50 protein-coding genes, 1 tRNA gene and 1 riboswitch (1 of these 52 cut by a window edge) are annotated in these 46,585 nt (G+C 62.7%); of the genes, 26 read left to right on the top strand and 25 right to left on the bottom strand.

The window, feature by feature from the left end; genetic code table 11:
* The coding region (locus K9B37_RS10805; protein ID WP_224313072.1) for a TOBE domain-containing protein at positions 1-314 on the top strand (314 nt) is incomplete at its 5' end.
* Positions 315-1,292: 978 nt separating this feature from the next.
* Here the strand turns inward: K9B37_RS10805 and K9B37_RS10800 are convergent.
* The 3 genes from K9B37_RS10800 to K9B37_RS10795 form a co-directional block, all read right to left on the bottom strand.
* Positions 1,293-1,541 carry a tetratricopeptide repeat protein gene (locus K9B37_RS10800; protein WP_224313071.1) on the bottom strand — a complete coding sequence of 83 codons (249 nt, stop codon included), beginning with the start codon at positions 1,539-1,541 and terminating at the stop codon, positions 1,293-1,295.
* A gap of 105 nt (positions 1,542-1,646) precedes the next feature.
* Entirely contained in the window at positions 1,647-1,781 is a 135-nt protein-coding gene (locus tag K9B37_RS24630) for a hypothetical protein (protein ID WP_255616528.1), read from the bottom strand.
* Positions 1,782-2,000: 219 nt separating this feature from the next.
* Positions 2,001-2,090, bottom strand: a tRNA-Ser gene (locus tag K9B37_RS10795).
* A gap of 200 nt (positions 2,091-2,290) precedes the next feature.
* Between K9B37_RS10795 and K9B37_RS10790 the strand changes: the two genes are divergently transcribed.
* Both K9B37_RS10790 and msrA read left to right on the top strand, forming a co-directional pair.
* Positions 2,291-2,614 (top strand): PetM family of cytochrome b6f complex subunit 7, encoded by a 324-nt coding sequence (locus K9B37_RS10790; RefSeq protein WP_224313070.1) that lies wholly within the window; start codon positions 2,291-2,293, stop codon positions 2,612-2,614.
* 83 nt (positions 2,615-2,697) lie between these two features.
* On the top strand, positions 2,698-3,357 hold the full coding sequence (gene msrA / locus K9B37_RS10785; protein ID WP_224313069.1) for a peptide-methionine (S)-S-oxide reductase MsrA: 660 nt from the start codon (positions 2,698-2,700) through the stop codon (positions 3,355-3,357).
* Positions 3,358-3,503: 146 nt separating this feature from the next.
* Here msrA and mepA read toward each other — a convergent pair whose 3' ends face one another.
* Positions 3,504-4,415 carry a penicillin-insensitive murein endopeptidase gene (gene mepA / locus K9B37_RS10780; RefSeq protein ID WP_224313068.1) on the bottom strand — a complete coding sequence of 304 codons (912 nt, stop codon included), beginning with the start codon at positions 4,413-4,415 and terminating at the stop codon, positions 3,504-3,506.
* Between the two features lie 77 nt (positions 4,416-4,492).
* A complete protein-coding gene (locus K9B37_RS10775) occupies positions 4,493-5,650 on the bottom strand; it encodes an SDR family oxidoreductase (RefSeq protein ID WP_224313067.1) in 1,158 nt (385 codons plus the stop codon).
* 196 nt (positions 5,651-5,846) lie between these two features.
* Here K9B37_RS10775 and K9B37_RS10770 point away from each other — a divergent pair, with 196 nt between their 5' ends.
* The 9 genes from K9B37_RS10770 (at position 5,847) to K9B37_RS10730 (ending at position 14,187) form a co-directional block, all read left to right on the top strand.
* Positions 5,847-6,260, top strand: coding sequence for a PRC-barrel domain-containing protein (locus tag K9B37_RS10770; protein ID WP_224313066.1), 414 nt, complete (start codon positions 5,847-5,849; stop codon positions 6,258-6,260).
* Positions 6,261-6,496: 236 nt separating this feature from the next.
* Entirely contained in the window at positions 6,497-7,360 is an 864-nt protein-coding gene (locus tag K9B37_RS10765) for a hypothetical protein (protein ID WP_224313065.1), read from the top strand.
* A gap of 528 nt (positions 7,361-7,888) precedes the next feature.
* Positions 7,889-8,755, top strand: coding sequence for a DMT family transporter (locus K9B37_RS10760; RefSeq protein ID WP_224313064.1), 867 nt, complete (start codon positions 7,889-7,891; stop codon positions 8,753-8,755).
* Positions 8,752-9,843 (top strand): ATP-dependent DNA helicase, encoded by a 1,092-nt coding sequence (locus K9B37_RS10755; protein WP_224313063.1) that lies wholly within the window; start codon positions 8,752-8,754, stop codon positions 9,841-9,843. Before K9B37_RS10760 ends, K9B37_RS10755 begins: the two co-directional genes overlap by 4 nt.
* A gap of 118 nt (positions 9,844-9,961) precedes the next feature.
* Entirely contained in the window at positions 9,962-10,756 is a 795-nt protein-coding gene (locus K9B37_RS10750; RefSeq protein WP_224313062.1) for a sensor histidine kinase, read from the top strand.
* A gap of 22 nt (positions 10,757-10,778) precedes the next feature.
* Positions 10,779-12,296: an RAD55 family ATPase gene (locus K9B37_RS10745; RefSeq protein ID WP_224313061.1), complete on the top strand. Its 1,518-nt coding sequence runs from the start codon at positions 10,779-10,781 to the stop codon at positions 12,294-12,296.
* Positions 12,293-12,649, top strand: a complete 357-nt coding sequence (locus K9B37_RS10740; protein ID WP_224313060.1) for a response regulator — start codon at positions 12,293-12,295, stop codon at positions 12,647-12,649. The genes K9B37_RS10745 and K9B37_RS10740 overlap by 4 nt, the downstream gene beginning before the upstream one ends.
* 77 nt (positions 12,650-12,726) lie before the next feature.
* The gene (locus K9B37_RS10735; protein WP_224313059.1) at positions 12,727-12,900 is read left to right on the top strand and encodes a DUF1328 domain-containing protein; all 174 of its coding nucleotides are present in this window, start codon (positions 12,727-12,729) and stop codon (positions 12,898-12,900) included.
* 198 nt (positions 12,901-13,098) lie between these two features.
* Positions 13,099-14,187, top strand: coding sequence for a TRAP transporter substrate-binding protein (locus K9B37_RS10730; RefSeq protein ID WP_224313058.1), 1,089 nt, complete (start codon positions 13,099-13,101; stop codon positions 14,185-14,187).
* A gap of 44 nt (positions 14,188-14,231) precedes the next feature.
* Here the strand turns inward: K9B37_RS10730 and K9B37_RS10725 are convergent, their stop codons facing one another.
* Positions 14,232-15,068, bottom strand: a complete 837-nt coding sequence (locus K9B37_RS10725) for a lytic murein transglycosylase (protein ID WP_224313057.1) — start codon at positions 15,066-15,068, stop codon at positions 14,232-14,234.
* A gap of 145 nt (positions 15,069-15,213) precedes the next feature.
* Between K9B37_RS10725 and K9B37_RS10720 the strand changes: the two genes are divergently transcribed.
* Positions 15,214-15,855, top strand: coding sequence for a hypothetical protein (locus K9B37_RS10720; protein WP_224313056.1), 642 nt, complete (start codon positions 15,214-15,216; stop codon positions 15,853-15,855).
* Between the two features lie 175 nt (positions 15,856-16,030).
* Positions 16,031-16,813: an SDR family oxidoreductase gene (locus K9B37_RS10715; protein ID WP_224313093.1), complete on the top strand. Its 783-nt coding sequence runs from the start codon at positions 16,031-16,033 to the stop codon at positions 16,811-16,813.
* A gap of 9 nt (positions 16,814-16,822) precedes the next feature.
* Here the strand turns inward: K9B37_RS10715 and K9B37_RS10710 are convergent, their stop codons facing one another.
* Entirely contained in the window at positions 16,823-18,061 is a 1,239-nt protein-coding gene (locus K9B37_RS10710) for an MFS transporter (RefSeq protein WP_224313055.1), read from the bottom strand.
* A gap of 639 nt (positions 18,062-18,700) precedes the next feature.
* Between K9B37_RS10710 and K9B37_RS10705 the strand changes: the two genes are divergently transcribed.
* The gene (locus tag K9B37_RS10705) at positions 18,701-18,976 is read left to right on the top strand and encodes a DUF6894 family protein (protein ID WP_224313054.1); all 276 of its coding nucleotides are present in this window, start codon (positions 18,701-18,703) and stop codon (positions 18,974-18,976) included.
* A 33-nt stretch (positions 18,977-19,009) separates the two neighbouring features.
* Here the strand turns inward: K9B37_RS10705 and K9B37_RS10700 are convergent, their stop codons facing one another.
* The 3 genes from K9B37_RS10700 to hrcA all read right to left on the bottom strand — a co-directional run bounded on the left by K9B37_RS10700 (position 19,010) and on the right by hrcA (position 23,211).
* Entirely contained in the window at positions 19,010-19,951 is a 942-nt protein-coding gene (locus K9B37_RS10700; RefSeq protein ID WP_224313053.1) for a homocysteine S-methyltransferase family protein, read from the bottom strand.
* Between the two features lie 266 nt (positions 19,952-20,217).
* The gene (gene lepA, locus K9B37_RS10695) at positions 20,218-22,023 is read right to left on the bottom strand and encodes a translation elongation factor 4 (RefSeq protein ID WP_224313052.1); all 1,806 of its coding nucleotides are present in this window, start codon (positions 22,021-22,023) and stop codon (positions 20,218-20,220) included.
* A gap of 141 nt (positions 22,024-22,164) precedes the next feature.
* Complete coding sequence (gene hrcA / locus K9B37_RS10690) at positions 22,165-23,211, bottom strand: heat-inducible transcriptional repressor HrcA (protein WP_224313051.1); 1,047 nt, start codon at positions 23,209-23,211, stop codon at positions 22,165-22,167.
* A 200-nt stretch (positions 23,212-23,411) separates the two neighbouring features.
* On the opposite strand from hrcA, the gene rph reads away from it, so the two are divergent.
* The 4 genes from rph (at position 23,412) to K9B37_RS10670 (ending at position 26,363) form a co-directional block, all read left to right on the top strand.
* A complete protein-coding gene (rph, locus tag K9B37_RS10685; RefSeq protein ID WP_224313050.1) occupies positions 23,412-24,128 on the top strand; it encodes a ribonuclease PH in 717 nt (238 codons plus the stop codon).
* Positions 24,129-24,200: 72 nt separating this feature from the next.
* On the top strand, positions 24,201-25,199 hold the full coding sequence (locus K9B37_RS10680) for a dienelactone hydrolase family protein (RefSeq protein ID WP_224313049.1): 999 nt from the start codon (positions 24,201-24,203) through the stop codon (positions 25,197-25,199).
* A gap of 3 nt (positions 25,200-25,202) precedes the next feature.
* On the top strand, positions 25,203-25,847 hold the full coding sequence (locus tag K9B37_RS10675) for a non-canonical purine NTP pyrophosphatase (RefSeq protein WP_224313048.1): 645 nt from the start codon (positions 25,203-25,205) through the stop codon (positions 25,845-25,847).
* A 9-nt stretch (positions 25,848-25,856) separates the two neighbouring features.
* Positions 25,857-26,363, top strand: a complete 507-nt coding sequence (locus tag K9B37_RS10670) for a nucleoside/nucleotide kinase family protein (protein WP_224313047.1) — start codon at positions 25,857-25,859, stop codon at positions 26,361-26,363.
* 97 nt (positions 26,364-26,460) lie between these two features.
* On the opposite strand, the gene K9B37_RS10665 is transcribed toward K9B37_RS10670, so the two are convergent.
* Complete coding sequence (locus K9B37_RS10665) at positions 26,461-26,979, bottom strand: DUF2852 domain-containing protein (RefSeq protein ID WP_224313046.1); 519 nt, start codon at positions 26,977-26,979, stop codon at positions 26,461-26,463.
* Between the two features lie 83 nt (positions 26,980-27,062).
* A complete protein-coding gene (locus K9B37_RS10660; protein ID WP_224313045.1) occupies positions 27,063-27,746 on the bottom strand; it encodes a TetR/AcrR family transcriptional regulator in 684 nt (227 codons plus the stop codon).
* Between the two features lie 181 nt (positions 27,747-27,927).
* On the opposite strand from K9B37_RS10660, the gene hemW reads away from it, so the two are divergent.
* The gene (gene hemW, locus K9B37_RS10655; protein WP_224313044.1) at positions 27,928-29,088 is read left to right on the top strand and encodes a radical SAM family heme chaperone HemW; all 1,161 of its coding nucleotides are present in this window, start codon (positions 27,928-27,930) and stop codon (positions 29,086-29,088) included.
* 166 nt (positions 29,089-29,254) lie between these two features.
* On the opposite strand, the gene gshB is transcribed toward hemW, so the two are convergent.
* Positions 29,255-30,199 carry a glutathione synthase gene (gene gshB, locus K9B37_RS10650; RefSeq protein ID WP_224313043.1) on the bottom strand — a complete coding sequence of 315 codons (945 nt, stop codon included), beginning with the start codon at positions 30,197-30,199 and terminating at the stop codon, positions 29,255-29,257.
* Positions 30,200-30,369: 170 nt separating this feature from the next.
* On the opposite strand from gshB, the gene K9B37_RS10645 reads away from it, so the two are divergent.
* Positions 30,370-31,239: a lipid kinase gene (locus K9B37_RS10645; protein WP_224313042.1), complete on the top strand. Its 870-nt coding sequence runs from the start codon at positions 30,370-30,372 to the stop codon at positions 31,237-31,239.
* An 11-nt stretch (positions 31,240-31,250) separates the two neighbouring features.
* On the opposite strand, the gene K9B37_RS10640 is transcribed toward K9B37_RS10645, so the two are convergent.
* Positions 31,251-31,547: a DUF1127 domain-containing protein gene (locus K9B37_RS10640; RefSeq protein WP_224313041.1), complete on the bottom strand. Its 297-nt coding sequence runs from the start codon at positions 31,545-31,547 to the stop codon at positions 31,251-31,253.
* A gap of 208 nt (positions 31,548-31,755) precedes the next feature.
* On the opposite strand from K9B37_RS10640, the gene K9B37_RS10635 reads away from it, so the two are divergent.
* Positions 31,756-32,628 carry a LysR family transcriptional regulator gene (locus K9B37_RS10635; RefSeq protein ID WP_224313040.1) on the top strand — a complete coding sequence of 291 codons (873 nt, stop codon included), beginning with the start codon at positions 31,756-31,758 and terminating at the stop codon, positions 32,626-32,628.
* A 23-nt stretch (positions 32,629-32,651) separates the two neighbouring features.
* Here K9B37_RS10635 and K9B37_RS10630 read toward each other — a convergent pair whose 3' ends face one another.
* Together K9B37_RS10630 and rsmI are read right to left on the bottom strand one after the other, a co-directional pair.
* Positions 32,652-33,029 carry a YraN family protein gene (locus K9B37_RS10630; RefSeq protein ID WP_224313039.1) on the bottom strand — a complete coding sequence of 126 codons (378 nt, stop codon included), beginning with the start codon at positions 33,027-33,029 and terminating at the stop codon, positions 32,652-32,654.
* Positions 33,026-33,964 carry a 16S rRNA (cytidine(1402)-2'-O)-methyltransferase gene (gene rsmI, locus K9B37_RS10625; RefSeq protein ID WP_224313038.1) on the bottom strand — a complete coding sequence of 313 codons (939 nt, stop codon included), beginning with the start codon at positions 33,962-33,964 and terminating at the stop codon, positions 33,026-33,028. Before rsmI ends, K9B37_RS10630 begins: the two co-directional genes overlap by 4 nt.
* A gap of 124 nt (positions 33,965-34,088) precedes the next feature.
* Between rsmI and K9B37_RS10620 the strand changes: the two genes are divergently transcribed.
* On the top strand, positions 34,089-35,396 hold the full coding sequence (locus K9B37_RS10620; RefSeq protein ID WP_224313037.1) for a penicillin-binding protein activator: 1,308 nt from the start codon (positions 34,089-34,091) through the stop codon (positions 35,394-35,396).
* A 6-nt stretch (positions 35,397-35,402) separates the two neighbouring features.
* On the opposite strand, the gene K9B37_RS10615 is transcribed toward K9B37_RS10620, so the two are convergent.
* The 4 genes from K9B37_RS10615 to K9B37_RS10600 all read right to left on the bottom strand — a co-directional run bounded on the left by K9B37_RS10615 (position 35,403) and on the right by K9B37_RS10600 (position 38,584).
* Positions 35,403-35,915 carry an OsmC family protein gene (locus tag K9B37_RS10615; RefSeq protein ID WP_224313036.1) on the bottom strand — a complete coding sequence of 171 codons (513 nt, stop codon included), beginning with the start codon at positions 35,913-35,915 and terminating at the stop codon, positions 35,403-35,405.
* A 31-nt stretch (positions 35,916-35,946) separates the two neighbouring features.
* Positions 35,947-36,735 (bottom strand): ABC transporter ATP-binding protein, encoded by a 789-nt coding sequence (locus K9B37_RS10610; protein ID WP_224313035.1) that lies wholly within the window; start codon positions 36,733-36,735, stop codon positions 35,947-35,949.
* On the bottom strand, positions 36,735-37,475 hold the full coding sequence (locus K9B37_RS10605; RefSeq protein ID WP_224313092.1) for an ABC transporter permease: 741 nt from the start codon (positions 37,473-37,475) through the stop codon (positions 36,735-36,737). The genes K9B37_RS10610 and K9B37_RS10605 overlap by 1 nt, the downstream gene beginning before the upstream one ends.
* A gap of 149 nt (positions 37,476-37,624) precedes the next feature.
* Complete coding sequence (locus K9B37_RS10600; protein ID WP_224313034.1) at positions 37,625-38,584, bottom strand: aliphatic sulfonate ABC transporter substrate-binding protein; 960 nt, start codon at positions 38,582-38,584, stop codon at positions 37,625-37,627.
* 31 nt (positions 38,585-38,615) lie between these two features.
* Positions 38,616-38,693, bottom strand: a riboswitch (SAM riboswitch).
* 142 nt (positions 38,694-38,835) lie between these two features.
* Here K9B37_RS10600 and K9B37_RS10595 point away from each other — a divergent pair.
* The 3 genes from K9B37_RS10595 (at position 38,836) to K9B37_RS10585 (ending at position 43,091) form a co-directional block, all read left to right on the top strand.
* Positions 38,836-41,586, top strand: coding sequence for a [protein-PII] uridylyltransferase (locus K9B37_RS10595; RefSeq protein WP_224313033.1), 2,751 nt, complete (start codon positions 38,836-38,838; stop codon positions 41,584-41,586).
* 60 nt (positions 41,587-41,646) lie between these two features.
* Positions 41,647-42,258, top strand: coding sequence for a nucleotide exchange factor GrpE (gene grpE, locus K9B37_RS10590; RefSeq protein WP_224313091.1), 612 nt, complete (start codon positions 41,647-41,649; stop codon positions 42,256-42,258).
* A 173-nt stretch (positions 42,259-42,431) separates the two neighbouring features.
* Entirely contained in the window at positions 42,432-43,091 is a 660-nt protein-coding gene (locus tag K9B37_RS10585; protein ID WP_224313032.1) for a trimeric intracellular cation channel family protein, read from the top strand.
* A gap of 42 nt (positions 43,092-43,133) precedes the next feature.
* On the opposite strand, the gene K9B37_RS10580 is transcribed toward K9B37_RS10585, so the two are convergent.
* The 5 genes from K9B37_RS10580 to dapB all read right to left on the bottom strand — a co-directional run.
* Positions 43,134-44,069, bottom strand: coding sequence for a hypothetical protein (locus K9B37_RS10580; RefSeq protein ID WP_224313031.1), 936 nt, complete (start codon positions 44,067-44,069; stop codon positions 43,134-43,136).
* Between the two features lie 86 nt (positions 44,070-44,155).
* Entirely contained in the window at positions 44,156-44,716 is a 561-nt protein-coding gene (locus K9B37_RS10575) for a hypothetical protein (protein WP_224313030.1), read from the bottom strand.
* A 24-nt stretch (positions 44,717-44,740) separates the two neighbouring features.
* Positions 44,741-45,367, bottom strand: a complete 627-nt coding sequence (locus tag K9B37_RS10570; protein WP_224313029.1) for an alpha-ketoglutarate-dependent dioxygenase AlkB family protein — start codon at positions 45,365-45,367, stop codon at positions 44,741-44,743.
* Positions 45,368-45,565: 198 nt separating this feature from the next.
* Positions 45,566-46,186: a 2,3-bisphosphoglycerate-dependent phosphoglycerate mutase gene (locus K9B37_RS10565; RefSeq protein WP_224313028.1), complete on the bottom strand. Its 621-nt coding sequence runs from the start codon at positions 46,184-46,186 to the stop codon at positions 45,566-45,568.
* 35 nt (positions 46,187-46,221) lie between these two features.
* A protein-coding gene (dapB, locus tag K9B37_RS10560) for a 4-hydroxy-tetrahydrodipicolinate reductase (protein WP_224313090.1) crosses the window boundary here: on the bottom strand, positions 46,222-46,585 show its final stretch. Its footprint extends 443 nt past the window's final position; 364 of the gene's 807 nt are visible here — the last part of the coding sequence; its start codon lies beyond the right edge, outside the window — the gene reads right to left on this strand; its stop codon occupies positions 46,222-46,224.

Here is a 46,585-nt window from a genome sequence, read left to right as displayed (position 1 = left end):
GCGAGGCGGGGTTTGTCGTCGGCGACCTGACCTTTCCGGTCGGGAGAATGCCGCCTGCCGCGGTGGGCCGACCGGCCTATTACGGCATCAGGCCGGAGCATTTCCATCTCTCGGATCAGGGAATTCCGGTCGAGGTCAGCGTGATCGAGCCGACCGGGTCGGAAACCCAGGTCTTCGCCCGTGTGCAGGGCCGGGACATGACCTGTGTGTTCCGCGAGCGCATCAGTGCTCAACCGGGCGAGACGATCCGCATCCAACCGGATCCCGCCCTCGTTCATCTCTTCGATAACGAAACAGGACGACGCTTGAACTGAGTTCAAGTGTGATTGTCTGGCTTACAGGGAAAGCGAAGGTCAGCCCCTGGCACGAGGCGGAAGTGCAGCGAATGCCCGTGACGCGACAATAGCCGGACTTCGGGCTAGCTACTGATTGCTTGGGGCAGCCCGCCTCGAAAGCCTAGCGCGCCCTCTTCGTGCGGAATGAGCCTGTGTCTTCCATGTCCATTCGCTGCCACGTCCCGTGTTGAGCACCGGTATGACATGACTCTTCCGGTGGTGGCTTGTCGCATCGCCGATCATGCCCTCGCTCGAGCCGCCAACTCTCTGCGCCATCTCAGGAGTGCATTCCTTCGCCTCCTGATGACGATCCAGACGATGCCGGAAGCGACAGCAACTGCAGCGCCACCCCGCCACCATCTCATGTCTAGCATTGAAAGGACGTGCCATCCGACGGGCCTGAACATTGGTTCCGCGAAGTGATCCAATAGCATTCCCGATGTAACATAGACGGCGACGGTGATCAGTCCGGCCGCAACATATCGCATATTTCCAGAGATCCTCGACAAGATGCAATGAGTCGGCCCCAAGGGCATCGTCGACGCCTAATGGTTAACCGATCCCTACCTAGCCGAGTGAATGCCAGAACCACCCATTCATGTATTGGCGGTTCAAGGCCAGCGAGCGCGCCTAACCCAGTTATAGCCGCGTCCGCGCTCATCGCTCAGCAACTCCCGGGAGGCGCGAGCACGGTAATTCACAGCCGTCGACGACGGGTCGGGATCGTGAGCGCTATGGAAATGGATCATGAACTTCGGCATTCGGTAGCAAAAGCCACCAGACCTGATTTCCCTACAAAGGGTGGGCTCCGGAACATGTCCAGAGGAAAACATTGGAATCCCTCACCGGGGAATTGAAGCAGAAACGAGCGACACTCGAGGCCGAGTTTCGGGAGGCTGAAGCCCGTGTTCGGGCGATACGCGACGACAAAGCGGCGATCGATCCGTATCTTGGACCTCAGCCGCGGTCTGTCAGGCCGGAAAAGGCCTCAAGAAGTTTGGCCGCAGCCTGCTTGGCCTGCTCCAGACGCCCAGCATTGGCGTACGCGGTCGTCAGGGGTCGATAGGCCCATGTGGCGCTCGGTTTCTCACGAAGAGCCTGTTCGATCCAGCGGGCTGCATCGTCATACTCGCCCTTACCAAAGTGCGCGCCTCCGATTCCGACGAAGGCGTTGAAGTGCATGGGACCGAGCGGACTGAGGCGCATGGATCGGTGGAAGCGCTCAATAGCCTTGCCTGCGCCTACGCACGTCTGCCAACCGCCTCTTATCAGCGCCATGCATGTAGGAAATCGGCACCATCCTAAAGCTTATCAGATGAGCGGGCCGTCGATTTCGCTGATCTTTCCCATACCAAGCTCCTGAAGCTTCCGGAGCCTACGGTCATAGATATCGCGCTTTTCGATCAGCCAATGCCACCCACCGACGCCGCTGGGCCGTGGTCTCATCCTTGGTGTCGAGCGAGCGCACAAGATGGTTCTGGCCGATCGCTGCCATGAGATGCTACGGCACCCGGAGACGAACGAGCCACCCTCCACGGCGACGTTGAAGATACTCCAAAGCGCCGCATGTCCCGGTCCAGACCGCGAAACCCGCTGACACCGTGTCACCAACGAGACTCAGGTTCTCGAGGAATACAGCTTCAATTTCAGCATATTAGGAATGGTTGGCGGAGGGAGCGGGATTCGAACCCGCGATACGGTTCCCCGTATACACACTTTCCAGGCGTGCGCCTTCAACCACTCGGCCACCCCTCCACGTCGGCCCTAAGGCCATACTGTTCGGTCCATACCTGCTTCACGAATGGAGCGATCGAACAGGACTGCCATCGGCAGAGGGCGTTCGTGTAGCTCTAAATGGATGGAAAAGGCAAGATCGAAGTTGCACGCGTTTTCCAGTGACACTTTTCCTTCCCGCAGAAACGCCCTAAAATAGCCTCCTCGTTCGGAGAGGGCCCTTGCTGAAGTTTCTGGCGCGTACCTTAGGCCTCCTGCTCGTTGCCGCAGGATTCGTTGGTTTAGTGATCGACGGGGCCCGTTCCATCGTCAACAACGTGATATCGTTTACATCGGTAGACAGTCTCGTCGGGCTCGTCATGCCTGGCGGTGTCCCGGGGCTTCAGTCCCGAGTCACGACCGGTTTGTCGCCCTGGCTGTGGGACGCGCTCTTTGTCCACCTCCTTCAGCTTCCGGCCTCCGTCACGGCGTTCTTCATAGGCGCCTTCCTGCTCTGGGTCGGGCAAAAGTCTGCGGAGCCGATCGGGTATCTTGCCGGTCGCTAGGCGGGCTCTCACGGGATGGTGACGAGGCCCGGCCTCCTACCCGCATAAATTGTTACTATATTTAGGAAAACGAAAGGCTGGCCATGTTCGGTTTCCGCAAGCGACTCGATCTTCCTACACCCTCGGAGGCCCTCCCAGGGCGTGAGATCCCTCTCCCGACGGCATCGACCCACTTCATCAATGGGCGCCCCCTCATGCCGCCCTATCCGGAAGGGTATGAGAAGGCTCTGTTCGGCCTCGGCTGCTTTTGGGGCGCGGAGCGAAAGTTCTGGCAGCTGGGCGATGGCGTCTGGATCACTGCCGTCGGATATACGGCCGGCATCACGCCCAACCCCACCTATGAAGAGGTCTGCACCGGGCTGACTGGACATAACGAGGCCGTGCTGGTGGTTTTCGATCCGCAAAAGATCTCCTATGAGGCTCTGCTGAAGACGTTCTGGGAAAGCCACGATCCGACCCAGGGCATGCGCCAGGGTAACGATGTCGGAACGCAGTATCGCTCCGGAATTTATGTATTCGATGATGGTCAGCGTCGGGCCGCAGAGGCATCGCAAAAGACCTATGGAGAAGCGCTTTCCGCCCAAGGTCTTGCCCCGATCACGACAGAGATTCTCAAGGCTGGACCCTTCTACTTCGCCGAGGATTATCATCAGCAATATCTGGCGAAGAATCCCAACGGCTATTGCGGCATCGGGGGTACGGGCGTCGCCTGTCAGATCGGCACGGGCGTCGCCGCCAGGTAAAGTTCCCTGCGTCTATGGGAGACACCCGGGAGACGCAGTTTTTGCCTGCTGTGATCTTGTCCGTTCGGCACTGGACAATCCCGAATTGCGGTTGAACACCGTGCCCAGACGCGATCCACAGCGTCCGAGTTCTCATTGAAGCAAGATCACGGTGCAGCCAGGACTCGACGGCACTCGACGGGAAGCTGAGCCACCGTCAGAGGCGGGCGTGGCTTTCCAGGCTTCGGGTGAAGCATTTCCGGCGTGAACCACTGCGCAAGCTCCGCCCCGCAGCCGTCGCCTGGCGGGGGCGGATCCTGATCGGCGCACCCTGAGCTCCCGTTGGGGCATGCGATCCGGACGTGAAAATGATAATTGTGCCCGAATGTCGGTCGGATTTTCCGCAGCCAAGCGCGATCCTGTCCCGCTTCGCGGCAGAGCGCCTTCTTGATGGCAGGGTTCACGAAAACGCGGGCGACGTCATGCTCCATCGCGGCCGTGCGAAGCAGGGCGGTATGTTGCGGCGTCCAAGTCTGAGGATCGATATCGAGACCGTCCGGGCGCACCACGTTCGTGGCGGACATTTCTTCGCGCTCCGCACGCGAGAGACGTCGCGAAGGCATCGGCGTGAACCATAGGTCCGCGTCGAGGCCGATCTGATGAGACGCATGTCCTGTGATCATGGGCCCGCCGCGTGGCTGCGAAATGTCCCCGATGAGCAACCCTGGCCAGCCATTGATGCGCGGAAGCTTCGCCGACAGGTGCTGAAGGAATGCGATCAGGTCAGGGTGTCCCCAGTTACGGTTGCGCGACAACCGCATGACCTGCCACGTATCGCCGTCGATAGGAATGGCTGTGGCTCCGGCCAGACAACCGCGAGCGTATCCGCCGATCGAGTGAGGGGGCATCGCGGCCGGTTTGTCCCGACGGCCGAAGAGTTCCTTCGCGGCGAGAGCAGGATCATCAGGGTGCGCGAGCGCCGGCAGCGGCTTGGGGTCGAGCGTTCCCCGGTCCTGGGCTCCGACAGCAGCGGGGAGGCAGAGCAAGAGGCTCAGAACGATTCTCCGAATCAGCGACATGAATGAAAGGCTAGCGCGCCGTTGCGTTCTCTGGAACGGCTGTGCCGCCTTCCTCCGACGGCTTGTCTCATCGTCGCTCAATGGTGAGGTTGAGGACGAGCGCCGGGTTGGAGGCGCCTGGACATGTGGCCGGGCCCCATGGAAGGCTGGTCGTGCCCGTCTCCTATGTGACGCCTTACAGCGTAATAATGCGGGGCTGGACGGCGACGGAGCCTGCGTGGTCTCGACGTGAAGGGCATGAGGAGGGCTGCTGCAGCCGCGGCGGCGATCCCCACCAGAACGGCTACCGTGACGGCCGGATGGATCTGCGCCTCGAGGAAGAGACTGGTCTTGCGTGGCTCTCGCGGCAGGGACGAATAGACATCTCCATCCTCACGTGCGCGATAGAGGTTGTCCCGCATCTGCGGACGCTCCCGATGATGGGTCGTCTGGGCCGCATATCCTGTCCACTCCATGGCGCGATCCACCATGCGCGGGGCGACTTTACCCATAGCCCCCAAGGCCCATCCGCCGAATCCAATCGTGAGTTCCCGTCTCTTGTTCTCTGCAGCAAAAACGATCGCTTTTGCGACGAGACCGGGATCATAAACAGGTGAGGGAACGGCAGCTTCGGCACCCAAATAGTTTCGCGCGTGCTCCACATAAGGCGTGTCGATGGAGGAGGGTTTTATCAGCGTCACCCATACGGGTGCCCTCTCATGTTCGAGCTCCATCCGCAGGCCGTCGGTAAAGCCTTTCACTGCATGCTTGGAGGCAGAGTACTGCGTCTGGAGCATCATGGTCCGCTCGGAAAGAACACTTCCCAGATTGATGATGGTGCCGCCTCGTCTACGCAGGTGCTGTGTGGCGATCAGTGATCCGTTGACGACACCCCAATAGTTCACTTCGAAGAGCTGGCGCTGGTCCTCCAAGGGGATCTGATCGACAGTTCCATAGAGAGCCACCGCGGCGTCGTTGATCCAGGTATCGAAGCCGCCAAACGTGTCGATGGCTGTTCGGGCCACCCGCTCCAGATCCTCGCGTTTGCTTACGTCGGCAGGAACGGCAACGGTGCGGGTACCATGCCGGTTCAAATCTTCCGCGATCTGCCCCAGGGCGCTCGCGTTCCGGGCGGCAAGCACCAGTCCTCGTGCGCCCCTCTCTGTGAGCAGTCGAGCCGTTGCCAAGCCGATGCCGCTCGATGCGCCGGTAATCACGACGACCTGCTCTTCGACCGGCTTCTGATGAACGTTCATCTCCGCTGCTCCTCTGCATGTCTCCGGCAAAAATGGGTCAACGTGACCCAGCTGGAGGGGTTCCAGCGACCTTCCGAAGGTGGTCGACTGACCTCTTCACGAGGCTAACGGGGTGGCCCGACGCGTCGGAAAGCGGCCGGAACCCACTTTTTCGCCTGCGCGTTGCCCTGGCATTCACGGTGAAAGGGAGAAGACGATGCAGACGACGGCACAGAGCGGCGGCGACATTCGCGAAACCCATAGTCTGATCGCCAGCGATCGGGTCGAAGGTACGCCCGTCCGCCGCAGCGATGGTGAAAAGATTGGAACGATCGAGCGCGTGATGATCGACAAGCGATCAGGAAAGGTGGCTTACGCGGTCATGAGCTTTGGCGGCTTCATGGGGCTGGGAGAGGAGTACTACACGCTTCCGTGGGGAGTCCTGAGATACAACACCGAACTGGATGCCTACGAGTTGAACCTCTCCGAGGACCAGCTTCGCGGCGCGCCTCGACGCACGGCGGATGGGCATGATGCGTCTTATGACCGGGAATGGGAGGAGCACGTTCATCGCTATTACAACGCGACGCCCTATTGGAACGAAAACGACCCGTTGAGTGGCAGCCGCTGATTACCGCTCTCTCGATAGATCGCTCCAAACGACAATCGCCCGGCTTTCGCCGGGCGATTTTTTGCCAGTGTAGCGGGTGGCGGGGGATCCCCCATCCGCTGCTCAGAGCAGGATAGCCTTAGCGCTTCGACTTCGTCGAACGGCTGCGCGAGGCAGACGAGCGCTTCGAGCCGACGGCACGGGACTTTTTCGTTGCGGACGTACGGCTCCGTGCGGCAGCGGCGCGAGCCGGTGCCTTGCTCGTGCTGCGGGACTTCGCGGCCGAGCTCTTGGTTGAACGCTTGGCTGCCGTGCGTGCCGGAGACTTCTTGGCGGCCGAACGGGCCGAAGTCTTCGTGCTGCGAGCGGAGCTGGAGCGTGTCGTCCGGGCGCGAGAAGCAGCGCTCTTCGCTGCTGTCTTCTTGGCGCCGCGAGCGGTGGACTTCGCCGCCGTCTTCTTGGCGCTGCTGCGAGCCGTCGACTTCGCTGCCGATTTGGCAGGAGCCTTCCGGGCAGTCGAACGCGACGCCGATTTGGCAGCCGCCTTCTTGGCGCCGCCGCGAGCCGTCGACTTCGCCGCCGTCTTCTTGGCGGAGCTGCGGGCCGTCGACTTCGCAGCGGATTTCGCCGCCGTCTTCTTGGCGCCGCCGCGAGCAGTGGACTTCGCCGCCGTCTTCGAGCCGCTCTTGCGGGACGAGGTAGACGCCGACTTCGCGGCGGACTTGCGGGCCGTCGATGTGCCGCTCTTCTTGGCACCGGACTTTCCGCTCTTCTTGCTGGAAGAGCTGCGGCGAGCGCTGCCCTTCTTCGATTTGGTGCTGGTCGCACCAGAGTCACCCGTGAACAGCATGGTCAGCGGGTTTGACTTGTCGTCTGTCGGCATAGCCGCCTCCTTCAAGGGCCTTCGCGTGCAACCGTCACGCTTCGAAGGCAACGTCGTTATACCAAGGGGGTTCCGATTAACGGAAAGTGTAGAAAGTAAAACGAGCACATTTTCTGTGGATACTTTTCTTCGGGCGCCGCTTTCGGGCTTGCCTACGGAGGGCGAAATGCATGCTGCGAGAGTCGCCGAACGCTCATCCATGAAGGCGATCACGCTGCATTTGCGCGCAGCGCATTGATCGAAATTAAATATATAAAACAGTCACTTACATGATGTGCGATGTACATTCCGAGACTTCGGCGCGAGGTCGATCCTCTCCGTCTGAACAGGCATGATGACGATGAATGACGTCATTCATAATGTCGAAAAGTGGTGCTCGCCGAGCAGCGACAATTTTTTCGCGATTGGCGTCCCGCAAAACGCCTCATGGGCTCCTTGATGTGTACGCGGCGAAGTGAATCACATCCGACGATCGCGTCGAACCGTCGGTTTGCGGCTCGTAAGTTGTCCTCGTGAGACGACTGATGACGCATCGGAGTGCGCTATCGGCTGAGGCGGATGAACCCTGATCGTCGGACCCACTCAGCGCTGTTTCCGAAGGTCGCCGAGGCCGGGATGCCGTCGGCATTCCAGATGGCGACGCCAGGTCGCGTCCGCGAATGCTAAGCGTCGCAGGGCGACGCCGGGAAAGGCCTTCACGCCAAGCCCTTCAAGGGTTAATCCATGAGACATTCTATTCAGAAAACTCTTCCTGGTTCTTAACCCCGTGACTCACCGCAGCATTCTCGCCGTCGTATTCTGGATGACCGGTGCGCTCCTCTCCTTTTCGGCGACGGCCGTTTCGGTGCGCGCTTTGTCTCAGGTCTTTTCCGTGTTCGAGATCCTCTCGATCCGCAACGGGTCGGCCGTCGGATTGCTCCTCTGCCTCGCGGCGTTGAAGCCAGGGCTGCGCCCAAGCCTCTGGTCGCATCGCCTGAGAATCCATCTGGTACGAAACGTCCTGCATTTCGCGAGCACGGCGGCATGGGCGTTCAGCCTCACGCTTTTGCCGCTCGCGACGGTCTTCGCCCTCGAATTCACGACACCTGCATGGGTCGCGATTCTGGCGATCCCCTTTCTCAAGGAGCGCCTGACGCAGGGGCGGCTGGTCGCGGTAGTGCTGGGATTCGTTGGTGTCCTGGTCATTCTGCGGCCGGGCGCCGAGACGGTGCAACCGGCAAGCCTCATGGTACTCGCGGTGGCATTTGCCTTCGCGACGGTGGCCATCGTGACCAAGCGACTCACCGCGACCGAGAGCACGTTCTCAATCATCTTCCTCATGAACCTCATGCAGCTTCCCATGAACCTCGTGGGTGCTCATTGGGGGTTCTGGCGGCGGATCGATGCTTCGCAGGCACTGCCTCTCTTTGGGATCTGCGCCGGTGGCCTGCTCTCCCATTTCTGTCTCACGAACGCGTATCGCCACGGCGATGCCGGCATGGTCGTGCCCCTCGATTTTCTCCGCATTCCATTGATCGCGTTCGTCGGTTGGAAGCTTTATGGGGAGGCGCTCGATCCCTATGTATTCATCGGCAGTGCCTGCATCGTCGCCGGCATTATTTATTCCCTGCGTCGCGAGGCGAAATCGTCATGAGCTGGTCCCCACAACAGGACGCCGCCCTGAAGGCCGTTTCCGAGTGGCTGCAGCGCGGCGATCGCCCGATCTTTCGCCTGTTCGGCTATGCCGGCACCGGCAAAACGACACTCGCACGGCATATCGCCGAAGGCGTCGACGGCGAGGTCGCCTTCGGTGCCTATACGGGCAAGGCTGCGCTTGTCCTGCGCTCCAAGGGCTGCCGGGATGCCTCTACCATTCACTCAATGATTTATCGCTCCCGCGAATCCGACGAGGGTGGTCCGAAGTTCATTCTCAACCGCCAGAGCCAGGCAGCCAAAGCTGACCTCATCGTCATCGACGAGTGTTCGATGGTGGATGAGGAGCTCGGGCGCGATCTCCTGTCGTTCGGACAGCCGGTGCTTGTGCTGGGAGACCCCGCTCAGCTGCCGCCGGTCAAGGGCGGAGGTTTCTTCACGGAAGCTGAACCCGACGTGATGCTGACCGAGGTCCATCGCCAGGCGAAGGATAATCCCATCGTTCACATGTCGATGAAGGTGCGTGAAGGAGGACGCCTGGAGCCGGGCGCCTATGGCGAGAGCCGCATCATTCGCCGCCGCGACATCGATGCCGCCCGGGTCATGGAGACAGATCAGGTCCTGGTCGGCCTCAACAAAACGCGGCGTCTCTACAACACCCGCCTACGCGAGCTGAATGGCTATCGCGATCCCATGCCGGCGGCCGGCGAGAAGCTTGTCTGTCTGCGCAACGACAAGAGCAAGGGACTCCTGAATGGCGGCATCTGGACGATCCAAGCGCTGCGCAGCATCAGGAATGACTACCTCCGGATGGATGTCCTTCCGGACGACGATGGCCGTCGCAAGGTGGTTGATGTGAGTGTTCACAAGACCTTCTTCGAGGGCACGGAAGAGGAGATCCCCTTCGCTCTTCGGCGGGAGTCCGATGAGTTTACCTACGGCTACGCTCTCACGGTTCACAAGGCTCAAGGCTCGCAATGGGATGATCTCGTCCTATTCGATGAATCCTACGCCTTCCGCGAGAATCGCAGCCGCTGGCTCTACACCGGTCTCACCCGAGCCGCGGAGAAGGTGACCGTCGTTCTATGAGGCTTGCCCAAGCATTTCCTAAGCACGTTCTGCTCAGCCTGCTGTTGATCTCCAGGGACGCTGCCCTATCGCTTAGACCGGTGGTCGCGTCAGTGATGGCGGCATTGGTGGAGATGCCTTGTTGAAGGAAAGTCCGAAAGACCTGGAGCCCGGCAATCAGGTCGAAAGACACATCGAGGCTCTGGAGCGTGAGATCGCGGCCCTCCGCAATTCCCTTGCTGCGCGAGATGCCTTCCTTGCCGTCGCAGCACATGAGCTGCGAAATCCCATGACACCGATCCTCGCCCACGTCCAACGGTTGCGACGGCTGACCGAGGCGCCTGGCTTGGCTCAGGACGACTTGTTGCGGGGCCTTGGACGCCTGGAGAAGTTGATCGAGCACTACATCCGGCGAGCAACAGCCCTGCTCGAAGTCTCTCGGATGACTACTGGAAAGCGGAGGCTCGAGCCGGAAACGTTCGATCTTGCAGCCTTGCTGCGCGACGTGGCGGAGACGGCCGCGCCGGCGGCCCAGTATGTCGGCTCCTCGATTTCCCTCGAAGCGCCAGGCGAGCTCTGTGTCCACACCGATCCCTTGGCCATGGAGCAGATCCTCGATAATCTGGTCTCGAACGCGGTGAAATACGGCGGGGGACAGCCTATCGAGCTCGTTCTCCGCTCCACTCCCGCCCGGGTCGTCCTTGAGGTACGGGACCGAGGCATCGGGATCTCTCCTGCAGATCAATCCCGGATCTTCAGCCAATTCGAACGCGCGGTCGGTCGAGGATCGGCTGTGGGTGGTTTCGGAGTCGGATTGTGGGTCGTCGGGCAGTTGGTGGAGGCCATGGGAGCGGATATTCAGGTGCAGAGCGCACCCAATCAGGGGACGACGGTAACCCTTCGTCTTCCGCACAACAGAACGGAACGATCATGATCAGAAATAAGAGGAGCTTCCGATGAGCGACTGGCGCATCGAAAAGCTCTCAACGGGAATTGAAGGACTGGACACCATCCTGGAGGGCGGTGTCCTGCGCGGCGGCATCTATATCGTTCAGGGCACGCCGGGGGCTGGCAAGACCATCCTGGGCAATCAGCTCTGCTTCAATCATGCGGCGCGGGGAGGGCGCGCGCTTTATGTCACCCTCCTTGCCGAGACACATGGGCGCATGCTGGCTCATATCGGGCAGCTCGGCTTCTTCGACGAAGCGGCCATTCCAGACGGCGTTTCCTACCTGAGTGCCTTTCGCATTCTCGAAACGGAGGGCCTCAAGGGACTTACCGAGGCGCTACGGCGAGAAATCCGCGCGCGGGACGTCAACCTTCTAATCCTCGACGGTCTCGTTTCAGCTGAGGAAACTGCGGGGACGCCCCGCGAGTTCAAGAAATTCATTCATGAACTCCAGATACAGGCCGATCTTGCGGATTGCACCATGGTTCTCCTGACGAGCGCCGCAGCCGACCAGGGATTCGCGTCGGCGGAACACACCATGGTGGACGGTCTCATCGAATTGCGGAGCCGCTTGCGCGAGCGCCGCTCGGAGCGCGATCTGCTCGTTCATAAAATGCGAGGCGGCGGATTCCTGCGGGGCGTCCATTCCTTCCAGGTCACGGATGCGGGCATTACGGTGCAGCCCCGGATCGAGTCTCTCCTTGCTACGCCGAGCCAGCCTCCGGCTGTCGATGGTCCGATGCTGTCCACCGGCATTCCCATGCTCGACGACATGCTCGGAGGAGGACTGCACCGCCACTCCGCGACGTTGATTATGGGACCGGCCGGTTCCGGCAAGAGCACGGTCGGCCATCATTTCCTTGGGGCTCAGGACGAGCCCGGCCTCTTTCTGAGCTTCGACGAGGATCCGGAATCGATACGCTTCAAGGCACGCCATCTCAGCCTGCCTGTCGCATCGCTTTACGAGAATGAGCAGGTCGAGATCCTCTGGCAGCCCTCGACGGAGGGGATTTTCGATGAGGTCTGCCTCCGACTCATCAAGTGTGTTCGCGCGCGGGGCGTGAAGCGCATCTTCATCGACGGACTGAACGACTTCGTTCAGATGACCGGAGAGCAGAACCGCATCGGACCCGCTCTTACGGCTCTCACCAATGAGTTCCGTGCTCTCGGCGCCACGATGCTCGGCACCTTTGAACTCGACTTCAACGGGATCGTGCCAGGGCAACCTCTCACAGGGCTCCCCATCCTCGGAGTGTCGCCGATCGCCGAGAATATCGTCGTGATGCGCTTCGCCGCTCTTGGTGCCGACATTCACCGTCTGATGGTTGTCCTCAAGGCCCGGGACAATGCCATCAGACCCGCCTTCAGGTACTACGACATCACCGCCAGCGGCATTGATATCGATAGGGATTCCGTTCGCGCTGACAGAATCTTGCACGAGCTGATCCGCACCGGCGGGGCCGCGTCTGCATCCAGCGGCATTGCACCTTTCGCTCCCGATCAGCCATCGGGAGGCGGCACTTGAGGACGATTCTCGTTGTCGACGACGAATGGGCTATCGCCGAAGTTCTGGAGGCCCTCCTCGGAGACGAAGGCTACCGGGTCATTGTCGCCAATAACGGCAAACAGGGTCTCGAACGCCTGGCCGAGTGGCGCCCGGACCTCATCATGCTCGACTTCATGATGCCGGTCATGGACGGACCTGCGACCTTCGCAGCGCTGAAGGCTGATCCGAAGACAGCGAGCATTCCAATCATTCTCATGAGCTCTTTGCCTGAAGAGACGGTTGCTCAACGCTGCAGCGGCTATGACACCTTCCTCCGTAAGCCCTTTCGGATCGCTGCCGTTCTGGAAGCCGTGAACAAGGCTCTGGGGTAATGCCGATATTCAACGGAACTTGAACGGCCTCAAGACTTTATGTCTATCGAGCCGCCATCTTCCGGAGAGTTGAAGCCATGCTCAAGTGGGCCCTGATCTTCCTCGTGATTTCTCTTGTCGCGGGCGCTTTGGGCTTCACGGGAATCGCCTCTGGAGCCAAGACCATTGCCAAGGTGCTTTTCGGGCTCTTCCTAATTCTTTTCATCATCCTGATTCTGCTGGCCTGGAGCGCCGGCGAGATGATGCTCTAAAACTGCGTCTCTATCATCGCGCTCACATTGGGCACATGCATGCGCTGAGCGCATGAACTCCCTGCTCTGCGGGGGATGTGTCTTTTCGCCCTGCCCATTAAGAGAGGTCCAGCACGAACAAATGCGTTTCCGAACGGATTCTTGAAAGGATCTGTCGTGAGGCGCCAAACCAAGAACATTTTTCGAAAGGGCTCTGCCATGAAACGTCGCACCTTCCTTCAGGCCGCCACGGTCGGAACCGCCGCAGGTGCCGTGGCCATGCCGGCCATCGCCCAGTCTGCACCCGAAATCCGTTGGCGTCTGACGTCAGGCTTTCCGAAATCGCTCGATACGTTGTTCGGCGGCGGCGAACTCCTCGCGAAGTACGTCTCTGAAGCGACTGACGGCAAATTCCAGATCCAGACGTTCGCAGCCGGCGAGATCGTCGGCACGCCACAGGCTGCCGACGCGGTCGGCAACGGCACGGTCGAGATGGCTCACAGCTGCTCGTACTACTACATCGGCAAGGATCCGACCTTCGCGATTGGCACGAACCTGCCCTTCGGCCTCAACTCTCGGCAGACCAATGCTTGGCTCTATCATGGCGACGGCAACAAGCTGCTGAACGAGTTCTATTCCAAGTACAACCTCTTCGCGCTTCCGGCCGGCAATACCGGTGCCCAGATGGGCGGCTGGTTCCGGAAAGAAATCAAGACGGTTCAGGACCTAAATGGCCTGAAGATGCGCATCGCGGGACTCGCCGGGCAGATCATGGCGAAGCTCGGTGTCGTGCCGCAGCAGATCGCCGGAGGAGATCTCTACCCGTCGCTGGAACGCGGCACCATCGATGCGGCTGAGTGGGTGGCCCCTTACGACGACGAGAAGCTCGGCCTCAACAAGGTCGCGCCCTACTACTACTATCCGGGCTTCTGGGAGGGAGGTCCCGCGATCCACTTCTTCATCAACCTGGAAAAGTGGAACGCACTGCCGAAATCCTATCAGGCCGCCGTCCAGGCGGCCGCAGGTTATGCCAACGTCGATACGCAGGCCAAATACGATGCTCGCAATCCGGCCGCCCTACGCAGCCTGATCGGAGCAGGTGCCCAATTGCGTCCATTCTCATCGGAGATCATGGACGCCGCCTACAAGGCAGCCAACGAAATCTACGATGAGCTCGCCGCATCGAACCCGAACTTCAAGAAGCTTTACGACAGCTACAAGGCCTTCCGCGGCGAGGAATATCTTTGGTTCCAGGTTGCGGAATACGCCTACGACAACTTCATGATCCGAGCGCGCGCTCGCGGCTGATAAGGTCAAGGGCGGATGCGCTTAGGCATCCGCCTTTTTCAGCGCTACTGACCGACATCCTCGGCGGATACGTCGCGATTGGCGAGCTTGGAAGCGAAATAGGCAACCGTCTGCGAATAGACCTGGGACTTGTTCCACTGCCTCAACGCTTCGAAATTGGGCGAGCCCGGAGACCAGTCAGCTCCGCGAACCCAGCCGTGGCTCTTGAGATAGTTGGCCGTCGAAGCCAGTACGTCGGCCGGACTGTGGAGCAGATCGGCCCGCCCGTCGCCGTCGAAGTCGATCGCATACTTCACGTAGGATGAGGGCATGAACTGTGTCTGGCCCATTTCTCCGGCCCAGGCGCCCCGCATCTCGGCTGGCCTCAAATCACCTCGCTCAACGATGCGCAGGGCATCGAAAAGATGGGCCTGGAACATGTCCGAGCGTCGGCAATCATAGGCGAGAGTGGCGACGGAGCGGATCGTCGCCATATTGCCCTTCACGGCGCCGAAATCGCTCTCAAGGCCCCAGATTGCCACGAGGATCGGTCCAGGAACACCGAATTGCTGCTCGATCCGGGCGAGTGTACCCGCATGCTTGCGCAGAAGGGCGCTGCCCATCTTGAGGCGGTAGGACGATACCATGCGGCCTGCGAATTGCTCGAAGCTCTGCTTGAAGACACCCTGGCCGCGATCTTTCCTGATGACGTTCTGATCGAAGGTCACACCGGCGAGGCCCGCGTCCACGGCACCGGCTGAAATTCCCTGCTGGATCGCTTCCTGCCGGATGTCGCCGAGCCATTTCTCGAAACCGGCCGGATCGCGGCAAGTGGCCGCGAAGGCCTGACCGGCCACGACAAGACCTGCTGCGAGCATCGATAGGCGCATCATCGCCGACATCAGGGTTCTCCTATTTTCGCCAAGTTTCGTCCTCACCAAGTGTCTGGCGAGGTAGGGCTGGAACAAGGCAACTCAAGAGGATGCCGAACCAGAAGCGCGACCGCGCGTTGAGAAGACGGAGGATTCCCTGTTTCCGGAGATTTCCATGGCACTCGGGATGCGTTTGGCTGGATGGCGGCTCGGGTTGACATGCGCCCTGGTGTTTCTGGCAGCTTCTGCAACAGCCTCCCGCGCATCTTTGCGCCCTGCAGTCGATTCTCCCGCAATCATCCTTCGTTTCGATCCCGTTGCCGACGAGACCCGCATCGCCAACCGTGTCGGCGACGGCCTCTGCGTGGCACTCGTTCTGCCGCAGAAATGGGCTGTCGAAGCCGGAGACGATCTACGCACTGTCCTAAGGGATTCAGACGGGGCCGAACTGGAAGCCGTTCTGCGGCCTGCCCGCGAGGTGCGCGACCTTCCTCAGTCGGATCTCGCGAGCCAGGACGCCGCATTCCTTCAGCGAGATCATGAGGGCCTCTTCGGCCGGCCCGCTCAGGCTGCGACGCTGGCTTCGCTCTCAGCCGGCATCAAGCGTTGGACCGCGACATGGATCGATGCCAGCTTTCCAGCGGCCTCGCGCGAAGTGACTTTAGATACCGTGATTATTCCACTCACGAACGATTGGCTGTTGGAACTTTCGCTCTCGGACGTCGAGAGTCCGTCGACCTACGAAGCGATGATCGCAAAGATCTTGTCTGGCGTAAGGCTTGAGGCGGCAAGCGCGTGCCGGCCGCAGACTCGCTGACCCCTCTGCATTTGCTGGCGGGCGCGAATACGAAATCTCTCCGTCCGACTTCGGATGCTTCCCGCCCTGACCAGGCTTCGAAACGGGAGCGGGCACGATCGGCAATCACCCGTTATTTCCGGAGATTCCTGCGGAGCAAGCTGCGCGATTTTCCGACGATCTCAGAGGAGGCATGATGGAACTCGCTGGAAAAGTGGCCCTGATCACGGGGGCCGGTTCGGGACTCGGCAAGGCCGCGGCACTGCGGCTGGCGAAGGAGGGCGCGGCCATCGGGGCCCTGAGCCGCACCGAGAGCGAAGTCAAACGGACAGTCGAGGAAATCGACCGGAATGGCGGCAAAGCATTGGCGCTTGTGGCCGACATATCGGACGAGGCTGCAATGCAGAGGGCTGTCGACACCCTCGTATCAACCTATGGACGCCTCGATATCGTCTTCGCCAATGCGGGGATCAACGGAGTCTGGGCTCCCATCGACGATCTTACGCCGGCGGAGTGGGACCGCACGGTCAACATCAATCTGCGCGGTACTTATCTCACCCTTCATTACACTATCCCGCATCTCAAGAAGGCTGGAGAAGGTGCAATCCTGATCACCTCTTCCATCAACGGCACCCGTACGTTCACGAGCGCAGGCGCGACGGCATATTCGGCGACGAAAGCGGCGCAGCTCGCGATGGCGCAGATGCTTGCGCTCGAACTCGCAAAGCATCGAATCCGCGTGAATGCCATTTGTCCGGGCAAGATCGAAACAAACATTCCCGATAATACCACCTTCCGCAATACGGAAGAGGCGATGGTGCCGGCAGCGTATCCCGCCGGCGATATTCCATTGACGGGCGGTGCGGCTGGAACGAGCGATGAAGTTGCGGAATTGGTGCTGTTCCTGGTCTCGAACCGATCGCGTCACATCACCGGCACGCCGGTATGGATCGATGGAGGGCAATCTCTGCTGATATGACAGACTGCATCATATATTCGGTACAAGTTCGGTGCCGACCGGCACCGTCGGCTCCGGCACGAAGGCCTCCTTCTGCGTCTCCGGCGGAGCCGCCCGCCGCCTGATCCGATAGACGCCCCAGCAGGCCATGAGGACTTGAGCGACCACCGTCGCATAGACCAGACCTCGCGGGCCAAAGACAGACATGGCCATTCCCGATAGAATCGGGCCTGCAGAGGATCCGGCTCCCAGGACGATCAGCAGGCCGCCGGATGCCGCGACGAATTCGCCCGGTTTGACCATGTCGTTCACGTGCGCGGTGACGATGCTGTAGGTAGGAATGACGCTGCCTCCGAAGATGGCGACACAGATGTAAAGGACCCAGACCGGCGGCTTGTCGGGAACGAAGGTCAGAAGAACCAGAAGAAGCGCCGCTGCAGTCCCCGCGGCGGCGATGATCACGAAGCGTCTGTCGGTCCGATCCGAGAACCAGCCGAGCGGCCAGGTCATGGCAAAGCCTCCGAGGGTGCCGCAGGCCATGAAGATCGCGATGCCGCTTGTCTCGAGCCCCGCCTCATGGGCGAAGAGCGGACCCAGAGCGAAGAACGACGCAGTCGTCACACCGCACAGGAAGGCTGCCACGATGCCGAACGGCGACTGCACATAGAGGCGTGGAAGATTGATCTTCGCCTCGCTTGAAGCGTGGAGAGGGGCCGTCGCACGGGAGAGTGCAATCGGTACGAGCGCCATCGAAATGATGATGGATACGATGCAGAACAAGCGGAATCCCGCGGGATCGCCCGTTGGCAGGAGAAGTTGTCCGCCGATGCCCGCGATCAGGCCCGTCATGCCGTAAAGACTTAAGATCTGACCGCGAGTCCGGTCTGTGGCAGACCCGTTGAGCCAACTCTCCACCACCATGAAGAGGCCTGCGAAGCAGAACCCGGTCAAAGCGCGAGCGGCTATCCAGACGACCGGATGCACCACGAGGAGATGAAGCAGTGCCGTGGAGGCCGCAACGGCGGCCAGTGCCGAGAAGGTGCGCGTGTGGCCAACTCTTCCGATGACGGTTCCCGCCCAAAGAGAGCCGAAGACGATCCCGACCCAGAAGGCTGCTCCGACCGCTCCGATGGCTGTCGGCGAGAAGCTTTCAATGCCGCCACGCACGCTTAGGAGAGTGCCCTGCAACGTATTGCCAATCTGCATGAGACCGTAGCCTAGAAGGAGAGCAAGCAAGGTCGGCAGAACGTTGCGTAGGGTTGCAGGCATGATAGGTCCTTTAGAGCGATGGCGGCTTTGCGTTGACGGTTTGCGCCTTCCAGAAACGTGTTCCAAATGCGGCAGGCGCTGATCAGTGAATGATCACGCGGAGGAGCATGATGGCTCTTCCGGAATGAACTCGCTCTGCAAGAGAGTGTTCCGCTGGCGCAAACGTTGCAGAAAAAGGCAATTTTGGCGAAGTCCCCGACGAAAAAGGGTGGGGCGGAGATTTGGCGAAAGCCATGATGTCGCCATAGTCCGACGCGCTAATCCGCGGCCTGAATGGCCGAGTTTGTTGTGACGATCCTCGCGTATGCCGCTGGCCGAAGGCTGGAGGGGAAGGCATGGACGCTGACGTCGACAGAAGCCACATCCCACAGGCGGAAGGGGTTCGCCTGTATGTGCGAAGGCTGCTGATCAATTGCGCGCAGCAGCAGAAGAGAGAGCGATCAGACGGAGCATGTATTTCCGTCGGAGAGTCTGCCGGGCTGCTGCGTGATGCGTCCGGTGGATTCGTTGGAGGAGTCTGCGCTCCGGGTGATTTGCAGACAACGGCAGCTTCCGAGCTTGCCGATCAACGGCAAGAGAGATTCCGATGAGTCCTCTCTCACGCCTGATTTTGCGTATCGTTACTTGTTGAGGTCTTCAATGCGTTGCTATTTCAATCTATCGAACGGTGACAGCTTTTTTGCCGATAACGATGGCGTCGAGATTTCGAGCCTGGATGAGGCTCATGGCGAGGTCCTCGATGCCATCCGTGAAACATTTCTGGATCGGGATCCCCACGCTGTCGACCTTCAGGGATGGGCGCTGGATGTCGTCGATACGACCGGGAGAGTCCTTCTGTCGATGTCTCTCGAGGAAGCCGTCGAGGCTCCCGATTTCGACCGGGGCATGGACGATCCTTTCGACTTCCTGCATTAGAGCATCCGGCTGAAAAGTGCGCCGTTCGCTGGCTCAAGCGAGACACGCATCGCAAATCGCCGTGATGTGGCGATGGGTTGTGCCGCAGCAGCCGCCCAAGACCGAAAGGTGGCGGAGCCGATGGCGCAGGCTACGATATTGCTGGGCCAGCTCGGTCGGATTGCCTGCATCGAGTTCTTCCGCCTCGTCGAGTTCGGCATGGCTCTTCGAGGATGCGTTCGCTCGCACGCCGCGAATGCGTTCGATCCACGGGCCGTCGGTAGTCAGCACATGCTCGAAATGAGTCGGGTGCGCGCAATTGATCATGTAGTAGACTGGTGAGGCTCTAGTCTCCCTGTCGGTTCGCTCGATCGCAGAGCGCAGCGTCTCTCCCGAGGCGAGCCTTCCGTCCGTCTCGACCGTGAAGGAAATCGCGACGGGAAGACCGCGTCGCTGTGCAGCCCTGGCGATACCGATGGCTTCCTCCACATAGTTCATCGTGATGGCGCTCACCATGTCGGGACCGACCGTATGGAAGGCATCGATCTGCGTCGAATGATAGCGCTCCGCTTCATCCGCGGACATGAGAATGTCAGGACGATAGCCGTCCCCTCGCGGGCCGATGACGCCGTTGATGAGAATCGGCGCCTTATCGCGTGCGCGCCGCTTCCGAAGGCTCTTCGTAAAAGCGACGGCCCGACGGTTGATGTCAGCAATCGCCTCTGCACGATAGCCGAGCTTCTCTCCCCAATCTGGATTGGCACGCCAGGTGGGAGTGTCCAAAACGAAGCCAATGCCGCGTTCGGCGGCCGTGTGCAGATAGGGAGCGAAATAGCGCTCCCACGTTTCCCGTCCCGTGCGATCGAGGAGGAGAGGAAATGCCGCAAAGCACGGGAGCGGGATGCCTTCGATGAAAACGAGCGTCGTTTCGAGCCCGCCGTCCGTCAGGAAAACTGACGCGTCGTATTGCAGCAGGAATGGCGCATCGGCAGACATGTTCGCTCTCCTCGCAAGAGAGAGAAGCAAGCCCCGACAGCCTTGTCCTTCATAGGTGAAGGATCGGTTTGGCCCTCGTTTTTGTCAACTCACCCCAATGGGACAGTCGCTCGCGCTATATCTGGATCGTATCCGCGACGACTGAGCAGGGCAGCTATGCACCGATGCCCATCTCTGGAACGGCGTGCGCTATCTCAAGATTCCCGTGACGCTGGCCGCCTGAAGGTTCACTTGCAACCCACGCCGGTCTAAGGGCCGGCGCGCCGTCAGCTGTCCATCTTCAGTGCAGCGATGAAGGCTTCCTGCGGAATGTCGACCTTGCCGAACTGGCGCATCCGCTTCTTGCCTTCCTTCTGCTTGTCGAGCAGCTTGCGTTTGCGGGAGGCGTCGCCGCCGTAGCACTTGGCGGTCACGTCCTTGCGCAGCGCGCGGATGGTTTCGCGGGCGATGATCTTGCCGCCGATGGCCGCCTGAACCGGGATCTGGAACATGTGCGGCGGAATGAGTTCCTTCAGCTTCTCGCACATGGCACGGCCGCGGCCCTCGGCCCGGTCGCGGTGCACCAGCATGGAGAGCGCGTCCACCGGCTCGGCATTGACCAGCACCGACATCTTCACCAAGTCGCCTTCACGGTAGTCGGAGATGTGGTAGTCGAAGGAGGCGTAGCCCTTCGAGATCGACTTCAAACGGTCGTAGAAATCGAAGACGACCTCGTTCAGCGGCAGGTCGTAGACCACCATGGCGCGCTTGCCGACATAGTTGAGGTCGATCTGGATGCCGCGCCGCTCCTGGCACAGCTTCAGCACCGAGCCGAGATATTCGTCCGGGGTCAGAATGGTGGCGCGGATCCACGGCTCCTCGATCGATTCGATCTTCATGACATCCGGCATGTCGGCCGGGTTGTGCAACTCGATGGTCGAGCCGTCGCGCAGCTTCAGATGATAGACCACGCTTGGCGCGGTGGAGATGAGGTCGAGGTTGAATTCGCGCTCTAGGCGCTCCTGAATGATCTCGAGATGCAGCAGGCCGAGGAAGCCGCAACGGAAGCCGAAGCCGAGAGCGGCGGAGGTTTCCATCTCGTAGGAGAAGCTTGCATCGTTCAGGCGAAGCCTGCCCATGGCGGCGCGCAGGTTCTCGAATTCGGCGGCATCCACCGGAAAGAGACCGCAGAACACCACGGGCTGCACGGGCTTGAAGCCGGGGAGCGCCGCGGCGGTGGGCTTGCGGTCATCCGTGATCGTGTCGCCGACGCGGGTATCGGCCACTTCCTTGATCGAGGCGGTGAAGAAGCCGACCTCGCCCGGGCCGAGCTGGGCCATTTCCTGCATCTTGGGGCTGAACACGCCGACCCGGTCGAGACTGTAGGAGGCGCCGGTGCCCATCATCTTGATGGTCTGGCCCTTCTTCATCACGCCGTCGACAATGCGCACGAGCACGACCACGCCGAGATAGGCGTCGTACCAGGAATCTACCAGCAAAGCCTTCAGCGGAGCCGTCTCATCACCCTTGGGCGGCGGCAGCTTCTGGACGATGGCCTCCAGCACGCCCTCGATATTGAGACCAGTCTTGGCCGAAATCGGCACGGCATCGGACGCGTCAATGCCGATGACCTCCTCGATCTGCTCCTTGATCCGGTCCGGATCGGCGGCGGGCAGGTCGATCTTGTTGAGGACCGGGACGATCTCGTGATTGGCGTCGATGGCCTGATACACGTTGGCGAGGGTCTGCGCCTCGACGCCCTGGGAGGCATCGACCACCAGAAGAGAACCTTCGCAGGCGGCCAGCGACCGGGACACCTCGTAGGCGAAGTCCACGTGGCCGGGGGTGTCCATCAGGTTCAGGATATACGTCTTGCCGTCCTGCGCCTTGTATTCGAGGCGCACGGTCTGGGCCTTGATGGTGATCCCACGCTCGCGCTCGATATCCATGTTGTCGAGCACCTGCTCCGTCATTTCCCGAGCGGAAAGGGCGCCGGTCGTCTGGATCAGACGATCGGCGAGCGTCGACTTCCCGTGGTCGATATGGGCCACGATCGAGAAGTTACGGATATTGTCGAAGGTGCGTGCGGTCATAATGCTGCAAATATAAGAACTGTCGTGGCCCCATAGCAGGGCGGCCCCCCAAAGCCAAGGGAAGTCGGTGACACGCGGCCTATCAGGCCCGCGGGCTCTCCGCTGCGACATAAGGGGCGGCGTGTGGATTTTAAGGGCGCCTTACCGTCCCTGTTCCAGGATCCGCGAGATGACCCTGGCCGTATAATCGACCATGGGGACGATCCGCGCGTAGTTCAGCCGGGTCGGGCCGATGACCCCGAGCACCCCGACGATCTTCTGGCTCGCGTCCCGGAAGGGGGCGGCGATCATCGAGGAGCCTGAGAGGGAGAACAGTTTGTTCTCGGATCCGATGAAGATCCGTACGCCTTCGCCGTCCTCGGCGCGGGTGAGGAGATCGATCACGTCGGTCTGGGTCTCCAGGTCCTCGAACAGGAGGCGGATGCGCTCCAGGTCCTCCGCCGCCTTGAGATCCTCGAGCAGATTGGCCTGCCCGCGGACGATCAATTGGCGGGAATCCGCAGCCCCGACCGTGGTCGCAAGCCCGGCCTCGACGAGCTTCGCCGTGAGCGCGTCGAGCTCGCGCTCCATGTCCGTGCGCCGCGCGGCGATCTCCAATTTCAGGTCTGCCAGGGTCTTGCTGCGGATCCGGGCGTTCAAAAAATTTCCCGCCTCCACGAGGGCGCTGGCGGGCAGGCCCACTGGCAGGTCGAGAAGTCGGTTTTCTACGGACCCGTCTTCTCCCACCAGCACCACGAGGGCCCGGGTCGGGTCGAGACGGACGAACTCGATATGCCGCAGTCGCGCGTTCGATTTCGATGTCACCACCACGCCTGCGCCGCGGGACACGCCCGACAGAAGAGCGGAGGCCTCACCGAGGGCCGTCTCCAGGGTATGTCCCGAAGCCGCGGCTCTCATCTGCGCCTCGATGCGCCCCCGTTCCTCCTGGCTGACGTCCCCGATTTCCATCATCGCATCGACGAAGAAGCGCAGGCCTATCTCCGTCGGGAGGCGCCCGGCGCTTGTGTGCGGCGCAAAGATCAGTCCGGCCGTCTCCAGGTCGGACATGACGTTGCGAATCGAGGCTGGAGAAAGGGCCATCGGCAGAATGCGCGACAGGTTGCGCGAACCCACCGGCTCGCCCGTCATGAGATAACTCTCGACGATCTGGCGGAAGATCTCTCGCGAACGGTCGTTCAATTCCGCCATGGCACGAATTTCACCGGACGCGGCGGATGGGCTTTGCCAATTCATTGCAGGCGGTCGAACCTCAACTCTCTGTCTCGCAATCTTATTATGTGAAGGGGGGTAGGCTCAAGCGCAACCCCACACGGCTCTGCCGGAGCCGGTCTCCTTGCCGATCCGGCTCAGGGTCGATATGAGCAGCTAGACCTTATGGAGACGAAACGATGCGCCCTTCCCAACGTGCTGCCGATCAGTTGCGCCCCGTGACCCTGGAGCGTGGCGTCGCCCGTTACGCGGAAGGGTCCTGCCTCGTGTCCTTCGGCAATACCCGCGTGCTGTGCACAGCCTCCCTGGAAGAGAAGGGACCGCCGTGGCTGCGCGGCACCGGCAAGGGTTGGGTCACGGCCGAATATGCCATGCTACCGCGCGCTACCCATGAGCGCACGCGCCGTGAAGTGAATTCGGGCAAGCCTTCCGGACGCACGCAGGAGATCCAGCGCCTCATAGGCCGCTCCTTGCGCGCGGTCGTGAACCTGCCCGCCATCGGCGAGCGCCAGATCGTGATCGACTGCGACGTGATCCAGGCCGATGGCGGCACCCGGACGGCCTCCATCACCGGAGCCTGGGTCGCCCTTCATGATTGCTTCACCTGGATGCAGGGCCGCTCAATCATTTCGATCAATCCATTGCGGGAGCCTGTCGCGGCGATCTCTTGCGGGATCTATCAGGGGACGCCGGTTCTCGACCTCGATTACGCGGAAGATTCAGCGGCAGAGACCGACGCCAATTTCGTGATCACCGGCTCCGGCGGGCTCGTGGAGGTGCAAGGTACGGCGGAAGGAAAGCCGTTTTCTGAGGAAGAATTCCTGAGCCTCCTGCGTCTGGCGAAAACCGGCGTGGCGCAGCTCGTGGAGATGCAGAAAAAAGTCGTCGCGTCGTAGGATATCGAGGCTTCCTACGGGCGTGGCGCGCGGCGATCGGATCTATCCTCGGAAACGCTAAGGGTGCCTGTCATGCTCCGTCTGATCTCGTGTCTCTTCCTGTTGCTGGGTTCATCGCTGTTCCCAGCCACGGCGGACGTGCTTGCTGACCTTTCCGGAGAGCCGTCCGGAGCAATTTCCTTCATGTCGATAACGCCGCGCGGCCCGACCGAACTGATGGAGGGGAGCGGCACTGCCACGGCCATTGCAGGCGCGTTGCACGTTCCCTCCGGCACCACTGCACCCGGCCCGGCGATGGTCATCATGCACGGCAGTGGTGGCATTCTTCCGGGACGTGAGGGGGCGTGGGCCCAGCGCTTGAACGAGATGGGCGTTGCCACCTTCATCGTCGACAGTTTCACCCCCAGGGGATTTGCTGCGACCGGTGACGACCAGAGCCGGCTGCCGCTGGCCGCAAGTGTGGCGGATGCTTTCGCGGCGCTCAATCTTCTTGCGACCCATCCGAAGGTCGATCCGAAGAAGATCGGTATCATGGGCTTCTCCAAGGGCGGCCAGCTTGCCCTGTACACGGCGCTTGAGCCATTTCGCCGATCGGTCGCGAAAGACGACCTTCGCTTTGCCCTGCACATCGCCTTCTATTCGTCCTGTTCCATTCCCTATCTTGCGAGCCGGACGACGCAGGCACCGATCGTCTTCCTGCTAGGGCAAGAGGATGATTTCACACCTGCAGAGCATTGTCGGCGTTACGCCGCCTTTTTCGAGAGCCATGGTTCTCCGGTGAGTTTTCAAATCTTCCCGAATGCCCATCATGGGTTCGATCTCCCGACCGACCTCAGATATTTGCCCAGAGCCCAGACGGCCCGGAAATGCGGCCTCGATATCGAACTCGAACCACGCTTGATGGCGCGGCGGTGGGACGACAATAGCTCTATCCCGCCGTCCGGCATCTCGTCTTACCTGCGCACGTGTATGGAGCGCGGTGCCTCTTATGGCGGGAATGCCGCAGCTCTGGCCTCCGCCATCGAGAGCGTTCGATCGTCCGTCACTCATCACTTGCTAGCCCGGAACTAAGCCATGCCCCGTCCGCTGACCGGAAAGGTCGTCATCGCCACTCACAATCCCGGCAAACTCCGCGAGATGCAGGAGCTGTTCGCGCCGTTCGGCGTCGAGGCGGTGTCGGCGGGCGAGCTCGGTTTGCCCGTGCCGGCGGAGACAGGCCATATGTTTTCCGAGAACGCCGCCATCAAAGCTCACGCGGCTGCTCAGGCCACGGGACTGCCAGCCCTGTCCGACGATTCCGGCCTGTGTGTCGATGCCCTCGATGGGGCTCCAGGGCTTTTCACAGCGGACTGGGCCGGGCCAGCCAAGGACTTCTTCGCCGCCATGCAGCGCGTCGAGCGTGAATTGCAGAAGCGGGGCGTCACGGAGGCGGGCAATCGCAAGGCCCATTTCGTGTCGGCGCTGGTGATCGCCTGGCCCGATGGGCACGAGGAACTCTTTGAAGGCCGCGTTTTCGGCAAAGTGGTCTGGCCGCCGCGCGGAACGCAAGGATTCGGCTACGATCCCATGTTCCAGCCGGACGGATTCACCGAGACCTTCGGCGAGCTGTCCTCCGAGCGCAAGCACGGGATCGACTGGTCCGAGCCTGCGCCTCAGGCGCTGTCACACCGGGCGAGGGCCTTTCTGACACTGGCGGCGGGTTGCCTGCAGAAAGCCTGAGAAAGGCGGATGACGACGGTCGTTCTGATCAACGGTCCCATCAACAGCGGCAAGACCACTTTGGGTCTTGCCCTCTCGCGATGCCTGCAGGACGCGGTCTTCATCGATGGGGACGATCACGATGCACCGGACGATGCGCCGCTGGCGACGAGGATCGAGGCTGCGCTGCGACGTATCGAGGCGCATATCGCGAGCCTCAGCGCTCGCTTTCTGATCGCCGCCTATCCCTTGGAGGATGCCGATTATGAGCGGCTCAGACACGCCTGTACCTGCCACAGAGCACGCTTTGTTGTAGTCACGCTCGCTCCGCCCCTCGACGTGGCGCTCGCCGACCGTGGAGAGCGGAAGCTCGAACAGGCGGAGAGGGCCCGCATCGTCGAGATGTATGCCGAGGGATACGATGCTCGGCCCTTCAGCGATCTCATCATCGACACAGCTCGCCTCTCGCCTGATCAGGCTGCCGACCGGGTGGTCGCGTTTCTCGGGGAGATCGACGGCGGAGCCGGAGATCCATGAGGGCTGGTATCTTTGCAGCAGTCACAAGAACGGGGCGCCCTTTCAGGCGCCCCGCTTGTTTCGGGAGAAGCCAAGTTCTCGCCGGAAGACTCGCAGCTTAGGCGTTCTGCGGACCGTTCCGGTCGGCGCGGCGCTTGGCCATGAACGCATCGAACTCCTCACGGTCCTTGGCGCGCTTCAGCTCCTCGACGAACGCGCGGAACTCGCGAGCTTCCTCGTCGAGCTTGCGGCGCTCCTCTTCGAGACGCTCGATCTCGCGGCGGCGGTATTCGTCGAAAGCCGCATTGCCGGAGCCATACCCGAAGCCGGCGGCGCCCTGGTGACGATAGGCGAACAGGTCGTCGATCGGGCGGCCGAAGTTCTCGCGGAAGAAGGCCTTCGCCTCATCGAATTTTGGATATCCCATGACTTTCCAGACCAGATAAGCGACCGCAAGCGGCCAGAACCAGATGAAGGCCAGGACAATGCCGGCGATCTCAAGAGCGCGTCGGGGCGGACGCCCGCAGCGGTGATGGTGAGCGCCGTTGTTCCAGGGCCCGGAACGACCGGATCCCGTAGGACCCGAGCCTGGAAAGCCGGAGCCGGAGTTCCAGGCGGTGGAAGCAGAGTCAGACATCGCAGTTCCCGCATGTTAATGCTAACAACATTAACATGCGGATCGATTTTGGCGCTTTCAAGAGGCGTCGATCGAGGAACGCTTTATTTTTCGGGATCAGCTTGCCCGCGCTGGAGAGCCCCGTGCACCAGGGCCAGAACGCCCGCCCGCAGGAGTTCGTACTTATCGGGCAATCCTGGGCCTTTTGGGAGCTGTCCCGCCGCATCGAGGGTCGCGATGCCATGGGAGAGGGCCCAGACCTCGATGGCGATGAAGCGCACATCCACGTCCTTGAAACCGTCCGGGAACGTCTCGGAGAGGGCCTTTACCAGGAAGCCGAAGGCGGCGCCGGGAGGGGCTTCGGAGCCTTCCTCCGCCTTTGACTTGGGACCGCGAGCCCAGGGCGGCCCACAGGTCTCGGCCTCGGCCGGGCGGGGGGAAAACATGGCCGCGTAGAATCCGGGCTCCTGCTCGGCGAAGGCGAGATAGGCCTCCCCCATGCGGGTGAAGCGCTCAAGCGGCGTGCCGGCGCTCGTCAGGGCCCGGCCGAGCCGCTCGGCAAGCTGATTGAAGCCCCGGAACGCGACCTCGGCCACCAGGGCGTCGCGGCCACGGAAATGCCGGTAGAGCGCCGCCGGGGTCACGCCGACGAGTTTGGCGGCATCGGCCAGGGTGAAGCCGCCGAGGCCGCGCTCGGCGATGAACCGCTGTGCCGCCTCGATCAGGGCCTCCTTGAGGTTGCCGTGGTGATAGCCCTGCCGATCGAATGGCGCGCGCCAATGCCGCATGTTGATACCTGTACGTCTCGCCGACAAAGCCTAAGCCCTCCCAGCTGGGCAGGCTAGATCGGCTCTTCAGAGTGAACAGCGCTTGCGGGAAATTGTTCGTGACCGCAAGAAGCGATATCGCAAGGGGCCGTGCGGCGAGGTGTGGCGTGACGGAACCGCCCGAAGCTGCCATATACGCTCCATGATCGATCATCCGACGCGCGATGTGGGCTTTGGCGTCTACGTGCACTGGCCGTTCTGCGCCTCCAAATGCCCTTATTGCGACTTCAACAGCCATGTCCGGCATCAACCTGTGGATCAGGAACGCTTCCTGGCCGCGTTCCGGCGGGAAATCGCCCATACGGCCGCACGCATTCCCGGCCGGACGGTCACGAGCATCTTCTTCGGCGGCGGCACGCCCTCCCTCATGAAGCCGGAAACGGTGGGCGCCATCCTCGATGCGATCGGTGCCGCCTGGTCCGTCGATTCCCACGCGGAGGTGACCCTAGAGGCCAACCCGACCAGCGTCGAGGCGGAGCGTTTTCGCGGCTATCGCCAGGCCGGCATCAACCGGGTGTCGCTCGGTGTCCAGGCCCTCAACGATCCCGATCTCAAGCGCCTCGGGCGCATGCACAGCGTCGAGGAGGCCCTGGCGGCCGTGAAGGTCGCCGCATCGATCTTCGACCGCTATTCCTTCGATTTGATCTATGCCCGTCCCGACCAGACGCCGGAGGCCTGGGGCGCCGAGTTGAAGCAGGCGATCGGCCACGCGGTGGAGCACCTGTCCCTCTACCAACTGACCATCGAGCCCGGCACCTGGTTCGAGCGCCTCTACAAGGCCGGCAAGATCACGATTCCGGACGAGGACACGGGGCGCGCCCTCTACGACGTGACGCAGGAGGTCTGCGATACGTATGGGCTTCCGGCCTATGAAGTCTCCAACCATGCCCGCCCAGGCGCCGAATCCCGCCACAACCTGCTCTATTGGCGTTACGGCGAATATGCCGGAATCGGCCCCGGCGCCCATGGCCGGCTCGTGACCGGCAATGCGCGGCTCGCCACAGCCACGGAGAAGCACCCCGAAACCTGGCTGGAACGCGTCGAGCGGGACGGCTGTGGCGTCATTGATGAAGAGGTCCTGACCTCCGAGGCGGAGGGCGACGAATTCCTGCTGATGGGCCTGCGCCTGAAGGAGGGAATCGATCCGAGCCGTTTCGAGGCCTTCACCGGGCGGCCGCTCAGGGAGAGCCGCGTCCGGAGCCTCGAAGAGGAAGGCCTCGTGAGCCGCGACGGTCATCGCCTGCACGTCACCCGCGAAGGCTTTCCGGTTCTCAATGCGGTGATCGGCGAACTGGCGGCTTGAAAAGCCCCCCTTGTCATTCCGGGGCCGCGTAGCGGAGCCCGGAATCCATAGACACTAACGGCGCGAGGTAAGAATCTGCAATCTCCGTCGCTCCCTATTCTGAGGCGCTGGTGTTTATGGGTTCCGGGCCCAGCTCTCCGAGCTGTCCCGGAATGACGGTATAGAACTAAGCCTTCACCTTGCTCTCGATGACGTCCCAGACCGTTGCGGACAGATCGGGGCCGCCCAGACGCTTGATCGCGCGCAGGCCCGTGGGCGCGGTGACGTTGATCTCGGTGAGATTGCCGTCGATCACGTCGATACCCACCAGGATGAGGCCTCTCCGCTTCAGCTCAGGGCCGATGGTCTCGCAGATCTCGCGCTCACGCGGGGAGAGGTCGGTCGGTTTGGCAGCGCCGCCGCGCACCATATTGGAGCGGATGTCGTTGGCAGCCGGGACGCGATTCACCGCACCTGCCGCTTCGCCGTCGATCAGGATGATGCGCTTGTCGCCCTCGGTCACCTTGGGCAGGAACCGCTGAATCACCCAGGGTTCGCGGAAGGTGTTGGCGAAGAGATCGAACAGAGAGCCGAAATTCGGATCCTCCCGGCCGATCTTGAACACGCTTGCGCCCCCATGGCCGTAGAGCGGCTTCATGACGACTTCGCCGTGTTCACGCCGGAACTCCTCGATCTCGGCCTTGTCGCGGGAGATCAGGGTCGGTGGCATGAGGTGAGGAAAGAGCGTGACGAAGATCTTTTCCGGTGCATTGCGGACATTCGCCGGATCGTTGACCACGAGAGTCTTCGGATGGATGCGCTCCAGGAAATGCGTCGCGGTGATATAGGCGAGATCGAAGGGCGGATCCTGGCGCATCAGCACCACGTCGACGCCCGAAAGATCGATTCGCTCGGGCGTGCCGAGGGTGAAATGGTCTCCCTCCACATCGCGGGCCTCGACCGGTTCCGCCATGGCCGTCACGACGCCGTCGCGCAGGCTGAGGCGGTCCGGCGTGTAATGCAGGACGCGATGTCCCCGCCGCTGCGCTTCGAGCAGCAGTGCGAAGCCCGTATCGCCCGCGATCTTGATGCTTTTGATGTGATCCATCTGGATCGCAACGGTCAGGGTCATGCGTCATTCTCCAAGAGAAGCGAGGTTATTGGCCGGAAATGACGCGATGGCAACCGTCATGCTTACGCCGGCGGGAGCGGGCGAGCGGTCCGGCCTGCAAGTCGTTGTTTTCTGACGCATCTTCGTTACGAGACCTTGCGGACGAGGCTACGCTTGCCATCTGATAGCCCATGTCCCGTCGCGCCCTTCTCATCGTCAATGCCAAAAGCCGCACCGGTGCTTCTCAGTGCGAGAGAGCCGTCGCGATCCTGGAATCTCACGGTATCGAACCGGTTCATCGTGACTGCGAGGGGCGGGAGGATTTGTCGCCGCTGATCGTGGATCATGCGGATAAAGTCGACTGTGTCGTCGTCGGGGGTGGTGACGGAACTCTGAATGCTGCGGCACTCGGCATCATCGAGACTGGCCTTCCGCTCGGCATCCTGCCGCTCGGTACCGCGAACGATCTCGCACGCACACTCGGTATTCCGTTCGATCTCGATGGTGCCGTCGATTTGATCGCCGCCGGCAAGACGCGCCGGATCGACCTGGGGCTCGTGAATGGTCAGCCCTTCTTCAACGTCGCCAGCATCGGGCTCTCCGCCGAACTCGCGCAGAAGCTCACGCGGGACATCAAGCGACGGTTCGGCCGCTTGGGCTATGCGCTGGTGGCTTTGAAGGTTCTGGCGCAGGCGCGTCCTTTCAGCGCCACCATCATCAGCGAGACCGAATCGGCGCGGGTGAAGACGCTTCAGATCGCCGTCGGCAACGGCCGCTATTACGGCGGCGGCAATGCCGTCGAGAAGGATGCCGCCATCGACGATGAGCATCTCGATCTCTACAGCCTGGAGTTCAAACGCGCCTGGAAACTAGCGCTGATGGCGCGCTCGTTTCGAAACGGCGCCCATGGCGCATGGCGGGAGGTGCGAGCGGTTCGAGCGCAGGAATTCGATATCCGAACGCGCATCCCGCGTCCGGTAAATGCGGATGGCGAGATCGTTACCCGCACACCCGCGCATTTTTCCATCAAGCCCGGTGCCGTCACGGTCTTCGCTCCCTGACGCAAAAGTTTTTATCGCCATTCGGTCAGGGACGTCGGAGAGACGTTTTCTTCGTGCTCGGCCGGTGCCAGCGTCACGGGATGCGTGGGTACGATGAGCGTCGGTCGGCCATGGCGCACGACGTCCTCGATGTTCGACCGAACCAGACCGATATCGTGAAGCGCCGAATCTCCAAACGCGGAGAGCTGACGCATGTCCCGGCGGATGCGAATTTCCCGCGCGATGAAAGCGACGATTCCGCTGAGCAGCGAGGGGCGAGAGGTGCTGTTCGGTGCGAATGCGGCGGTGCGGGTCAAAGTCTGCGACATGGTTCGCTCCTGTGCTTTCCCGGCCGGTTTTGTCCAAGCATCACCCTTCGCCGGACCGGTGCCCGGCGTGGAAGACTTGGGAAGAATCTGTCGGTCGGTCGGTGGTGCCGCTCTTCAGCGGCGATGAAGAAACTCTACCGTACCCCCTTGCATAAGGGAAACGAATGTTCATTATCTTGAAGATAACGGTTCATTATTGAGGTGTGCCATGCCCAGGAATCTCGATGTCGGCCTGCTGAGGGCTTTTGCAGCCGTCGCGGAGATGGGTGGAATGACGGCGGCGGCCGGAGCACTCAACCTGACCCAGGCGGCGGTCAGCCAGCAGATCAAGCGGCTGGAGGAGCTTGTCGGGGAGGAACTGATCTCCCGCGACCGGCGCGGCATGACCCTCACGAGCGCCGGCGAGCGACTCTATGGCCGCGCCAAGAGGCTCCTGGCCCTCAATGATGAAATCTGGACCGAGATGACGACGCCGGAATTCGAAGGCGAGATTCGCCTCGGCATTCCCAGCGACATCATCACCACCTACCTGCCCACCTTTCTCAAGGGCTTCGCGCGCGCTTATCCGCGGGTCCAGATCTCGCTTCAAAGCGGCTCGAGCGCCAAGCTGCGGTCCGAGCTTTACGCCGGTAAGGCCGACGTGGTGCTGGCGACGGAAATGCACTGCGACGCGGACGGTGAGAATCTCGTCATGGATCGTCTGGTCTGGGTCGGGGCCCGCGGCGGCGAGGCGGTCCGTCAGCGGCCGCTTCCGGTCTCCATCGGATGTTCGGATTGCGCCTTCCGCGCGCCCATTCGCGAGGCGCTGCAGCAGGCGAGCATTTCCTGGCGTTCGGCCTCGGAGGTGACCAACACCTCCGCCCAGGTGGCGACGGTTGCGGCGGACATCGCCGTCATGGCCTGGATGGCGTCCACCGTACCGGAGGGTCTCGAAGTGCTCGGTCGCGAATCCGGGCTGCCGATGCTCCCGCCCTTTACGGTCAATCTCTATCTGCCCAAAGACGGCGGCAATCACATCGTGCAGGAAATGGCCCGGCACATCCGCGAGGCAGTGGTCGATCGGCGACGCCTCGTTGCGTAATGGAGCCGAGGCACTGGCGTGGCTCAACTAATTTCTAGTTCGAACGCCGCTACGACGTGCTGCGGCCATCGTCGCGGAGCAATGAATATCGCGTCGGCGCGCCAGATCTTCGTGGCTGCCCAGGGATGACGTGTGAGCCAGGCGCGCGCCGCACGCGAGAAGCGCTTTCGCTTCATGGCCGTGATGGCGACAAGCGCATTGTCCATCGAGCCGCGCGTCTTCACTTCCACGAAGGCGATGGTGTCGCCCTTGGCGAGAATGAGATCGATCTCGCCGCCCGCTGCCGAGAAGCGGCGGGCGAGCGGCCGATAGCCCTTGCACAGCATGAACAGGAGAGCGATCAGCTCGGCCCGCCGTCCGCGCAGGAAAGTCGTTCGACGGCGCTCGACGGCGCTCGTCACGTGTCCTTCCGGGCGAGTGTCAGGGCGCGCGCATAGGCGTCGCGCTTGGGAATGTTCAGCTCGGCGGCGACGAGGGCGGCCGCGTCCTTGATCGAATGGCTCTTCAGAGCAGCCTCGAGTTTAGTATCCAGAACGGCATCCACTTCGGCGGCCTGCATGTCCTTCGACGCCTCGCCGATGAGAACCACGATCTCCCCCTTGGGCGGGCCCTCCTGCGCGAACATCTCCGCGAGTTCGGGCAAGGTGCCGCGCCGGATGGTCTCGAACAGCTTGGTCAGCTCGCGCGCCACCACCGCCTGACGCTCGCCGAGAATGGCGGCGGCATCGGCCAGCATCTCGGGCAGGCGGTGCGGTCCCTCGAACAGCATGAGCGTGCCGGGAATGTTGGCGATTTCCGCGAGCCGCGTCCGGCGTGCTGCGCTCTTGGGCGGCAGGAAGCCCTCGAAGAAGAAGCGGTCGGTCGGCAGGCCCGACACCACGAGGGCCGTCAAAATCGCGGAGGGACCGGGGATCGGGGTGACCGGAAGCCCCTCTTCGATCGCCGCCTGAACCAGTTTATAGCCCGGGTCCGATACCAGCGGCGTTCCCGCGTCGGACACCAGGGCGAGCGCCTGTCCCTCCCGGATCCGGTGCACCATGCGCTCGCGAACCGCCTCATTGGAATGCTCGTGATAGGCCGCGAGCGGAGTCGTGATGCCGTAATGGGCGAGCAACGTCTTCGTCACGCGCGTATCCTCGGCCAGGATGGCGTCGGCAGCGGCAAGTACGCTGAGCGCCCGGAAGGAGACGTCCCGCAGATTGCCGATCGGCGTCGCCACCACGTAGAGGCCGGGCGCCAGGGGCTCGGCTTCCGCCGCGAGCCCGAAGGCCGTGAAGGTCGCGGTCCTGGCCGGGGCTTCGCGTCGTTTGGTCCTATTGTCGATTCTCTGAGTCATTGCTCACTACTGTCGCATGAAGCCCCAACAGAGCAAATGCCGTCCTCGCTCCCTTGGAAGCACTGTTTACCATTTTGTGTCATCGTCGAACTCAGTCTGTCGGATCATGATCCGGGGGGATGACATGGCGGATCTGCCTTCCGTAACGGCGGCGACATCGAACTGTAAGGGATTTCTTCTGAGGCGCACTGGCCCGCTGCTCGGCCTTGCGGGTGCGCTGGCGCTTGCCGGGTGCGTCGGCTCGGGGAGCATGCAGCCGCCCCGTCGCAGCAAGCCTCCGGTTGCCACAGCGGATCCCGTTTTCGACGCCGACCTTCCGGTAACCGGAGCGGTGACTGGCCCGGCCGCCGAGCCGCCCAGCGGTGACAATGGAGCGACGATCGGCAACGGTCCCGTCCGTGTCGCTCTCCTCCTGCCGCTCTCCGGCCAGGGACAGGGAGCCGTCGCTGCACAGAGCCTGCGTAATGCAGCGGAACTCGCCTTGAGCGAGATCCAAGGGCCGCAGGTCACCCTCCTGGTGAAGGACGATCGCGGCACTCCCGAAGGCGCGCGGGACGCCGCGAGCCAGGCGCTTGCAGAGGGAGCCGAACTAATCATCGGGCCTCTCTTCGCAGGCTCCGTGCAGGGCGCCGCGCAGGTGGCGCGCCAGGCCGGCCGGCCCATCGTCGCCTTCTCGACCGATACCAGCGTTGCAGCCCGTGGCGTCTACCTCCTGAGCTTCCTCGTGCAGGCGGAGGTGGATCGGGTCATCTCCTATGCGGCTTCGCAGGGTCGCCGCTCGGTGGCAGCACTCATTCCGCAATCGACCTACGGCAGCGTCGCCGAGGCACAGTTCCGCGAGGCCGCCGCGCGGCAGGGAATGCGCGTGGTGGTCGTCGAGCATTACTCTCCCGGTCAACCGCAGGCGGCGGTGCAGCGCATCGCGCCGCTTGTCGCCGGAGCGGCACCGCAGGCCGATACGCTCTTCATCCCCGACAACGGCGATGGTCTGCCGGCGGTCGCGCAGGCTCTGCAGGTCGCAGGCTTCAACCCGCAGCGGGTGAAACCGATCGGTACCGGCCTGTGGAACGAGCCGCGGATTTTCGCCCTGCCTGTTCTTCAGGGCGGCTGGTTCTCCGCGCCCGACAATCGCGGCTTCGAGGCCTTCGCGGCCCGCTATCGTGCCCGTTTCAATACGGATCCCATCCGCCTCGCCACTTTGTCGTACGACGCCGTGACGCTGGCCGCGACTCTCACGCGAGTGCAGGGATCGCAGCGTTTCGCGGAAGGCGTGCTGACGAATCCTGCGGGCTTTGCCGGCGCCGACGGCGTCTTCCGCTTCAAGCCGGACGGCTCCAACGATCGCGCACTCGCCATCCAGGAAATCCGCGGCGGCATGGCGGCGATGATCAGCGCCGCGCCGCGCAGCCTCGTCGCCGCCAACGGAATCTGACACGCATCAAGCGCGGCGTGTCGCCGTCGCGCTCAATTCGGGACGGTTGTTGAGCGTCTGGAAGACGACGCAATAGCGCTCGGTCAGCTTGAGGAGCTGATCGAGCTTGTCCTGCGGCGCATCGGTGTCGAGTTCGAAGCTCAGGCGGATTGCCTTGAAGCCGACCGGCGCGGCCTTATCGACGCCCAGCGTGCCGCGAAAATCGAGATCGCCTTCCGCCTTTACGGCGCCGTGGCGCAGATCGATTTCGAGAGCCGTTGCAACCGCCTTCAGGGTGACGCCTGCACAGGCGACAAGGGCTTCGAGCAGCATGTCGCCGGAGCAGAGCTCGGCGCCCGAGCCTCCGGTCGCCGGATGCAGCCCCGCCACTGCCAGTGCACGGCCGGTTTCCACCTTGCAGGCGATGTGCTGGTCATCGAGGGTGCCCTGCGCCTTGAGCGTGATCACCGCCGAATCCGGCGCGGAACGGTATTGGTCCTTCAGAGGCGCCTGAAGCGCGCGCAGTTGCGTCGAGTCCATGAGATCGTCCTTGGAAATTGTTTTTCTGGGGCTACCACCAGAGAGCGGCTGCCTCGCGGTCGCGCTCCCGGTGCGGCGATGGTTGCACGGGTTTGAGCGACTGGTCCAGAGCCGCCAGGACGCGCCGCACGGCGGATTCGAAGGGCAGGGCTGCCCTGTCGCGTGGACGGGCCAGCGTGAGCGGCAACTCATCGAAGATGCGCCCGGGCTTCGGCTGCATGATGACGGCACGGTCGGCGAGAGTAACGGCCTCCTGCACGTCGTGCGTGACGAGGACCACGGTGGGACGTGTCTCCTCCCACAGGCCGAGCAGATGCTCGTGCAGGCTGGCGCGCGTGAAGGCATCGAGGGCCGAGAAAGGCTCGTCGAGCAGGAGCACTTTCGGATAGGTGACGAAGGCGCGGGCAATGGCCACGCGCTGCTGCTGTCCGCCCGACAAATCGCGGGGCCAGCGCTCGGCATGTTCCGCCAGTCCGATCTTTTCGAGCGCATGGCTCACGCGCGCCTTGCGCTCGCTTCTGTCGAGATGGGCAAGGCCGAATGCGACGTTGTCGGAAACCGTGAGCCATGGCAGCAGCCGAGGTTCCTGGAATACGATTCCGACGGCTGGATGCGGCTCATGGATGGGTTCGCCGTCGAGCCGGATCGATCCCGCGCTGGCGCGGTCGAGGCCGGCGATGAGGCGCAGCAACGTGGTCTTGCCGCAGCCCGAACCGCCGATCAGCGCAATGATCTCGCTCTCCCGGACGGAGAGGTTGATGTCGGCGAGCGCCCGCGTCCCGTCGGCGTAGATCTTGGACAGATGATCGAGGTTCAGCATCAGAGGCGCTCCCGCACGGTATCCTGCCAGCGGACGAGCGGGCGCGTGGCGAGAACGAGAAGGCTGTCCGCCGCCTTGCCGAGCAGGGCGAAGGCGATGATCGCCGCAAGGATCTGATCCGGCTTGCCCATCTGCTGCCCGTCGACCAGCAGGTAGCCGAGACCTTCGGAAGCACCCATGAACTCCGCGGCGACCACGAACATGAAGCCGAGGCCGAGGCCGGAACGGAGCGCGATGACGGCCTCGGGAAGAACGGCGGGGAGGAGAATGCGCCGTGCAAGCGCGATCCGGGACAGGCGAAATACGCGTCCGACTTCCACGAGCTTGCGGTCGACCGACAGAATCGCGCCCGCGATCCCGAGATAGACGGGAAAGAACACGCCGACCGCGATCAGCGCCACCTTGGACGCTTCGAAGATGCCGAGCCAGAGGATGAATAGCGGGACCCAGGCGATCGACGGAATGGCGCGCAGCGCCTGAAGCGTCGGATCGAGCAGACGACGCAAGGCATCGCTAGAACCGGACAGCGCCCCGAACACGATGCCGGCGATGGCGCCGATGGCGAAGCCTGCGAGAATACGCCAGAGCGTCGCCGTGGCATGTGTCCAGAGTTCGCCTGTCTTCGCGAGGCCCCAGAGGGTGGTGAGGATCCGGCTCGGCGGTGGAACGAGGCGTCCCTGCGCGAAGCCGAAATGGACGGCTGCTTCCCAGAGCAGCGCGATTGCGAGAGGCAAGAAAATGCCGAGAAGGACGCGCCCATCGAAGGCGCGACGCTTCCCGGCAGGAGAAGGAGCCGCGAGAGCGGCAGCTCCTTGGGGGGAGGACCAGCCTTGGCGCGTGGATTGGAGCGTGCCTTGGCCTGTCACGGCGCTCTCCCGTGATGAAGCGGTTAGCGGGACGCGGTGGCGAAGCGGCGGTCGACGAGCCCATCGACGGCGGCACGCACATCCGTGTCGGCAGGAATGACGCCGGCCTGTTGCAGGGCAAGGCCCGCGGCGAGGATGGTGTCGATCTGCGCCTGGCCGATGGCGGAATGGGTCAGTTCCGTGCGCTCGAGCTGACGGTCGATCACGGCCTCAGGCAGCTTGGTGTACGCGACGAGGCTCTTCTTCAGCTCCGCCGGATTGGCGAGCGAATAGGCGCGCGCCTCTTCGTAGGCTTTCAGCACTCGGGTGACGAGAGCGGGGTTTTCCTTGGCGAATGCCTCGCTCACGTTGAGGATGCCCCAGGTATTGGCGGCGGCATTGCGGTAGAACAGCTTTGCGCCGCTCTCGACTTCGGCTGCGGCCATCAGCGGATCGAGGCCGGCCCAAGCATCCACATCGCCGCGCTCCAGGGCGGTCCGTCCGTCCGGATGCTGCAGGAGGACGAGCTTCACGTCCTTCTCGGTGAGCTTGGCGTCCTGAAGCGCCCGCACCAGGAAGATGTGCGGATCCGTGCCGCGCGTGACCGCGACGCGTTTGCCCTTCAGATCCTCGACCTTGGTGATGGTGCTGTCCTTGCCCGTGACGAGAGCGGTCCATTCAGGGCGCGAATAGACGTAGATCGACTTGATGGGATTGCCGTTGACCTTGCCGATCAGCGCGGCCGCACCGGCCGTGGAGCCGAAATCCAGGGAGCCCGCATTCAGGAATTCGAGCGCCTTGTTGGAGCCGAGGCTCTGCACCCAGCGGACGCTGATGCCGTCCTTCGCCAGTTCCTTTTCCAGGAAGCCGTTGTCCTTCAGGACGAGGCTGACCGGATTGTAGGTGGCATAATCGATCCGGATTTCCTTCGGCTGAGCGAAGGCTGTGGACGCGAGGCTCGTGGCGAAGGAGGCGGCGAGGAAGAGGCGGCGGGAGAAGGCCATGGTGATACTCCTGGTTTGGCGCAGGAGCGTCCCGTCGGGCCACCCGGCGCTTTAGCTGCATTTGTTTCGCGCCCGCAAGCTGCTTGCTCAAATCGGCGCGTGTCCTTTTTATAGGACCGATACGTTTCTTATGTCAAACAGAGTCTTCTAAAACGAACGTCTGAGCGCCTGCGACCTCAGCGGCGATCGTCACCCATGGGCGGCGACGCGCCGAGGTGGTAAGCGAGAGCCATCGTGTACAGGGTCTGCCCATGGCTCATTCCAGCCTCGACACCGTCCTGCCTGCTCTCGGCAACGAGCCGCTCCGTGACGCCACCGAATTGCGGGCGAGACTGGTTCCGGATCTGCGGCGCTTCCTCGACGAGACGCGCGCGGCTGCGGAAGAGCGGTTGATCGAAAAGGGCAACGGCCTCGCCTGCGCGCGTTTCCTGTCGGATCGGATGGACGACCTCGTACGCTTCGTTCACGACACCGTGGTCCGGCATCTCTATCCGGCCGATAATCCGTCCATGGCCGAACGTCTCGCGGTGGTCGCCACCGGCGGCTATGGACGCGGCACGCTCGCCCCGGGATCAGACGTCGATCTGCTCTTCCTGCTTCCGTACAAGAAGACCGCATGGAGCGAGAGCGTCGTCGAGGCGATGCTCTACATCCTCTGGGATCTCAAGCTGAAGGTCGGCCACGCCACGCGCTCCGTCGAGGAATGTCTGCGGGAAGGCGCGGCGGACATGACGATCCGGACGTCGCTGCTCGAATCCCGTTTCATCCTCGGCGACAAGGCCCTCTACGATGATCTCGTCACCCGCTTCGACCGCGAAATCGTCGCCCTCTCCGCGGCGGAATTCGTCGATGCGAAACTGAAGGAGCGTGACGCGCGTGTCGCGAAAGCCGGCGCGTCGCGCTATCTCGTGGAGCCGAACGTCAAGGACGGCAAGGGCGGCTTGCGCGATCTCAACACGCTCTTCTGGATCGCCAAATACGTCTATCGCGTCCGCGAGCCGGAAGAGCTGGTGAAGGCCGGTCTCTTCACGCCGGAAGAGTTCAAGCTCTTCGCACGCTGTGAGGAGTTCTTGTGGCGCGTGCGGTGCCATCTGCATTTCGCGACGGGACGTGCAGAGGAACGCCTGACATTCGATCTGCAGCGGACGATTGCCGAGCGCATCGGTTTCTCCGGACGTGGCGGCCTGTCGGCAACCGAGCGCTTCATGAAGGCTTACTTTCGCATCGCCAAGGACGTGGGCGATCTTACGGCCATCGTCTGCGCCGAACTCGAGGCGCGCCAGGCAAAGAAGCGCCCCGTGCTCGACCGTATGTTCGGGCGCTTCCGCCGTCGTCGTGGCGGCGCGCTCGAAAACGATGCGTTCGTCATCGACAACAACCGCATCAATCTGCGCGGCGAGGACGCGTTCGAGCACGATCCGGTCAACCTGATCCGCCTGTTCTGGCTCGCCGATCGTCACAACCTCGCCATTCACCCTGATGCGACGCGTCTCGCCACCCGCTCGCTGTCCCTCATCGGTCCGACGTTGCGCAACGACGAGGAAGCAAACCGCTTGTTTCTCGACATCCTGACGTCGAAGAATGCGCCGGAGGTCGTGCTGCGGCTGATGAACGAAGCAGGCGTTCTCGGGCGCTTCATTCCCGATTTCGGCCGCATCGTCGCGATGATGCAGTTCAACATGTATCACCACTATACGGTGGACGAGCATTTAATCCGCTCCATCGGCGTCCTGACGGAGATCGAGAGCGGAGCGGGAAGCGCCGATCATCCGCTCGCGACGCAGATCGCCGGGACGATCCATAACCGCCGCGCGCTTTATGTGGCGGTCTTTCTGCACGACATCGCGAAGGGGCGGCCGCAGGATCACTCGACGGCGGGTGCCGCCATCGCACGCAAGCTCGGGCCGCGCTTCGGCCTCACCGGGTCAGAGACCGATACGGTCGCGTGGCTCGTCGAGCACCATCTCCTGGCCTCGAACACCGCTCAGAGCCGCGACCTGTCCGATCCCGCAACGATCAAGAGCTTCGCGGAAACGGTGCAGACCATGGAGCGCCTGAAGCTGCTCCACATCCTCACCATTGCCGACATCAAGGCGGTGGGGCCCGGGGTGTGGAACGGATGGAAGGGGCAGCTCCTGCGCAACCTCTACCACGAGACGGAAGTGATGCTCGGCGGTGGTGCTGCCGACATCGCCCGGTCGGATCGCATCCGGCTGGCGCAGGAGGAACTTCGCGCGGCGCTGCCGGACTGGACGCAGGAAGAGTTCGATGCCTATGCGTCCCGTCACGCGCCGGCCTATTGGCTCAAGACGGACGAGGCGCGGCGCGTGAAGCAGGCGCATTTCGTACAGGCCTCCGACAAGGCGGGCCGCACCGTCACCACGGCCTACGAGACCGATCATTTCCGGGGCGTCACGGAATTCACGATCCTGTCGCCGGATCATCCGCGTTTGCTCGCCATCATCACCGGCGCCTGCGCGGCGGCCGGCGGCAATATCGTCGATGCGCAGATCTTCACCACCACGGATGGCATGGCACTCGACACCATCGTCCTGTCGCGCGCTTTCGACCGGGACGAGGACGAACTGCGCCGGGCGGAGCGGGTCGCGACGGCCATCGAGCGTGCCCTCAAGGGCGAGGTGAAGATCGCCGATCTGGTCGACGGCAAACGGCCGGCGAAGGAACGTTCCCGGACGTTCCAGCTCGCGCCGGAGGTGTCGATCGACAATTCCCTGTCGAACCGGCAGACCGTGATCGAGGTCTCGGGCCTTGACCGGCCGGGCCTCCTCTACGATCTCACGACCGCTCTCGGGAAGCTCAACCTCAACATTGCCTCGGCCCATATCGTCACGTTCGGCGAAAAGGCCGTGGACGTATTCTACGTGACCGATCTGACCGGCACGAAGGTGACCCATGCGGGCCGTCAGGCTTCTATCCGGAGAGCTCTGCTGGAGGTCTTCAAAGCGGAGGAAACGGAGGCTGGTCAGCGCCGCAGCGCTTGATTTGTGGCGTCAGGGACCTGATATGTGCCCGGAAACGTTTTCCATCTCAGTAGAGCTATGATGAAGCCGCAAGATACGGAACACCAGAACACGCCGCAGGCCGACCCGGTTGCCGAGGCCGCCAACGACGCCGCTCCTCAGGCCGCTCCCGATCCGGTGGCTGTCCTTGAGGCCGAGAAGGCCGATTTGAAGGACAAGATGCTCCGCCTGATGGCCGATATGGAAAATCTGCGTCGTCGCACGGAGCGTGAAGTGGCGGATGCGCGGACCTATGCGGTTACCAGCTTCGCGCGCGACATGCTGAACGTGGCGGACAATGTGCGACGCGCCATCGAGAACGTGCCGGAAGAGGCCCGCGAGGCGGCCGAAGGTGCTTTCAAGGGCCTGGTCGAAGGCATCGATCTGACCGAGCGCGACCTGCTCAAGACCCTGGAACGCCACGGGGTCAAGAGGCTCGATCCGCAGGGCCAGAAGTTCGATCCGAATGTCCATCAGGCCATGTTCGAGGTTCCCAACCCGGACGTGCCCAACGGCACGGTGGTCCAGGTGGTCCAGTCCGGGTATGTGATCGGCGACCGCGTCCTGCGTCCGGCCCTGGTCGGCGTCGCGAAAGGTGGGCCCAAAGCGGCTCCGAACGGCGCCGAAGCCGACAATTCCTCCACGGCATCCTGATCCAACGACCGTCATTCCAGAGGGCCGTCGGGCTCAGCTCCGCGAGCCGCCCTGGAATGATCGTCTCAAAATGCCTATGACGTGAAACGGTCGTGCTTTCCCCAGCACGGCCGTTCCCATGACGGCAGGTCTCATCCTACAATTCGCCTGCCGCAGCAACGGCGGCAACGACTTTGAAAGCGCGCCCTGTGGGCCTCATCGACAGCATTCCGTTCGAGACCGTCGGCGTGGCGGTTTTCGCCCTTACGGGCGCCCTCGTGGCAGCGCGAAAGGGCATGGATCCGTTCGGCTTCGCGCTTCTCGCGACGGTCACGGGCGTCGGCGGTGGCACCTTGCGCGATCTGCTGATCGGCACGCGCCCGGTCTTCTGGGTCGGTGATCCGGGCGACGTTCTCGTCTGCCTCATGGTGGCCGGGATCGTCTTTGCGCTCGGCCCGCGACGCGTGGCCGCGCTCGACGGAGGACGGCGCGGGCGAGCCCTTCTGTGGGCCGATGCCCTTGGCCTTGCCCTCTTCGCCATCGGCGGCACGAGCAAGGCTCTGGCGGCCGATGTGCCGGCCCTCTCGGCCGTAGCGCTCGGCACCGTTACGGCGACCTTCGGCGGAATCATCCGCGACATCCTGGCCGGAACGACGCCGCTCGTCCTGCGGAAGGAGATCTACGTCACCGCCGCAGCGCTGGGCGCCGGCGTCATGGTTGGCCTGCGCGCCCTCGGCCTCGATCCATTCGCCTGCTCCGCCGCCGGCTTTGCGGCGGCCTTCGGCCTGCGGGCGCTCGCGATCCTCCGCGGCTGGTCCCTTCCGGTCTTTCCGCAGCGGGATGGGAACGGCTGAGAAGGCGCTCTCGTTTAAGGAGCCACTTTTGCGGTCGATGCCCTAGAAGTCGATATCGACCTTGTCGATCACCTGCCGGAAGCGCGGCAGATAGGTCTGCCGGTCCGCCTCGCGGGTCAGGCCGATCATCCGGACGTAGCGACCGTTGTCGAAGCGGATCGTCTGCATGACGATGACCGGTTGTCCGGATGCGGCTTCCTTCGCCCGGGCGACGATCTCGTGCCAGTCCTGTCCCTGCAGCCGGAAGGACTCCGCGCGCTCGATGGTGACGTCCTTGAGCATCTGGTTCGAGTTGAGGGCGGCTCTGGCAAACTGGTCGCGCCGCTCGCCGTTGAGCGCCATCGGCACCTGGGACGCAGCCAGGATCAGGATCGGCTGCTCGACAGCCTTGATGGTGTCCTTGGTGCCTTCGGTGAACAGCACGGAGTTCCCTTCGGTGACCCGTACCGGGCGGAAGCCGGCCTGATCCCGAACGTGGAAGGGCAGGGCAGCGACCTGTTCGTCCAGCGAGACCGGTCCGCGCAGAGCGACGCTCTTCAGGGCCGCCCGGATCTGTGCCTCGCTGTAGCCGTCGTCGCCTCCTTCCACCTGCGCGACAAGCAGCGCCGTCAGGTCTGCTCCTTTGAGGGCCAGGACCCATTTGCGGCCCTTCACCGGCCCCGTCATGGCTCCGGCGATGAGAAGGCCGGTCTTGCCGTCGATCTTCAGTTTCTCCCGGGAGGTGACGTCCAGGCCCTGTCGACGCAGGGAATCCTTCGTCATTCCGGCCACGAGCTGCTCATAAGCCTGGGAAGGCAGCTCGGTGATTGTGATCGCCGCGGCCTTCTGAGGGTTCTCGAAGCCCGTAAAGCGTTTCGACGGGACCATGTCCTCGAGCGGCACGAGGCCGACCCGCGATGCCGGCGGGTAGATCGGATCGGCGGCGGCTGCCGCATGGAGCGACAGAAGGAAGCCCAGGGCGGCAACGACGATCTTCATGGCCGAACATTCTCCGGAGGCAATAGTCAGGTCCGCTCTTATGAATATCGTTTAAGCCCCGCGGAGCAAGCCTTTATGGCGGTGCATCATGGTCTCAGGGTGAGGCTCCGGACGAGCCTCCGGAAACGCGGCAGGTTCGCCTCCCGCTCCGTCGCCGGCGCGGTCGCGGCCATCCGGACGACGGATTCGTCGAGAAAGACGAAGGACAGCATCCTGACCACTTCCAGATCGGAATGGACGGTCCTGGCTCTCAGGACGATGTCGTAGCGAAGGATATCGCCGGATTGGGCCGAGCCCAGCGCTTCGAGGGCCACATCGCGGAGCTCGGGGTCCTCCGTCCCGAGCTGGCGAAGAGTCTGATCGCGACGGGTCTGAGGAAGGGCTTTCAATCCCTCGAGCTGTGGCGCCTGCGACAAGGTGACGAGCGTCTGCTCGCCGAGCTCGAAGACATCCTTTGGCCCGTCCGTGAGGGCAACGCTGCCGTTCGAGGACCGCACGGGGCGTAACCCGGCCCGATCCCCGATCCCATAGGGGAGCTGCACGGGTTCGGCTTCAACACCCGGCCGAGGGGGAAAGACGGAGGTTGGAGCCTCCGCGCTGGTCGCGGCCAGCATCGCAGCGAGGCCTGCAGAGAGCAGAATCTTCATGACACGATTTCATGTAATCTCGTTTCATGAGATAGGGCCGACCTTGACCTTTCTCAAGGTGAGGTTGAGTCGGCCACCCTGGGGTAGCAGATCCGAGCTACCCGGAAAGAGCCGGTCGACGCCGTGATGGATGAGCCGCGCCGGTCCCCCGAAGACGATCGCATCGCCCGAGCGCAGCTTCACGGACTTCGTTGGATCCTTCCGATCGAGGCCACCGTAGCGGAAGAGCGCGGTGTCGCCGAGGGAGAGCGAGACCACCGGCGCGTCGAACTCCTCCTCGTCCTTGTCCTGATGCAGGCCCATGCGTGCACTGGGCTCGTAGAAGTTGATCAGGCAGGCGTCCGGCAGATGGGGATAGCCGCTCAGGGCCTCCCAGGCGTCGAGGGCGATCTTCGGGATGTCTGGCCAGGCAGTGCCGGTCTCCGGATGGGTCGGCTGATAGCGGTATCCATGCTCGTCGGAGACCCAGCCCAGACCCCCGCAATTGGTCATGCGCACGGAGAACGGCTTGCCCGTGCGGGGCATGCGCGGCGTATAGAGAGGCGCTGCGCGGGTTGCCTCCCGCACGGCCTTGAGAAGCGCATCCTGCGCCGCCCGGTCCAGATAGTCGGGATAATAAGCGAGGCCGGGGGCGAGAGTGATGGAATTCATGGGACCCCTTGTCATTCCGGGATGGTCCGAAGGACCAGGCCCGGAACCCATAACCACTAGCACCCGAGGAAGGGCGCAAGGATGACCATTGCGCCTTATCCGTAAAGCTCAATGTTTATGGGTTCCGGGCTCGCCTGCGGCGCCCCGGAATGACAGCGTCTGTTATCCTCGGCAGTGCAGCAGGGGAGAAAGGCCCTGCTACGCCTCGAGCACCTTCTTGTCCGCGACCGTGGTGTCCGCCTTGAGATTGTAGACCAGCGGCACACCGGTCGCGAGTTCCATCGAGGGAATCGTCTCCGGCGTCAGGCCGTCGAGGACCATCACCAGGGCGCGCAGGGAATTGCCGTGGGCGGCCACGAGGATGCGCTCGCCGCGCATCACGCGGGGCAGGATCTCGCGCATATAGTAGGGCAGCACGCGCGCCACGGTGTCCTTGAGGCTTTCTCCGCCGGGCGGGGGGACGTCGTAGGAGCGGCGCCAGAGATGGACCTGATCCTCGCCCCACTTGGCGCGGGCGTCATCCTTGTTGAGACCCGAGAGATCGCCGTAGTCGCGCTCGTTGAGGGCCTGGTCCTTGATGGTCTTAAGACCCGGCTGGCCGATCTCTTCCAGGATCAAATCGCAGGTGCGCTGTGCTCGCGACAGGTCCGACGTGAAGGCGATATCGAACTGGATGCCGAGGGCCTTCAGCCTCCGCCCGGCGGCGCGCGCTTCCTCGACGCCGAGATCCGTGAGGCCAGGATCCTTCCAGCCCGTGAAGAGGTTCTTGAGGTTCCAGTCGCTTTGGCCGTGGCGGGCAAGGACGAGAAGGCGGTTCATGGATCGGCGTCTCCGGTCGATGGGTGGAACAGGTTTCAGGGATGGTCGAGGCCGAGCACGTCGGCCATGGAATAGTAACCGGGCTTCTTGTCAAAGCCCCAGAGGGCGGCCTTGACGGCGCCGCGTGCGAAGATACCCCGGTCCTCGGCCCGGTGCGCCAGCTCGAGCCGCTCGCCCGCGCCTGCGAAGATCACGTTGTGCTCGCCTACCACGGTGCCCCCGCGCAGGCTCGCAAAGCCGATGTCGCCGGCGCGGCGAGCGCCGGTGTGCCCGTCGCGGACGCGGACGGAATGATCCTTGAGCGAGACCTTCCGGCCCTCGGCCGCGGCGTCGCCGAGGAGCAAAGCCGTTCCGGATGGGGCGTCGACCTTCATGCGATGGTGCATCTCCAGGATTTCG

Source organism: Microvirga puerhi (assembly GCF_020089865.1).
Classification (GTDB): domain Bacteria; phylum Pseudomonadota; class Alphaproteobacteria; order Rhizobiales; family Beijerinckiaceae; genus Microvirga; species Microvirga puerhi.
The sequence above is the reverse complement of the archived record's forward strand: the minus strand, read 5'-3'. Positions and strand labels throughout refer to the sequence as shown.

Bases quoted from the DNA above. Each gene is read 5' to 3' on its own strand.
- K9B37_RS10770 (WP_224313066.1), top strand. From the start codon at position 5,847: ATGCAGACGACGGCACAGAGCGGCGGCGACATTCGCGAAACCCATAGT.
- K9B37_RS10705 (WP_224313054.1), top strand. From the start codon at position 18,701: ATGCGTTGCTATTTCAATCTATCGAACGGTGACAGCTTTTTTGCCGAT.
- K9B37_RS24630 (WP_255616528.1), bottom strand. From the start codon at position 1,781: ATGAGACCACGGCCCAGCGGCGTCGGTGGGTGGCATTGGCTGATCGAA.
- K9B37_RS10580 (WP_224313031.1), bottom strand. From the start codon at position 44,069: ATGAAGATCGTCGTTGCCGCCCTGGGCTTCCTTCTGTCGCTCCATGCG.
- K9B37_RS10745 (WP_224313061.1), top strand. From the start codon at position 10,779: ATGAGCGACTGGCGCATCGAAAAGCTCTCAACGGGAATTGAAGGACTG.
- K9B37_RS10610 (WP_224313035.1), bottom strand. From the start codon at position 36,735: ATGCTGAACCTCGATCATCTGTCCAAGATCTACGCCGACGGGACGCGG.
- K9B37_RS10575 (WP_224313030.1), bottom strand. From the start codon at position 44,716: ATGAAGATTCTGCTCTCTGCAGGCCTCGCTGCGATGCTGGCCGCGACC.
- msrA (WP_224313069.1), top strand. From the start codon at position 2,698: ATGTTCGGTTTCCGCAAGCGACTCGATCTTCCTACACCCTCGGAGGCC.
- K9B37_RS10725 (WP_224313057.1), bottom strand. From the start codon at position 15,068: ATGTCGGCGATGATGCGCCTATCGATGCTCGCAGCAGGTCTTGTCGTG.
- K9B37_RS10800 (WP_224313071.1), bottom strand. From the start codon at position 1,541: ATGCGCCTCAGTCCGCTCGGTCCCATGCACTTCAACGCCTTCGTCGGA.
- K9B37_RS10755 (WP_224313063.1), top strand. From the start codon at position 8,752: ATGAGCTGGTCCCCACAACAGGACGCCGCCCTGAAGGCCGTTTCCGAG.
- K9B37_RS10680 (WP_224313049.1), top strand. From the start codon at position 24,201: ATGCTCCGTCTGATCTCGTGTCTCTTCCTGTTGCTGGGTTCATCGCTG.
- hrcA (WP_224313051.1), bottom strand. From the start codon at position 23,211: ATGGCGGAATTGAACGACCGTTCGCGAGAGATCTTCCGCCAGATCGTC.
- K9B37_RS10675 (WP_224313048.1), top strand. From the start codon at position 25,203: ATGCCCCGTCCGCTGACCGGAAAGGTCGTCATCGCCACTCACAATCCC.
- grpE (WP_224313091.1), top strand. From the start codon at position 41,647: ATGAAGCCGCAAGATACGGAACACCAGAACACGCCGCAGGCCGACCCG.
- K9B37_RS10715 (WP_224313093.1), top strand. From the start codon at position 16,031: ATGGAACTCGCTGGAAAAGTGGCCCTGATCACGGGGGCCGGTTCGGGA.
- K9B37_RS10660 (WP_224313045.1), bottom strand. From the start codon at position 27,746: ATGCGGCATTGGCGCGCGCCATTCGATCGGCAGGGCTATCACCACGGC.
- K9B37_RS10600 (WP_224313034.1), bottom strand. From the start codon at position 38,584: ATGGCCTTCTCCCGCCGCCTCTTCCTCGCCGCCTCCTTCGCCACGAGC.
- K9B37_RS10720 (WP_224313056.1), top strand. From the start codon at position 15,214: ATGGCACTCGGGATGCGTTTGGCTGGATGGCGGCTCGGGTTGACATGC.
- K9B37_RS10620 (WP_224313037.1), top strand. From the start codon at position 34,089: ATGGCGGATCTGCCTTCCGTAACGGCGGCGACATCGAACTGTAAGGGA.
- hemW (WP_224313044.1), top strand. From the start codon at position 27,928: ATGATCGATCATCCGACGCGCGATGTGGGCTTTGGCGTCTACGTGCAC.
- mepA (WP_224313068.1), bottom strand. From the start codon at position 4,415: ATGTCGCTGATTCGGAGAATCGTTCTGAGCCTCTTGCTCTGCCTCCCC.
- K9B37_RS10665 (WP_224313046.1), bottom strand. From the start codon at position 26,979: ATGTCTGACTCTGCTTCCACCGCCTGGAACTCCGGCTCCGGCTTTCCA.
- K9B37_RS10640 (WP_224313041.1), bottom strand. From the start codon at position 31,547: ATGTCGCAGACTTTGACCCGCACCGCCGCATTCGCACCGAACAGCACC.
- K9B37_RS10775 (WP_224313067.1), bottom strand. From the start codon at position 5,650: ATGAACGTTCATCAGAAGCCGGTCGAAGAGCAGGTCGTCGTGATTACC.
- gshB (WP_224313043.1), bottom strand. From the start codon at position 30,199: ATGACCCTGACCGTTGCGATCCAGATGGATCACATCAAAAGCATCAAG.
- K9B37_RS10635 (WP_224313040.1), top strand. From the start codon at position 31,756: ATGCCCAGGAATCTCGATGTCGGCCTGCTGAGGGCTTTTGCAGCCGTC.
- K9B37_RS10615 (WP_224313036.1), bottom strand. From the start codon at position 35,915: ATGGACTCGACGCAACTGCGCGCGCTTCAGGCGCCTCTGAAGGACCAA.
- K9B37_RS10730 (WP_224313058.1), top strand. From the start codon at position 13,099: ATGAAACGTCGCACCTTCCTTCAGGCCGCCACGGTCGGAACCGCCGCA.
- K9B37_RS10570 (WP_224313029.1), bottom strand. From the start codon at position 45,367: ATGAATTCCATCACTCTCGCCCCCGGCCTCGCTTATTATCCCGACTAT.
- K9B37_RS10670 (WP_224313047.1), top strand. From the start codon at position 25,857: ATGACGACGGTCGTTCTGATCAACGGTCCCATCAACAGCGGCAAGACC.
- rph (WP_224313050.1), top strand. From the start codon at position 23,412: ATGCGCCCTTCCCAACGTGCTGCCGATCAGTTGCGCCCCGTGACCCTG.
- K9B37_RS10645 (WP_224313042.1), top strand. From the start codon at position 30,370: ATGTCCCGTCGCGCCCTTCTCATCGTCAATGCCAAAAGCCGCACCGGT.
- K9B37_RS10595 (WP_224313033.1), top strand. From the start codon at position 38,836: ATGGCTCATTCCAGCCTCGACACCGTCCTGCCTGCTCTCGGCAACGAG.
- lepA (WP_224313052.1), bottom strand. From the start codon at position 22,023: ATGACCGCACGCACCTTCGACAATATCCGTAACTTCTCGATCGTGGCC.
- K9B37_RS10700 (WP_224313053.1), bottom strand. From the start codon at position 19,951: ATGTCTGCCGATGCGCCATTCCTGCTGCAATACGACGCGTCAGTTTTC.
- K9B37_RS10565 (WP_224313028.1), bottom strand. From the start codon at position 46,186: ATGAACCGCCTTCTCGTCCTTGCCCGCCACGGCCAAAGCGACTGGAAC.
- K9B37_RS10735 (WP_224313059.1), top strand. From the start codon at position 12,727: ATGCTCAAGTGGGCCCTGATCTTCCTCGTGATTTCTCTTGTCGCGGGC.
- rsmI (WP_224313038.1), bottom strand. From the start codon at position 33,964: ATGACTCAGAGAATCGACAATAGGACCAAACGACGCGAAGCCCCGGCC.
- K9B37_RS10710 (WP_224313055.1), bottom strand. From the start codon at position 18,061: ATGCCTGCAACCCTACGCAACGTTCTGCCGACCTTGCTTGCTCTCCTT.